This is a genomic window from Salinibacterium sp. CAN_S4 (assembly GCF_015752305.1).
GTDB lineage: Bacteria > Actinomycetota > Actinomycetes > Actinomycetales > Microbacteriaceae > Rhodoglobus.
The window spans coordinates 284,780-340,427 of record NZ_JADOVB010000002.1 but is presented as its reverse complement, the minus strand read 5'-3'; the positions used below and the strand labels follow the sequence as shown (position 1 = coordinate 340,427).

58 protein-coding genes and 3 tRNA genes (2 of these 61 cut by a window edge) are annotated in these 55,648 nt (G+C 64.7%); 23 read left to right on the top strand and 38 right to left on the bottom strand.

The features are described from left to right. A protein-coding gene (locus IWX81_RS08010; RefSeq protein WP_199280786.1) for a DUF1304 domain-containing protein crosses the window boundary here: on the top strand, window positions 1–304 show its 3' portion. The gene continues 101 nt to the left of window position 1, outside the view; only the last 304 of its 405 coding nucleotides appear in the window; the start codon falls outside the window, past its left edge; it ends in the stop codon at window positions 302–304. A gap of 47 nt (window positions 305–351) precedes the next feature. On the opposite strand, the gene IWX81_RS08005 is transcribed toward IWX81_RS08010, so the two are convergent. The 11 genes from IWX81_RS08005 to hemE all read right to left on the bottom strand — a co-directional run bounded on the left by IWX81_RS08005 (window position 352) and on the right by hemE (window position 9,827). Continuing rightward, entirely contained in the window at window positions 352–1,116 is a 765-nt protein-coding gene (locus IWX81_RS08005; protein WP_199280785.1) for a uroporphyrinogen-III synthase, read from the bottom strand. A gap of 79 nt (window positions 1,117–1,195) precedes the next feature. Next, window positions 1,196–1,420 (bottom strand): DUF3618 domain-containing protein, encoded by a 225-nt coding sequence (locus tag IWX81_RS08000; RefSeq protein WP_199280784.1) that lies wholly within the window; start codon window positions 1,418–1,420, stop codon window positions 1,196–1,198. Continuing rightward, entirely contained in the window at window positions 1,413–1,829 is a 417-nt protein-coding gene (locus IWX81_RS07995; RefSeq protein WP_199280783.1) for a phage holin family protein, read from the bottom strand. Before IWX81_RS07995 ends, IWX81_RS08000 begins: the two co-directional genes overlap by 8 nt. A 7-nt stretch (window positions 1,830–1,836) precedes the next feature. Beyond that, entirely contained in the window at window positions 1,837–2,115 is a 279-nt protein-coding gene (locus tag IWX81_RS07990; RefSeq protein ID WP_199280782.1) for a hypothetical protein, read from the bottom strand. Between the two features lie 166 nt (window positions 2,116–2,281). Beyond that, a complete protein-coding gene (gene hemL / locus IWX81_RS07985) occupies window positions 2,282–3,577 on the bottom strand; it encodes a glutamate-1-semialdehyde 2,1-aminomutase (protein ID WP_199280781.1) in 1,296 nt (431 codons plus the stop codon). A gap of 19 nt (window positions 3,578–3,596) precedes the next feature. Beyond that, window positions 3,597–4,571, bottom strand: coding sequence for a porphobilinogen synthase (hemB, locus tag IWX81_RS07980; RefSeq protein ID WP_199280780.1), 975 nt, complete (start codon window positions 4,569–4,571; stop codon window positions 3,597–3,599). Continuing rightward, window positions 4,571–5,485, bottom strand: coding sequence for a hydroxymethylbilane synthase (gene hemC / locus IWX81_RS07975; RefSeq protein WP_334593553.1), 915 nt, complete (start codon window positions 5,483–5,485; stop codon window positions 4,571–4,573). The genes hemB and hemC overlap by 1 nt, the downstream gene beginning before the upstream one ends. After that, window positions 5,485–6,687 (bottom strand): ferrochelatase, encoded by a 1,203-nt coding sequence (locus tag IWX81_RS07970; protein WP_199280779.1) that lies wholly within the window; start codon window positions 6,685–6,687, stop codon window positions 5,485–5,487. Before IWX81_RS07970 ends, hemC begins: the two co-directional genes overlap by 1 nt. Further along, on the bottom strand, window positions 6,684–7,367 hold the full coding sequence (gene hemQ / locus IWX81_RS07965) for a hydrogen peroxide-dependent heme synthase (RefSeq protein WP_199280778.1): 684 nt from the start codon (window positions 7,365–7,367) through the stop codon (window positions 6,684–6,686). The genes IWX81_RS07970 and hemQ overlap by 4 nt, the downstream gene beginning before the upstream one ends. Before the next feature lie 206 nt (window positions 7,368–7,573). Next, complete coding sequence (locus IWX81_RS07960) at window positions 7,574–8,779, bottom strand: protoporphyrinogen/coproporphyrinogen oxidase (RefSeq protein ID WP_199280777.1); 1,206 nt, start codon at window positions 8,777–8,779, stop codon at window positions 7,574–7,576. Beyond that, window positions 8,772–9,827: a uroporphyrinogen decarboxylase gene (gene hemE, locus IWX81_RS07955; RefSeq protein ID WP_199280776.1), complete on the bottom strand. Its 1,056-nt coding sequence runs from the start codon at window positions 9,825–9,827 to the stop codon at window positions 8,772–8,774. Before hemE ends, IWX81_RS07960 begins: the two co-directional genes overlap by 8 nt. A gap of 17 nt (window positions 9,828–9,844) precedes the next feature. Here hemE and IWX81_RS07950 point away from each other — a divergent pair, with 17 nt between their 5' ends. Further along, the gene (locus IWX81_RS07950; protein ID WP_199280775.1) at window positions 9,845–11,083 is read left to right on the top strand and encodes a glutamyl-tRNA reductase; all 1,239 of its coding nucleotides are present in this window, start codon (window positions 9,845–9,847) and stop codon (window positions 11,081–11,083) included. A gap of 34 nt (window positions 11,084–11,117) precedes the next feature. Here IWX81_RS07950 and IWX81_RS07945 read toward each other — a convergent pair whose 3' ends face one another. From IWX81_RS07945 to IWX81_RS07925, 5 genes are all read right to left on the bottom strand, one after another. Next, window positions 11,118–11,324 (bottom strand): hypothetical protein, encoded by a 207-nt coding sequence (locus IWX81_RS07945; protein ID WP_199280774.1) that lies wholly within the window; start codon window positions 11,322–11,324, stop codon window positions 11,118–11,120. 239 nt (window positions 11,325–11,563) lie between these two features. Next, on the bottom strand, window positions 11,564–13,603 hold the full coding sequence (locus IWX81_RS07940) for a hypothetical protein (RefSeq protein WP_199280773.1): 2,040 nt from the start codon (window positions 13,601–13,603) through the stop codon (window positions 11,564–11,566). Between the two features lie 180 nt (window positions 13,604–13,783). Further along, window positions 13,784–14,713: a serine hydrolase gene (locus IWX81_RS07935; protein ID WP_334593549.1), complete on the bottom strand. Its 930-nt coding sequence runs from the start codon at window positions 14,711–14,713 to the stop codon at window positions 13,784–13,786. A 5-nt stretch (window positions 14,714–14,718) separates the two neighbouring features. Then, the gene (locus IWX81_RS07930; RefSeq protein ID WP_199280771.1) at window positions 14,719–16,686 is read right to left on the bottom strand and encodes a M13 family metallopeptidase; all 1,968 of its coding nucleotides are present in this window, start codon (window positions 16,684–16,686) and stop codon (window positions 14,719–14,721) included. Between the two features lie 27 nt (window positions 16,687–16,713). Then, complete coding sequence (locus IWX81_RS07925; RefSeq protein WP_199280770.1) at window positions 16,714–17,793, bottom strand: LacI family DNA-binding transcriptional regulator; 1,080 nt, start codon at window positions 17,791–17,793, stop codon at window positions 16,714–16,716. Between the two features lie 73 nt (window positions 17,794–17,866). On the opposite strand from IWX81_RS07925, the gene IWX81_RS07920 reads away from it, so the two are divergent. Genes IWX81_RS07920 through IWX81_RS07900 form a run of 5 tightly spaced genes read left to right on the top strand, consistent with a single transcriptional unit; the run spans window position 17,867 to window position 22,266 of the window. Continuing rightward, entirely contained in the window at window positions 17,867–19,105 is a 1,239-nt protein-coding gene (locus IWX81_RS07920; protein ID WP_199280769.1) for an MFS transporter, read from the top strand. Window positions 19,106–19,114: 9 nt separating this feature from the next. After that, window positions 19,115–19,906, top strand: coding sequence for an SseB family protein (locus tag IWX81_RS07915; RefSeq protein ID WP_199280768.1), 792 nt, complete (start codon window positions 19,115–19,117; stop codon window positions 19,904–19,906). 54 nt (window positions 19,907–19,960) lie between these two features. After that, window positions 19,961–20,890, top strand: a complete 930-nt coding sequence (locus IWX81_RS07910) for an alpha/beta fold hydrolase (protein WP_199280767.1) — start codon at window positions 19,961–19,963, stop codon at window positions 20,888–20,890. 4 nt (window positions 20,891–20,894) lie between these two features. Then, window positions 20,895–21,590, top strand: coding sequence for an endonuclease NucS (gene nucS / locus IWX81_RS07905; protein WP_199280766.1), 696 nt, complete (start codon window positions 20,895–20,897; stop codon window positions 21,588–21,590). Between the two features lie 19 nt (window positions 21,591–21,609). Further along, window positions 21,610–22,266, top strand: coding sequence for an HAD hydrolase-like protein (locus IWX81_RS07900; protein ID WP_199280765.1), 657 nt, complete (start codon window positions 21,610–21,612; stop codon window positions 22,264–22,266). Here the strand turns inward: IWX81_RS07900 and IWX81_RS07895 are convergent. After that, on the bottom strand, window positions 22,252–22,488 hold the full coding sequence (locus IWX81_RS07895) for a hypothetical protein (protein ID WP_199280764.1): 237 nt from the start codon (window positions 22,486–22,488) through the stop codon (window positions 22,252–22,254). The two genes, IWX81_RS07900 and IWX81_RS07895, sit on opposite strands and share 15 nt — an antisense overlap. A gap of 22 nt (window positions 22,489–22,510) precedes the next feature. Between IWX81_RS07895 and IWX81_RS07890 the strand changes: the two genes are divergently transcribed. Beyond that, complete coding sequence (locus tag IWX81_RS07890; protein ID WP_199280763.1) at window positions 22,511–22,972, top strand: MarR family winged helix-turn-helix transcriptional regulator; 462 nt, start codon at window positions 22,511–22,513, stop codon at window positions 22,970–22,972. A 26-nt stretch (window positions 22,973–22,998) separates the two neighbouring features. Further along, window positions 22,999–24,216 carry a DUF418 domain-containing protein gene (locus tag IWX81_RS07885; protein ID WP_334593542.1) on the top strand — a complete coding sequence of 406 codons (1,218 nt, stop codon included), beginning with the start codon at window positions 22,999–23,001 and terminating at the stop codon, window positions 24,214–24,216. Here the strand turns inward: IWX81_RS07885 and IWX81_RS07880 are convergent. From IWX81_RS07880 to IWX81_RS07865, 4 genes are read right to left on the bottom strand one after another with little or no spacing between them, the layout of a single operon-like run. Then, window positions 24,183–25,199, bottom strand: a complete 1,017-nt coding sequence (locus tag IWX81_RS07880; protein WP_199280761.1) for an NAD(P)/FAD-dependent oxidoreductase — start codon at window positions 25,197–25,199, stop codon at window positions 24,183–24,185. The genes IWX81_RS07885 and IWX81_RS07880 overlap by 34 nt on opposite strands. Beyond that, window positions 25,196–25,720, bottom strand: coding sequence for an isoprenylcysteine carboxyl methyltransferase family protein (locus IWX81_RS07875; RefSeq protein WP_199280760.1), 525 nt, complete (start codon window positions 25,718–25,720; stop codon window positions 25,196–25,198). The genes IWX81_RS07880 and IWX81_RS07875 overlap by 4 nt, the downstream gene beginning before the upstream one ends. Further along, on the bottom strand, window positions 25,717–26,769 hold the full coding sequence (locus IWX81_RS07870) for a type III polyketide synthase (protein WP_199280759.1): 1,053 nt from the start codon (window positions 26,767–26,769) through the stop codon (window positions 25,717–25,719). Before IWX81_RS07870 ends, IWX81_RS07875 begins: the two co-directional genes overlap by 4 nt. A gap of 40 nt (window positions 26,770–26,809) precedes the next feature. Next, window positions 26,810–27,625: a DNA/RNA non-specific endonuclease gene (locus tag IWX81_RS07865; RefSeq protein WP_199280758.1), complete on the bottom strand. Its 816-nt coding sequence runs from the start codon at window positions 27,623–27,625 to the stop codon at window positions 26,810–26,812. Between the two features lie 154 nt (window positions 27,626–27,779). Between IWX81_RS07865 and IWX81_RS07860 the strand changes: the two genes are divergently transcribed. Next, a complete protein-coding gene (locus tag IWX81_RS07860; protein ID WP_199280757.1) occupies window positions 27,780–28,541 on the top strand; it encodes an MSCRAMM family protein in 762 nt (253 codons plus the stop codon). Between the two features lie 165 nt (window positions 28,542–28,706). Here the strand turns inward: IWX81_RS07860 and IWX81_RS07855 are convergent. Further along, window positions 28,707–28,790 (bottom strand) — tRNA-Leu (locus IWX81_RS07855). A 199-nt stretch (window positions 28,791–28,989) separates the two neighbouring features. Here IWX81_RS07855 and IWX81_RS07850 point away from each other — a divergent pair. The 7 genes from IWX81_RS07850 to pknB all read left to right on the top strand — a co-directional run bounded on the left by IWX81_RS07850 (window position 28,990) and on the right by pknB (window position 37,876). Beyond that, complete coding sequence (locus IWX81_RS07850; protein ID WP_199280756.1) at window positions 28,990–29,697, top strand: FhaA domain-containing protein; 708 nt, start codon at window positions 28,990–28,992, stop codon at window positions 29,695–29,697. Beyond that, window positions 29,697–30,227, top strand: a complete 531-nt coding sequence (locus tag IWX81_RS07845) for an FHA domain-containing protein FhaB/FipA (protein WP_199280755.1) — start codon at window positions 29,697–29,699, stop codon at window positions 30,225–30,227. The genes IWX81_RS07850 and IWX81_RS07845 overlap by 1 nt, the downstream gene beginning before the upstream one ends. A gap of 4 nt (window positions 30,228–30,231) precedes the next feature. Beyond that, a complete protein-coding gene (locus IWX81_RS07840) occupies window positions 30,232–31,476 on the top strand; it encodes a PP2C family protein-serine/threonine phosphatase (protein ID WP_199280754.1) in 1,245 nt (414 codons plus the stop codon). A 1-nt stretch (window position 31,477) separates the two neighbouring features. Beyond that, window positions 31,478–32,905 carry an FtsW/RodA/SpoVE family cell cycle protein gene (locus tag IWX81_RS07835; protein WP_199280753.1) on the top strand — a complete coding sequence of 476 codons (1,428 nt, stop codon included), beginning with the start codon at window positions 31,478–31,480 and terminating at the stop codon, window positions 32,903–32,905. Further along, window positions 32,902–34,356: a peptidoglycan D,D-transpeptidase FtsI family protein gene (locus IWX81_RS07830; RefSeq protein ID WP_199280752.1), complete on the top strand. Its 1,455-nt coding sequence runs from the start codon at window positions 32,902–32,904 to the stop codon at window positions 34,354–34,356. The genes IWX81_RS07835 and IWX81_RS07830 overlap by 4 nt, the downstream gene beginning before the upstream one ends. Next, the gene (locus IWX81_RS07825) at window positions 34,353–36,029 is read left to right on the top strand and encodes a protein kinase domain-containing protein (RefSeq protein ID WP_199280751.1); all 1,677 of its coding nucleotides are present in this window, start codon (window positions 34,353–34,355) and stop codon (window positions 36,027–36,029) included. The genes IWX81_RS07830 and IWX81_RS07825 overlap by 4 nt, the downstream gene beginning before the upstream one ends. A gap of 125 nt (window positions 36,030–36,154) precedes the next feature. Beyond that, window positions 36,155–37,876, top strand: coding sequence for a Stk1 family PASTA domain-containing Ser/Thr kinase (gene pknB / locus IWX81_RS07820; protein ID WP_199280750.1), 1,722 nt, complete (start codon window positions 36,155–36,157; stop codon window positions 37,874–37,876). A 32-nt stretch (window positions 37,877–37,908) separates the two neighbouring features. Here the strand turns inward: pknB and IWX81_RS07815 are convergent, their stop codons facing one another. The 3 genes from IWX81_RS07815 to IWX81_RS07805 are packed head-to-tail and all read right to left on the bottom strand — an operon-like array spanning window position 37,909 to window position 39,484. After that, complete coding sequence (locus IWX81_RS07815) at window positions 37,909–38,544, bottom strand: anthranilate synthase component II (protein ID WP_199280749.1); 636 nt, start codon at window positions 38,542–38,544, stop codon at window positions 37,909–37,911. Continuing rightward, window positions 38,541–38,702, bottom strand: a complete 162-nt coding sequence (locus IWX81_RS07810) for a hypothetical protein (protein ID WP_199280748.1) — start codon at window positions 38,700–38,702, stop codon at window positions 38,541–38,543. Before IWX81_RS07810 ends, IWX81_RS07815 begins: the two co-directional genes overlap by 4 nt. Then, on the bottom strand, window positions 38,702–39,484 hold the full coding sequence (locus IWX81_RS07805) for a class E sortase (protein WP_199280747.1): 783 nt from the start codon (window positions 39,482–39,484) through the stop codon (window positions 38,702–38,704). Before IWX81_RS07805 ends, IWX81_RS07810 begins: the two co-directional genes overlap by 1 nt. A 93-nt stretch (window positions 39,485–39,577) precedes the next feature. Between IWX81_RS07805 and IWX81_RS07800 the strand changes: the two genes are divergently transcribed. Continuing rightward, entirely contained in the window at window positions 39,578–39,823 is a 246-nt protein-coding gene (locus IWX81_RS07800) for a cell division protein CrgA (RefSeq protein WP_199280746.1), read from the top strand. A gap of 156 nt (window positions 39,824–39,979) precedes the next feature. Here IWX81_RS07800 and IWX81_RS07795 read toward each other — a convergent pair whose 3' ends face one another. Then, the gene (locus tag IWX81_RS07795) at window positions 39,980–40,693 is read right to left on the bottom strand and encodes a rhomboid family intramembrane serine protease (RefSeq protein WP_334593535.1); all 714 of its coding nucleotides are present in this window, start codon (window positions 40,691–40,693) and stop codon (window positions 39,980–39,982) included. Window positions 40,694–40,825: 132 nt separating this feature from the next. Continuing rightward, window positions 40,826–41,338, bottom strand: coding sequence for a peptidylprolyl isomerase (locus IWX81_RS07790; RefSeq protein ID WP_334593533.1), 513 nt, complete (start codon window positions 41,336–41,338; stop codon window positions 40,826–40,828). Between the two features lie 156 nt (window positions 41,339–41,494). Here IWX81_RS07790 and IWX81_RS07785 point away from each other — a divergent pair, with 156 nt between their 5' ends. Next, window positions 41,495–42,064, top strand: coding sequence for a hypothetical protein (locus IWX81_RS07785; RefSeq protein ID WP_199280743.1), 570 nt, complete (start codon window positions 41,495–41,497; stop codon window positions 42,062–42,064). Between the two features lie 52 nt (window positions 42,065–42,116). On the opposite strand, the gene IWX81_RS07780 is transcribed toward IWX81_RS07785, so the two are convergent. The 11 genes from IWX81_RS07780 to dnaA all read right to left on the bottom strand — a co-directional run bounded on the left by IWX81_RS07780 (window position 42,117) and on the right by dnaA (window position 53,670). Then, entirely contained in the window at window positions 42,117–42,530 is a 414-nt protein-coding gene (locus IWX81_RS07780; protein WP_199280742.1) for an NUDIX hydrolase, read from the bottom strand. Window positions 42,531–42,617: 87 nt separating this feature from the next. After that, a tRNA-Ala gene (locus IWX81_RS07775) sits at window positions 42,618–42,690 on the bottom strand. A gap of 89 nt (window positions 42,691–42,779) precedes the next feature. Continuing rightward, window positions 42,780–42,853 (bottom strand) — tRNA-Ile (locus IWX81_RS07770). 62 nt (window positions 42,854–42,915) lie between these two features. Further along, window positions 42,916–43,323 carry a DUF3566 domain-containing protein gene (locus IWX81_RS07765; RefSeq protein WP_199280741.1) on the bottom strand — a complete coding sequence of 136 codons (408 nt, stop codon included), beginning with the start codon at window positions 43,321–43,323 and terminating at the stop codon, window positions 42,916–42,918. Next, window positions 43,316–45,895, bottom strand: a complete 2,580-nt coding sequence (gene gyrA, locus IWX81_RS07760) for a DNA gyrase subunit A (protein WP_334593529.1) — start codon at window positions 45,893–45,895, stop codon at window positions 43,316–43,318. Before gyrA ends, IWX81_RS07765 begins: the two co-directional genes overlap by 8 nt. Before the next feature lie 42 nt (window positions 45,896–45,937). Continuing rightward, window positions 45,938–47,968 carry a DNA topoisomerase (ATP-hydrolyzing) subunit B gene (gene gyrB, locus IWX81_RS07755; protein WP_334593527.1) on the bottom strand — a complete coding sequence of 677 codons (2,031 nt, stop codon included), beginning with the start codon at window positions 47,966–47,968 and terminating at the stop codon, window positions 45,938–45,940. A 165-nt stretch (window positions 47,969–48,133) separates the two neighbouring features. After that, window positions 48,134–48,697 carry a DUF721 domain-containing protein gene (locus IWX81_RS07750; RefSeq protein WP_334593525.1) on the bottom strand — a complete coding sequence of 188 codons (564 nt, stop codon included), beginning with the start codon at window positions 48,695–48,697 and terminating at the stop codon, window positions 48,134–48,136. Next, window positions 48,684–49,844 (bottom strand): DNA replication/repair protein RecF, encoded by a 1,161-nt coding sequence (gene recF / locus IWX81_RS07745; RefSeq protein ID WP_199280740.1) that lies wholly within the window; start codon window positions 49,842–49,844, stop codon window positions 48,684–48,686. Before recF ends, IWX81_RS07750 begins: the two co-directional genes overlap by 14 nt. Before the next feature lie 13 nt (window positions 49,845–49,857). Further along, complete coding sequence (gene gnd / locus IWX81_RS07740; protein WP_199280739.1) at window positions 49,858–50,742, bottom strand: phosphogluconate dehydrogenase (NAD(+)-dependent, decarboxylating); 885 nt, start codon at window positions 50,740–50,742, stop codon at window positions 49,858–49,860. 27 nt (window positions 50,743–50,769) lie between these two features. Continuing rightward, window positions 50,770–51,915, bottom strand: a complete 1,146-nt coding sequence (gene dnaN, locus IWX81_RS07735; RefSeq protein WP_199280738.1) for a DNA polymerase III subunit beta — start codon at window positions 51,913–51,915, stop codon at window positions 50,770–50,772. A 348-nt stretch (window positions 51,916–52,263) separates the two neighbouring features. Beyond that, a complete protein-coding gene (gene dnaA / locus IWX81_RS07730) occupies window positions 52,264–53,670 on the bottom strand; it encodes a chromosomal replication initiator protein DnaA (protein WP_199280737.1) in 1,407 nt (468 codons plus the stop codon). 300 nt (window positions 53,671–53,970) lie between these two features. Between dnaA and rpmH the strand changes: the two genes are divergently transcribed. The 4 genes in view from rpmH to yidC are tightly spaced (at most 8 nt apart) and all read left to right on the top strand, a layout consistent with a single transcriptional unit that may run on beyond the window. Further along, on the top strand, window positions 53,971–54,108 hold the full coding sequence (gene rpmH / locus IWX81_RS07725) for a 50S ribosomal protein L34 (protein WP_010204566.1): 138 nt from the start codon (window positions 53,971–53,973) through the stop codon (window positions 54,106–54,108). Further along, on the top strand, window positions 54,068–54,472 hold the full coding sequence (gene rnpA / locus IWX81_RS07720) for a ribonuclease P protein component (RefSeq protein WP_334593648.1): 405 nt from the start codon (window positions 54,068–54,070) through the stop codon (window positions 54,470–54,472). The genes rpmH and rnpA overlap by 41 nt, the downstream gene beginning before the upstream one ends. After that, on the top strand, window positions 54,469–54,813 hold the full coding sequence (gene yidD / locus IWX81_RS07715) for a membrane protein insertion efficiency factor YidD (protein ID WP_199280735.1): 345 nt from the start codon (window positions 54,469–54,471) through the stop codon (window positions 54,811–54,813). Before rnpA ends, yidD begins: the two co-directional genes overlap by 4 nt. Window positions 54,814–54,821: 8 nt before the next feature. Beyond that, on the top strand, window positions 54,822–55,648 hold the 5' portion of the coding sequence (gene yidC / locus IWX81_RS07710; RefSeq protein WP_199280734.1) for a membrane protein insertase YidC. 160 nt of this gene lie beyond the right edge of the window; only the first 827 of its 987 coding nucleotides appear in the window; the start codon lies at window positions 54,822–54,824; its stop codon lies beyond the right edge, outside the window.

Genomic DNA, 55,648 nt, shown 5'->3' with positions numbered 1-55,648 from the left:
GGTGTGGAAGCGGTTCGGGCTCGCGACCCAGGAACACGCCGAGATCGTGAAGCCCATGGCGTTTAACCAGGGCTTCTACAACGTGTTCCTGGCCATCGGCGCCGGGCTCGGGCTCGTGCTGCTCGGATCGACCACCCTGTTCCAGGCCGGCCTCGCGCTGTCGATCTTCGCGGCGGGGAGCATGGTGCTCGCGGCGACTGTGCTCATCGCATCGTCACCGAAGCTCGCCAGGGCGGCGATCATCCAGGGGCTCGCGCCGGTCGTTGGCATCGTCTTCCTGGTGCTGTCGATCGTGGCCGGCTGACGCCTCGCAGGGAGCGCGGGAGGTCGCGCCGCGTCAGTCGGGCCGCGTCAGTCGATGCTGTCGGGGTCCGCGTATTCGGCGAGTGCCGCGATGAGCGACTCTGCCGACCGGTAGTCGGCGATCACGTCGACGACGAGCCCCGCCGCGCGCGCATCGAAGGCCGTGCGCGGGCCGATGCAGGCGACCACGGTGCCGTCGGGCAGCGGTGTCAGCTGGCTGGCGATCTGGCGGGCGACCGATCCTGAACTGACCAGCAGCGCCCTTATGCGACCGGATGCCACGTCGGCACGCACCGCGTCAGACACCGGGACCCCGACCGTGCGGTACGCCGCGACGAACTTCACATCGAGGCCGAGAGCGCCGAGGCCGCTCACGAGGTTGGGCTCGGCGATGTCAGACTGGGGCACGAGTACACGACCGCTGACCGCAGCCTTCGGCCACTCCTTGACGAGACCGCGGGCCGAATTATCGACGGCCGGAACGAAGTCTGCGTGGTAGCCCGCGAGCGCGAGCGCCGCCGCCGTGGTCTCCCCTACCGCCGCAATTCTCGTGCTTGCCGGGATTTTCGCTCCCTGGCCGACAAGCACGTCGACCGTCGTTGCACTCGTGATGACGATCCAGTCGAACTGGCCGTCAGACAGTTCGTGCATGGCGTTGGCGAGGGCCGGTCCATCGTCGGCGCTCGCAAAATTGATCATGGGGGCAACGACCGGGATCGCACCGAGGGTCCTCAGTGTCGCCGCGACTCCATCGCCCCATTTTCCGCCTCGGGGAACGAGCACACGCCAACCGCCGAGCGGCTTGGCTGTCATGGCACTATCTTCCACGACCTCGGAGGCAACTGCTAATCGGGGTCACTCACGCCGGCGGTTCGTCACCGCGGCAGACGGATCAGTCGTCGTTGCTCAGGATCGCCCAGGCCACGACACCGATCGCGACGGCAGCAGCCGACAGTCCACCGATGATCCATGGCATCGGGTTGGACTCATACGACGACTTGGCTTTCTCCGTCAGTTCGCCCACGCGCTTGGGCACGTTCAGCTTGTCTTCGATGGCATCGAGGGTTGCCTCGAGTTCTGCCCGTGATGCTGCAATGCGTCCGTCAACGTCACTCATGGATCGTCCTTTCGGTGCCCTTGATGGTGCGGACATCCTTCTTGATGCTCTCGATGGTGTGGGTCGGTGCGGGTGGGACGCCATTCTTGAGGGAACGGATGCCCACGACCGCCAGGATCGCGGCGATAAGCAGGATGGCCACGCCGACGATGAGTGCTGACAGCCATGCGGGCAGGACGGTCGCCAGCCCCAGAATCGCGGTGGCGATCAGCACCATGATGGCGAAGAGCGCAAAGAACACGGCACCCGCGAGCAGGCCGATCCCGATGCCAGCGCTCTTGAGCTTGCCGGCGATCTCGTCCTTCAGGGATTCGATTTCGTTCCGCACGAGATCGGTGATCAGCGTGGGAATCGACCCGATGAGGGTGAAGAGCGAGCGCCTGGAAGTCTCGCCGCGTTCGCCAGTCATAGCGCTCCTACTTCGATGAGGTCGACGAGCGGGTCGACTTCGTGGTCGTCTTATTGCCGGAGACCTGGCGCACGACGCGCTTTGCGCCGTCGGCGAGGAAGTCCGCGACATCCGGAGCCTTGTCCTTGACGAAGTCCTCAGCGGAGTCGACCTGCTTCTGCACGCGTGGGCTGCTCCAGAACTTGTCTGCGGCCTTCACGATCCTGTTGTAGCTCTCGCGACCGGCGCGGGCTCCCAGCACATATCCGATGCCTACTCCTGCGAGGAGCAAAATCTTGCCTTTCATGCGTACTCTCCATTCCTGTTGGCGGTACGAAACCTGCAGCACTCGATAAAAGCGCCTATTCCAAACATAGCCCCGCAACCCCGAGCGCGCCTGTGCGAGGTGGTGGGGTTCCTTCTCCGCTGTTCCGGCGCTAAGGTTCGCATGCCCGTCACGGCATGCGCCCCTTCTAGGAGGTGGCGGCTGCTGCTGCTCGTGCCGCAGCCGGCAGTGCGTCGAGGATGCGCGATACCGCCGCGTCGTCGTGCGCGGCCGAGACGAACCATGCCTCGAACACGCTCGGCGGCAGCGAAACGCCGGCGGCCAGCATGGCGTGGAAGAACGGCGGGAAGCGGAACGAGTCCTGCGCCTTCACATCGGCGTAGTTCACGGGAGCGCCGTCGCGGAACGCCACCGAGAACAGGTTTCCGGCGTGCTGGATGCTGTGGGCCACCCCCTCCGCGGAGAGGGCAGCCGACAGGGCCGTCGAGATGGTGGATGCCGTGGCGTCGACATGGCTGTAGACCGCGGCATCCGCAGCCCTGAGCGTGGCGAGACCCGCGGCGACGGCGACCGGATTGCCGCTGAGCGTGCCGGCCTGATAAACCGGGCCGAGCGGAGCGAGCAGGTTCATGACATCGGCGCGACCGCCGAGGGCGGCCAGCGGCAGACCGCCGCCGATCACCTTTCCGTAGGTGACGAGGTCGGGCTGGTAGCTCGTGTCGAGCCCCCACCAGCCGCCGGGGCCGACCCGGAATCCGGTCAGCACCTCGTCGATGATGACGAGCGCGCCATGCTCGTGGGCGATGCGCGTGAGCTCCTGGTTGAAGCCGGGCCCGGGCGCGACGACACCCATGTTCGCCGCCGCGGCTTCGGTGATGACGGCCGCGATCTCGCTGCCACGCTCCGCGAACAGTGCCTCGACGGCGGCGATGTCGTTGTACGGGATCACGATCGTCTGTGCGGCGATAGCGGCAGGGACTCCCGCAGAGCCGGGGATCGACAGCGTCGCGAGCCCCGAACCCGCCTCGGCGAGCAGTCCGTCCGAGTGGCCGTGGTAATGGCCGGCGAACTTCACGAGCAGGTCACGACCCGTCGCGCCGCGCGCGAGTCGGATCGCCGTCATCGTCGCTTCGGTGCCCGTCGACACGAGTCGCAGTCGCTCCACGAGCGACCCGACCCTGTCGATGACGAGCTCGGCGAGCTCGGCTTCGCCGGAGGTAGATGCCCCGAAGCTCAACCCGCGGGCCGCCGCAGCCTGCACGGCCTCGATCACCGCAGGATGCGCGTGGCCAAGGATCGCGGGGCCCCACGAGGTGATGAGATCCACGTATTCGCGACCCTCGATGTCAGTCACGTACGCTCCGCGTGCCGAGACCATCGAACGCGGCGCTCCACCGACTGAACCGTATGCGCGAACCGGGGAGTTCACGCCGCCCGGCAACACGGCCTGGGCTCGGGCGAAAGCTTCTTCGTTGGTAGTCATTGGTGTCCCTCCGGACTGTTTACAAGTTTCGCGCGAGTTCGCTCGCGTAGTAGGTGAGCACGGCGTCGGCTCCGGCGCGCACGATGCTCGTCACCGATTCGGAGACGGCTCGTTCACGGTCTATCCATCCGTTGGCCGCAGCGGCCTCGATCATCGCGTACTCGCCGGAGACCTGGTAGGCCCAGACCGGCACGGGGCTGATCGCCGCGGCATCCGCCAGAACGTCGAGGTAGCTCATGGCCGGCTTGACCATGACGACGTCTGCACCCTCGTCGACGTCGAGCCGGATCTCGCGAGCTCCCTCGCGACGGTTGCCGGCGTCGAGCTGGTACGAGCGGCGGTCGCCCTGCAGGGTGGATTGCACGGCCTCCCGGAACGGTCCGTAGAAGGCAGATGCGTACTTCGCCGCGTAACCGAGTATGGGGGTTTCGGTGAAATCAGCGGAATCAAGGGCATCCCGCACCGCTGCGACCTGGCCGTCCATCATCCCGCTCAGGCCCAGAAGCTGCGATCCGGCCTCGGCCTGGGCGAGCCCCATCTCCCTGTAGCGTTCGAGGGAGGCGTCGTTGTCGACCCGGCCACGGGCATCCAGCACGCCGCAGTGGCCGTGATCGGTGAACTCGTCGAGACAGAGATCGGTCTGCACGACGATCGCGTCCCCGGCCTCCGCAACAGCCGCACGGGTCGCGACGTTCAGGATGCCGTCGGGGTCTGTCGCTCCGCTACCCGTCGCGTCCTTATGCTCTGGAACTCCGAAGAGCATCACTCCCCCGACGCCCAGCCCGGCCGCCTCGGCGAGCGCGCGACGCATCGAGTCGAGCGAATGCTGCATGACACCCGGCATCGACGAGATCGGAATCGGCTCGGTCAGCCCCTCGCGCACGAACATCGGCAGGATCAGTTGTGACGGATGCACCCTGGTCTCGGCGACCAGCCGACGCATCGCCGGAGTCGCCCTCAGGCGTCGGGGACGGATGCTCAGGGAGTCAGCCATTACCGGGCGCCCATCAGGGCCGCGGCGCCCTGGTCGAACAGTTCCTTCGCCACCCTGGCCGCGAGATCCCCGGCAGGGTCCTTCGAGTCCGAGACGTACAGCGCGTGCGAACTCGTGAGCCGCTCCGAGCCATCGGCCGAGTAGACCCGGGCCGAGAGGAACAGCATGCCGTCGTCGACGACACCGTGCGCACCGAGCGGAGCCGAGCAGCCCGCCTCGAGAATCGACAACACCTGTCGCTCGGCGTCGACGATGATCCTGGATGTCGCGTGCTCGAGCGACCTCACGAGCTTCTCGTCACCGGCCCGCACCTCGAGGGCGAGCGCACCCTGGCCCGGCGCCGTCGGCCAACCGTCGATGCCGAGGTACTCGGTGATCGCGTCGAGCCGGCCCAGTCGCTGGAGCCCTGCCGCGGCGAGCACCACGGCATCGAGCTCACCGTCGGCGACCTTGCGCAGGCGGGTGTCGACGTTGCCGCGGATATCGATGACCTCGAGGTCCGGCCTGCGGGCGCGCAACTGGGCCACCCGGCGGGGTGAACCCGTTCCCACCCGCGCACCCTCGGGGAGGGTGTCGAGGGTCAGCTCGTCGCGCGCGCAGAGGGCGTCACGGGCATCCACCCGCTTGGGAACGGCGGCGATCACGAGCCCGGGCTCCGGTGCGGTCGGGAGATCTTTGAGCGAGTGCACGACGACATCGCAGCGGCCGTCGCGCAGCGCGTCACGCAGCGCGCTGGCGAAGACGCCGGTGCCGCCGAGACTCGCGAGCGACTCGCTCGAGGTGTCGCCCTCGGTGCGGATCGGCACGAGCTCGCACTCGACACCGGTCTTCGCCGTGATCGCGCTGGCCATCGAACCGGACTGGGCCATCGCGAGCGCGCTGCCCCTGGTGCCGACCCGAAGGATAGCCGTCACTAGGGAGCCAGACCGGCGAGCGCCGGCTTGAAGCCCAGGCGCACGTTCTCACAGCATCCTGTGCGGCACACGTCGTACCAGGGCCCGAGTTCGGTGAGCGCGGGGCGGTCGGCGGTCGGGATGCCATCGCGGCGCTCCAGCACGAGATCGACGAGCCCGGTCACGAATGCGGCATGCACGCCTGGCGTGGGAACGCGCACCGCGAAGATGCCGTTCTCCTCCGCGCTCTCCATGGCCTCGGTGTCGAGGTCCCACTTGACCTCCATGTGGTCGGAGATGAAGCCGAGCGGCACGATCACGACGCCCGTGATGCCCTGGGCGCCGAGCTCCGCGATCCTGTCGTTCACGTCGGGCTCGAGCCACGGCTGGGTAGGCGGGCCTGAGCGGGACTGGTACACGAGGTCCCAGGTGACGGCGTGATCCTGTGCCGCGATGACGACCTCGGCTACGGCCAGGTGCTGCGCGGCGTATGCGCCATCCGGTCCGAATCCGCGCTCGGGCGGGCCGGAGCGGTCCGCGTCACTGGAGGGGATGGAGTGGGTGGAGAAGAGGATGTGCGTCTTCTCGGGTGCGATGCCCTGCGCCGCGACATCCGCCAGCCCCTGCCGAACGCCGTCGATGAAAGGCTGAACGAAGCCGGGGTGATCGAAAAACTGGCGGATCTTGTCGATCTGCAGCACATCGCCGAGGCCGGTCTGCTCGAGCGCCATCGCGTAGTCCTCGCGATACTGGCGGCAGCTGGAGTAGGAGCTGTATGCGCTCGTGCCGATAGCGATGAGTTTCGTGAATCCGCGCTCGTTCGCCTCGGTCAGCGCGTCGCGCAGGTACGGATCCCAGTTGCGGTTGCCCCACAGCACGGGAAGGTCGATGCCGCGGCTGGCGAGCTCGGCCTCGAGCGCGGCCTTCAGTTCGCGGTTCTGGTCGTTGATCGGGCTCACCCCACCGAACGCGCGGTAGTGGTGTGCGACCTCCTCGAGCCTCTCCTCGGGGATGCCACGACCGCGGGTCACGTTCCTGAGGAACGGGATGACGTCATCCTGCCCCTCGGGTCCGCCGAAGCTGGCGAGCAGGATGGCGTCGTACGCAACAGCCTCCTCGACGTGCTCTGGACCGCTCTGGGCCGCCGGGGTCGCGTTGCGCACGAGTGGCGCGGTGGCGTCCGGCTGTTTGTCTGAAACGGGCTGGCCGTTGGTAATCGTCATGACAGGATCTCCGCAACTTCTGACAGGGTGATGCGCCGGCCCGTGTAGAACGGGACCTCTTCGCGAACGTGCATGCGCGCATCGGTCTGGCGCAGGCGACGCATGAGGTCGACGAGGTCGACGAGTTCAGGAGCTTCGAGTGCGAGAATCCACTCGTAGTCTCCGAGGGCGAAACTGGCAACGGTGTTCGCGAGCACCTGGCGATACTCGCTGCCCTTGCGGCCGTGGTCGCCGAGCATGGCTTTGCGTTCGTCCTCGGGCAGCAGGTACCACTCGTAACTGCGTACGAAGGGGTAGACCGTCAGCCAGGTCTCCGGCTCCTTGCCGCGCATGAAGGCGGGGAGGTGATTCGAGGAGAACTCTGCATCCCGGTGCACGCCCATCGCGTTCCAGGTAGGCAGCAGGGTCGGCAGGGCCCTGCGCAGTTCGCGCAGTGCCCACTGCAGCTTCTCGGGCTCTGCGCCGTGCAGCCAGATCATCAGGTCGGCGTCGGCACGCATCGATGACACGTCGTAGAAACCACGCACCGTCACTCCGGCCCGCTCGACGGCCGCTACGGCAGGGGCGAGATCGACGGCTCCGGTCTCTCTCGCCGGATCACGGCGGAGCACAGCCCAGAGCGTGTAGCCGAGGGGTTCCGGATCGGATTCTGCGACAGGCGGGATAACGCTCTCAGTCATACCTCTATCCTCCCTTTTGCCCAGCCGGTTAGCGAATCCTGACGCTCACAGGGCGCTGTGAATCTGCGGCGCACGCCCCCCATGTTCATAACTCCTGCAGATCGGGTCGACGAAGGTTGACGATGCCCGGAATTCCGCGCTTCTATCCGACCGGCACAGGCGATCTGCAGGAGTTACGAACAGCGGCCGAGGCCGAGTGGGAGCGATTACCCGGCGAGCAGCTCCTGCGCCACGGCCTCGGCCTGGCGGATGACCCCGGCGAGTCCGGACCCCGCAACACTCTCGCCGACCTGGATGACTCCTGCTGCTGCCCCGGATGCCGCCGGCCGAAGCCATTCGACACGAGCGAAGTCGACCACGCTCGAGTCGTCGAGGCGCACGCCCAGCAGCGCGGAGGCATCCTGCAGCGCTGTGGCCTGCAACTTCCCGGGTTCTTCGTCATAGGACAACCGCAGCACGTGCCGACCGGCGGCTCGCTCCCGCAGCCACTCCCACTTCGCGGTGGAATGCGTCAGTGCGCGCGCGGTGATCCCGGCAGCGCCCTGGGCGACGAGCAGCCCGGTGCCCCTCGGGGCTGCATCGAGCTGCGGCGCGTCCACGACGAGGGTGGCGAGCACGATCCGACGGCCGGCGGTGGGGTCGGCGGGGGCTGCCCTGACGACGGTCCCACCGATCGAGCCGGGCTCGGCGGTGCGCCCGAGCTGCACGTCGACGCCGTAGGTCTCGAGGTCGGCGGCGAGCTCGGTCGTGAGGCGGTGCATCCCGCCGCGGATTCCGGCGACGCTGGAACCTGCGGGAGCCGAGTCACGCATGAACCTCACGGCAGCGGCGAGGGAGCCTTCGCGCGCCAGGGCGGCGCGGAGCCCGGGCGCGGCGCGATCGAGCTGGATGTCGTCGGGGTGAAGTGAGTGCACCCCGTGCACGATCGGCGCGACGAGCTTCTCGAGCACGCCTGCACCCATCCTGCGCCGGACCAGAGCCCCGAGAGTGAGCGATTTTCGGGCCCAGAGCGACGGGATGATCGCGTCGAGCTCCGCGCGGATGGCCGCCCGCTGACCGATCACCGCAATAACATCCGCGGCGAGGGGCGTTCCGGGGATGCCGAGCAGGTTGGTGGCCGGCATCGCGACGGCGGGCCCCGACACAGGCTGGAGCCAGGCCCCTGCGGTCGATGGGCTGACCACTTCGTCACCGAGCCCGATCTCTGCCGCGAGCGCGGCGACCGTGCCGCCTCGCGTCGCGAAACTCTCGGCACCGGCGTCGAGGTCGATACCGCCGACCATGTGCCTGCTGACGGTTCCCCCCAGGTGATCGGATGCCTCGACCAGCGTCACCGAGCGGCCGCCCATCGCCAGCCGACGTGCCACCACCATGCCGGCGACCCCGCCGCCGACGACGGTGACGTCAGTCACCGTGCACGAGACCGACGATGCGACTGAGCACGTCGGGATCGGTGTCCGGGGGCACGCCGTGCCCGAGGTTGACGACGTGCGACGGGGCCGACAGGCCGCGATCCATAACGTCCCGCACATGGGCTTCGAGGATGTGCCACGGTGCGCCCAGCAGTGCAGGGTCGATGTTTCCCTGCAGCGGCACGTCGCCGCCGAGTCGACGCGAGGCTTCATCGAGCGGGATGCGCCAATCCACCCCCATGACATCGGCGCCGATATCGTGCATCGCTTTGAGCACCTCGCCGCTGCCGACGCCGAAGTGCACCTTCGGCACGTCGAAGCCGCGCAGGTGGGACAGCGCGCGCTTCGAGTGGGGAGCCACCCGGCGCACGTACTGCTGCTCACTGAGCGAACCGACCCAGGAGTCGAAGAGCTGCGCTGCTGATGCGCCGGCCTCGATCTGGGCCTTGAGGAATTCGCCCGACACGTCGGCACACCAGTTGAGCAGGGTCGCCCAGCTCTGGGGGTCGGCGTACATCATGGTGCGGGCGCGCTGCTGGTCTTTCGACGGCCCGCCCTCGACGAGGTAGGAGGCGAGCGTGAACGGGGCGCCCGCGAAACCGATCAGCGGAGTGCTGCCGAGCTGCGCAACGGTCATCGCGACGGCTTCGCGGATCGGGTCGAGGGCGGCAGGATCGATGGGCCTGAGCGCGGCCACATCGGAAGCGCTGCGGATCGGAGACGCGATCACGGGCCCGCGACCGGGCACGATTTCGACGTCAATACCTGCGAGTTTCACGGGAATCACGATGTCGCTGAAGAAGATCGCGGCGTCGACTCTGTGTCGGCGCACGGGCTGGAGCGTGATCTCGCTCGCGAGTTCCGGCGTGAGACACGCGTCGAGCATGGCGTTTCCGACGCGGATTTCCCGGTATTCCGGCAGAGATCGACCCGCCTGCCTCATGAACCAGACCGGGGTCACATCCGGTCGTTCGCCGCGGTACGCCCGAATGAGCGCTGACTGGCCGGTTCGGCCGTCGAGGAGTGGATGATCGCTTGACAGGGGCACGGGGTTAACATTAGGTCGTGCTCCTGTGCCTTAGCTCGAACCATCGCAACGCGAGCTTTGAGCTACTCGAAAGCCTGTCCCTGGCCGCTCCCGGCGCCACGGATGCACTGTTGAGCTCGAACGACGTCGTCACCGGAGCAGTGGTGCTGGCCACCTGCAACCGCTTCGAGGCCTACCTCGACATCGATGCACCGCAGGGTTCGCCCGCCGGTGCTGCCGTCGCATCCACCCTCGCGGCGCTGAGCGAAGCAAGCGGCCTCACGGCAGACGCCCTTCGCGCCTCGATCACGGTGCACGAAGACGCGGATGTCGCCTCACACCTCTTTTCCGTCACCTCAGGGCTCGAGTCCGTCGTGGTCGGGGAAGACGAGATCGCCGGGCAGGTCGGGCGGGCGCTCGACCGTGCCCGCTCCGGCAACACCACGACACGCGAGCTCGAGCAGCTCTTCCAGCGCGCCACCCGCACGAGCCGGGGGGTGAAGAATCTCACCTCGATCGGGGGCAGGGATCGATCACTGGTCAGGCTCGCTCTCGAGTTGGCGTCCAGTCGCATCGCTGACTGGTCTTCGATATCAGTGCTGATCGTCGGCACGGGCCAGTACGCCGCGACGACGGTGGCGGCGCTGCGGGATAAAGGCGCGGACGACATCCGGGTGTTCAGTCGCACGGGTCGCGGTCCGGCTTTCGCCGCCAAACACCGCATTTCCAACAGCGCGGACTTCGAGGTGGATGTCGTGATCGCCTGTACGGCGAACACTGTTCTCGGCCCCGACTTCTTCCCCGGCACCTCGCGTCGACTCGTCATCGACCTCGGACTTCCCCGCAATATCGAGCCTGAGGTCGCGACCATCCCGGGTGTCGAGCTGCTCGACCTCGAGACGGTGCGACTGCATGCTCCCCTCGATGCGCTCTCGGCCCATGACGACGCGACGGCGATCGTGCGCTCTGCCGCTGCTGAGTTCACCGCTGAGCGCGACATCGAAGCATCAGTCGTCGCGCTGCGAACCCATGTCTTCGAACTGCTCGAGGCAGAGATCGCCAGGTCGAGAGCCCGCGGTGCCGGGGACGAGACCGAATCGGCCCTTCGCCACCTGGCCGGTGTGCTGTTGCATGGCCCATCGGCGCGCGCCCGGAAGTTCGCGCTCGACGGTCGCGCCGAGGAGTTCAGGGCGGGTCTCGACGCCGTGTACGGCATCAGCCCCGCTGCAGTCACTGAGACCGGGTTGCACCGGGCTGAAGGCGCAGAGTCGGCTTAGACCCCCGTGTGGCCCGTTGGAGCGTGCCGCCAGCTCAGGATGACGCGGTTCCGCGCCGGGCCGCGTGCAACAGCCCGGTAATCCCGAGGAACGTGAAGGCTCCGGCGAGGCTGAACGCGCTCGTGGCCGCGACGCTGGCGAACGCGAGATCGCCGACGGACGCTGAGCCGGCCACTGCTACCGCCGACAGGCTTCCGGCGAGCGCGAGGGTGCTGACGGTGGCGAGAAATTTCTGGTACATGGAGACTCCTGGGGTGGGAGGTGACGACCACGACGACTCGCACACACATCGGGAAGTGTGCGCGAGTAGCCGGGTGGTCGAGCGCCGTGCGGGAACCGGATCGCATTTCGGGGATGTGATCCGGACCGGCGTGGCTTCAGGATATTGTGTCCCCCCTTAGGAGGACAAGGGGGCAGGTCGACCCCAGAACGGGGGGTGCCGGAGCACCCCCCGTTACCGGGCTGTCGACTGCGGACGCTCTAGCTGTGGAGCCTGCGGTGGCGCGCTACGAAGAGTCCGGCAAAGCCGACGAAGAGCAGTCCGCCCGCGAGGCTGATGCCGGCACCGATCGTGAGCCCCGTGAAGGCCAGGGTCGGCGGCGTCAGCGGCGACGTCGGCGGGTCGAACGGCAGGGTGGGCGGATTGAACGAGCAGACCCCGGCCGGAGCCGCGAACCTCAGCACGACGGGGTTCACCCAGTCGGGATCGAGTCCATCGCCTGCGACGGCCGGCTCTGCCACGACTGTCACAGAGGAGCTGCCCGCTGGCGCCGGGTAGGTTCCGTTGGTGATTCCCGGCTTCCCGTCCACGGTCCAGACGATGTCACCCACGATAGATCCGAGAGTGTACGACCCTGCCGTGGTGCAGGTGGGCTGGGTGACCGAGGTGGTCGGCGTCACGAGCGCGAGCGGCGGAAGCTCACAGGTCGGGATCGGGATGTCGAAGGACTTGCCGGACGCCATCACCGTGAAACTCGTGCCGGTCGCGGTGGCATTGGCGATCTCGACCTCGACCGTGTCGCCGGCAGCGACAGTCGTGTCGAATTCGGGCAATCCGATCACCTGGAAGAGCACCGGTTTGGTGCTCTTCGAGTTGTCGAATGTCAGGGTTGCTGATCGGAAGGAAGCGGTCCCCGAACCGGCCGGGTCTGATGACAGGCCGTCATCGAATACGCCCGGGGTGCATTCGCCGAACACCGCGACGACGTTTCCGTTCTCCACACAGTCGACGAGTACACCGATGTTGCCCTCGAACTCCACGATCTGGTCGTCGTCTCCGGCGAAGTAGTAATTCAACTGGGGGGTCGCCGTGACGACGTAGTCACCGGTGGCGCTATCGAGCACCACCTCATAGTCGACTCCGGTGGTCGTCTTCGCCACGACAGTCGGCGCGATCCCACACTCTGTTGCTGTGGTGATGGCCGGGGCTACCGGGACGACCGTGTTGCAACCGGGGGTCTGGTTGTAATAGGTCGGCACGGGGCCGGTGAATCCCATCTGATGAAGGAAGAATTCGTCGTAAGGGTCGCTCGGGCCGGCCAGCGTCGCTGTCGGTTCGGGCTGCTCGTCGAATGAGGCGTAGATGTCGCCCTGGCCACAGCTCATGACGGCCTGGAACGGGTAATCACCCGGGAGGGTGATCTTCTGCTTTCCGTTGACGTAGTCGAGCTGATCGAGCGTCTGCGGCCACACCTTATCCGTCTTGTACTTCCAGCTCGTCGCCGTCACCCAGAATCCCTCGCACAGTTCGCCTGTGGCGCTGGGAACGTTCTCGACACGGATCGAACCGCTGTTGCTCTCGCGGTCGTAGGTGTATGACACGGCCGAGCCGGGGATGCAGTTGGGCGGAGGCGTGCACTCCGGGCCGGTTGTCTGTGGCTCCAGGATGCCCGTGAAGACCGTCGTCGAACCGTCTTCAGACACGCCGTCACCCGCGGGGAAGCGGTGCCCGGGATCGGCCGTGGCGGTCACGGTGAAGTTGACTCCATCGCGGGTGACCTCACCCCAGGTGAAGTTGTTGACGTCACCGAGCACGAGCTCGGCTCCGGCGAGACACGTCGCTGTCGTCGTGGTGAGTGACGCGGCAGCATCCTCGACGTCCGGCACCTCGCACGATGCGGCGGTGACGACGGCCGAGGTCTGGGTGACGAGGTCGCCCGCGCGGTGGTTGGTCCACTGCACGGCAACTGCCAGCGAGTAACCGGCTCCGCCGACGACGTCGCCCTGGACGGCTTCGACGTACCCGGCACCCTTGACCGACTGCTCGAGCAGCGACGTCGGCTGTGCGGGAGCGTCATCTCCGCTGGAGGTGACGACGGCGCTCTTGATGGTGGCGGTCTCGTTGGCGTAGCCCGTGTCACCCGTCACCTTCCACGTGATCGTGGACAGTCCGTTCGAGTCGCACGCTGCTGTGCCACTCACGACGGGATGGGTTGCTTCCGCGGCGCCGGCAACGGCGATGACGGAAAGGCTGGCGGCGATGGCTAAGGTTCCACCGATGGCAATGATCTTCTTGAACACGTTCGATCTCCTGGGGGGGGAGTTCGAGCCCAGTGCTGTAGGGCACGCATGGGGGATGCGCGCTGGGAGCGGGTAAGACTCGAATGCACTGTGTCGGGGTACCGGATCGAGTTTCGGGTTCGATCCGGCGCAGCGCTGTCTAAGAGTATATGGCCCCCCTGTGGGGGGCAAGGGCAAAGTTCAGGAGTGTCGAGGAACATTTTCGCGGCGCGGCTGGTGCACGTATTCGAGCAGGTCGACCCCGACGACACGCAGTGCCTCGAGCACGCGCATCCTCGATCCCAGGCTGTCGTCGGTGAACTGCACGGAGACCGCGTAGGCCACAGCCCGGCCGCTGCCGCGCAGGGCACCGGCCTCCGAACGCACGCCGGAATCCGATCCCGTCTTGTTCACAAGAAGGGTGTCGTGATCCAGCCCGCGGTGGGAGAGAGGGTCGAGGCCGAACGCGCTCGCCACCAGGGAGAGGTCGCTGTTCTGCGACAGCCAGCCCAGTACCCGCTGACTCGTGACGGGATCGACGATCTCGTTCCGGGCCAGCGCGCCGAACAGCCAGCTGAGCTCGGCCGTCGAACCTACGGAGAGTTGTGGTGCCTCATCCGGCCCCCTGTCGTCACGCACCAGGTCGAGCAGCGCCGTGCGCACCAGGCCGAGGGACTCGGTTCTCGCCCGCACGGCGTGAAGACCGACATGCCTGAGCAGGATGTTCGTGGCGAGGTTGTCACTCGTGGCACCCACGAGCGCGGCAAGGTCGGCGACGGGAAGTGTCGGCACCTGGAGCTGCTGCCAGAGGCCAGCGCCGGCGATCGAATCCCCCGCTGTCTTGTCGAGGATGCCGAAACCCGAGGCGTCGCGCGCGGTGATCCGGGCCGACACCTCGATGAGCAGCAGGATCTTGCCGATGCTGGCCGTCGGCAACACGATCCTGTCGTCGATCGCGACGAGCGTCTTGCCCGAGTTCAGGTCGACCACACTGGCCGAGACCCTGGAACCCGCGTACGCGATTTTTCCGAGCGCCCTGAAGGTACCGCTGAAGTTCTCGGCTCCCTCGGTCGACGAATGCCGGGGAACGCGAGGAGCATGGATTCGCTCCCAGCGCTCTCGGGCGCGCACAATTTCTACCAAATAGTCACACGGTCTTTCGGGTCGAGCCAGAGTGAGTCGGTTTCGGTTACGCCAAATGTCTCATAGAACTCGTCGATATTGCGGACAATCTGGTTGCACCTGAACTCATTGGGCGAATGCGGATCGATCGACAGCAACCGGATGACCTCCTCGTCGCGAGCCTTGAGCTGCCAGGCCTGCGCCCACGACAGGAAGAAGCGCTCAGCACCCGTAAGCCCGTCGATCACCGGCGACTCTTCGCCGCCGAGGGAGATCAGGTAGGCGCGCCACGCGATGGCGAGACCGCCCAGGTCGCCGATGTTCTCACCGATCGTCAGCGCCCCGCTGACTTGGTGGTCGGGAACCTGCGCCGGAGCGAGGGCGTCGTACTGCGCGATCAGGGCCCCGGTGCGCTCTTCGAATGCGGCTCGGTCGGCTGGCGTCCACCAGTCGGTGAGTCGCCCGTCGCCGTCGTACTTCGAGCCCTGGTCGTCGAAACCGTGACCGATCTCGTGGCCGATGACGGCTCCGATCGCGCCGTAGTTGGCCGCGGCATCCCACGACTCGTCGAAGAATGGTGCCTGCAGGATGGCCGCCGGGAACACGATCTCGTTGAAGCCCGGGTTGTAGTACGCGTTGATCGTCTGGGGCGTCATGAACCACTCGTCACGGTCGAGAGGCTGGCCGATCTTGCCCAGCTCACGCTGGAACTCGAACTCGCTGGTGGCGCGGATGTTGCCGATGAGGTCGGCGGCATCCATCTGCAGGCTCGAATAGTCGCGCCACTTCACGGGGTAGCCGATCTTGGGGGTGAACTTCTCGAGCTTGTCGATGGCGCGGGCCCTGGTGTCTTCGCCCATCCATGCGAGCGAGGTGATGCTCTGCCGGTACGCCTCGACGAGGTTCGCGACGAGCACGTCCATGGCGGTTTTTGCCGATTCCGGGAAGTGCCGCTCGACATAGATGCGGCCGACGGCCTCGCCCAGCGCGCCTTCCACGAGGGAAACGCCACGCTTCCAGCGGGCGCGCATCTCCGGAGTGCCCGTCAGCGTCCTGCCGTAGAAGTCGAAGTTGGCGGCGACGAAATCATCCGAGAGGTACGCAGCATTCGACCGGATGACCTGCCACGACAGCCAGTCACGCCACTTGTCGAGGTTGTCAGACACGAGCACGGTCGACAGCCCCTCCAGGAAGCTCGGCTGGCGAACCACGACCTCGTCGAAGGAGTGCTCGGGCACACCCATGGCGTCGAGCCACAGGTTCAGGTCGACCGGCGCCAGCAGGCCGCTGGCCGCCTGCCACGACATGAGGTTGTACGACTTCTCGCTGTCGCGGGTGGCGACGTTGTCCCAGTGATGGCTGGCGAGTTCCGTCTCGAGGTCGAAAACGCGGGCGGCCCTGGTTGCTGCATCGTCGAGTCCGGCGAGCGCGAGCATGTGCTCGAGGTATTCGACGTACTTGGTACGGATGGCCGCCGACTTCTCCTCGCGATAGTAGGACTCGTCGGGAAGTCCGAGCCCACCCTGCTCGATGAAGACAAGGTAGCGCTCAGGCTGCCCGGGGTCGTTATCGACAAAAACCTGTGCGAATCCGCTCGATCCGCCCCGCTCGAGTTTCCCGAGGGTCGAGAGCAGGCTGGCGATGGATGTCACGGCAGCAGCCTCGGCGAGCAGCTCCGCTATCGGCGCCGCGCCCAGCTCCTGCACCCTGGCTTCGTCAAGGAAGCTGGCGTACAGGTCACCGACCTTTCGGGCCTCAGTGCCGGGTTCGGCACCCTGAGACTCGATGATGATGTCGCGGACGGCGCGTTCGGCTTCTTCCGCGAGCACGTAGAACGATCCGTAGCGGGCCTTGTCGCTGGGGATCTCGGTGCGCGAGATCCACCTGCCGTTGACGTGGCGGAAGAGGTCGTCCTGGGGGCGGACCGAGGAGTCGAGCTCCCCGATGTCGATGCCAGAGGTGGGGGGAGTTTCTGAGCTCATACGGCAAGACTAACGACGGTGCCTGCGCTACTGCTGACTCCTCGCGGCGGTCGTCGATCCGATGTGCAGCTCGCTCGTGAAGGCCATCGATTGCGGCGTGCCACCGGCGACGAGTTCGACGGCGGCCCTCCCGGCGGCCCTGCCCTTGTCCTGTGCGGGCTGGATGACCGTGGTGAGGTCGTGCTCCCCCAGTTCGTCGATCTGCACCCCGTCGAAGCCCACGACGCTCAGCTGTTCCGGAACCCGGATGCCGAGGCTCTCCGCGGCCCGGATCACCCCGATCGCGAGTAAGTCACTCTGGGCGACCACCGCCGTTGGACGCTTTCCCGAGGTCGCCGCTGCGCCCTCGAGCAGCGCAAGGCCGGCCGCCCGTCCGGCTTCGATCGAGCTGCGCGTCGCGACGACGCCGCCGAAGCCCGGATAGACGTCCCGAAGCCCCCGCAGGCGATCCCGCGTGGTGTGGGAGGTCGCACGGCCGTCCCAGTCCTGCGGCAACTCGGCCTGGACCTTCGAGCCGTCGATCGGCAGGGAAACCACAGACACACTCTCGTGCCCGAGTTCCCGCAGGTGCCGGGCGAGCCTGGCCGTGGCGTCCCGGTTATCGAGGCTGATCGACAGCACGCCGGGCATGTCGTCAGCTTCGATGGCGACGACCGGCATCCCCCGCTGGCGGAGCACAGCGACCGATTCGTCGAGCCTGGTCGAGCAGCCGACGAGGATCACGGCGTCCATCGGGGCTGAGCGGATGTCGATCTGCGGCCCTCCGGCATCGGAGAGCAGCAGCAGTCCCGCCCCCGCGTTCCCCGTCTCCGCGGCGACGCCGTCGAGCATAGCGAGCGACATGGGGTCTCGGAATGCGTCCTGGAGCGCGTCTTCGACGACGATGCCGATGATGCCGGATCGGCCGCGACGCAGGGACTGGGCCCGCGGATCGGGACCGGCGTATCCGAGCGCTTCGGCGGCGGCGAGCACCTTCGTGCGGGTGGCGTGCGAGACGGGGCCCGCCCCGCTGAAGGCGAGTGACGCCGTCGAGCCCGAGACTCCGGCGAGCGCCGCTACGGCTGCGAGGGTCGGTCTCTGCGTTGCTCCGCTTGCCTCGCCGTCCATGGGTTGGTAGCTTAGTCGAATCGCTCTATCGAATCGATTCGATATTCCGAGCTCGAGTCATTACAGGGATCCCATGACAGACATTCCAGCCATCGCCACCGGCCTCGACCGCCGCCAGGTCGTGGCCTGGCGAAACGCGATCTTCGTGGTGTTCGCACTCCCCGGTCTCGCGATGGCCAGCTGGGTATCCCGGCTACCGGCGGCGCGCGACCTGCTCGACGTGAGCCCGGCCCAGGTGGGACTCCTGATCACCGGGATCTCGATCGGATCGATCGTCGGGCTGCTCGCCTCCAGCCACATCGTCGCGAGGTTCGGCGGGGTCACCACCATCACCTGGGGACTCACCGGAATTGCGGTCGGAATCCTCATCGCCGGGCTCGCCGTCACCCTCGGTCCGAGTTTCGGAGGGGCTTTCGTGGGGCTGATGATCTTCGGTGCGGCGATGGGCATCACGGATGTCGCGATGAACGTCTCGGGGGCCGCCAACGAGCGGGCGCTCGGGCGCTCCATCATGCCGATCTTCCACGCGTTCTTCAGTTTCGGCACCATGGTCGGCGCAGGGCTCGGAGCTCTCGCGGAGCTCGCCGGGGTGCCGATCGCCCTGCATCTCGGGCTCGCGGGTGCCGTGATGGTCGTCGCCATCGTGCTGGTTCGGCGGTTCATCCAGTCGGAGCATGTCATCGAAGAGGATGGCCAGCCCATCGCCGACGACGACCATTCGAAGAGCTGGCGCGGCAGGCTCAGCATCTGGCGCGATCCGCGCACCCTGCTGATCGGTGTGGTCGTGCTGGCGGCCGCCTTCGCCGAAGGGTCGGCCAACGACTGGCTCGCCATCGCCTCCGTCGACGGCCATTCGGTGAACAATGAGACCGGTGCCCTGATCTTCGGCATCTTCGTCACAGCAATGACGGTGGGCCGCCTGACCGGGGTGTTCCTTCTCGACAGGTTCGGTCGGGTCGCCGTGCTGCGAGGGTCGTTCCTGCTTGCCGTCATCGGCCTGCTGATCTTCATCTTTGTGCCAGTCACACCGATCGCCGTCATCGGCGTCGTGCTCTGGGGTCTCGGATCTGCTCTCGGCTTCCCCATCGGTATGTCGGCAGCGGCCGACGACCCGAAGACCGCGGCGGCCAGGGTCAGCGCCGTCGCCACGATCGGCTACTTCGCGTTCCTCGTGGGCCCGCCCGTCATCGGACTGCTCGGTGAGTACACCGGCGTGCTGCACGCGCTGCTGATTGTGCTCGTGCTTGCCGCGATCGGTACGTTCGTCTCGGGTGCCGCTCGCGAACCGAAGAGGAGCGCCGCTCTCTCGTAGGCTGTTGGTATGGCTGAACTCGTAGACAACGTCCCCCTCCGACGCGCAATCGCCGACTTCGCGGAGCAGAACGAGCAATCCCGGTTCCTCGAGGTCGTGCGCAACCTCATGCACGGCGACCTGCTGTTCGACACGACAGGTTCAGAGATCCTGATGACGGAAGACGGATCATCCATCGCTCCGGGTTCGACTTTCGCGTTCCGCGCAGGCACGGGGCCCGACGGCGAGCGTGCCCTCTTCGCATTCACCCGCCAGGAGGAAGTGCTGCAGATGCATGAGGATGCCCCGGCGACCGTGCAGACACTCGCCCAGCCCGCGGCATCCAGCCTCGAATTCGCGAAAGAGCACGGTTACGGCTGGCTCTACCTCGACCCCGCCGGACCGACCTGCGGTGTGCGACTGGCTGACGTCGAGTTCCTGCTCAGGTCTGTCAGGAACGACTCGGTCAAGACCGCCATCGACACCGCGGGGCCGACCTGGATGAAGAATGCCGTCATCGACGCGCTCTCCCTCGGCGGTCAACTGCTGTATGCCGTGAACGAGTCACCGGAGGGCGTGCAGGTGCGCACCTCGACAAATGCGGAGGGTAAGGGTGTGGCGCTCGCTTTCACCTCCGCCGCCGAGGTCGTGGTGCGGAGCACGACAGACTCATGGGCCGCCATCGACGTGAGCCGCATCGTGTCGGATGCTCTGGGCGAGAACTTCTCGGGGCTCGTCATCAACCCCTCGGGTCCCTGGGTCGAGCTCGGCCGCGACGACCTGCTGCAGGTCCAGTCACGACTCGAGCAGCCGAGCACCTGACCCGTGCGGCCTGGTCGCGGTCGCAGTGTCAGTGCCGTTCCTTAACCTGGAGTCATGACAGCGAGGATCGAGCGCGTCACAACGGATGTCCTGGACGTCGCGTTCGAGCGAAGCGGTGTTTTGTCGGGATGCCCGGTCGTTCTGCTTCACGGATTCCCTTACGACCCGCGCAGCTTCGATCAGGTTGCGCACGACCTCGCGGAGGCCGGTGCGGATGTCATAGTGCCGTATTTACGCGGCTACGGCCCGACCCGTTTCCTGTCAGCAAGCACAATGAGATCCGGCCAGCAGGGAGCGCTAGCGTCGGATCTCCACTCACTCATCATCGCGCTTGGCCTGAAACGCCCGATCGTCTCAGGCTTCGACTGGGGCGGTCGGGCCGCCTGTGTTGCGGCGATGCGCTGGCCAGGAGACGTGGGCGGCCTGGTCACGATCAGCGGGTACAACGTGCACGACGTGCACGCGATGGCCACGGTGCCGGCTGAGCCAGCGTCCGAAGCGAAAGACTGGTATCAGTGGTACTTCCAGAACGAGCGCGGTCGCGCGGGCCTGGAGAGATACCGTCGCGAGTTGGCCCGCCAATTGTGGCAGGAGTGGTCGCCACAGTGGAACTTCGACGATTCCACCTTCGCGGCGACCGCCGCGTCCTTCGACAACCCGGACTTCGTCGAGGTGGTCATCCACTCGTACCGGGTTCGTTACGGGTTGGTGGCCGGAGACCCGGCCTACGATGCCCTCGAGGCGTTTATCGCGCCTCAACCCCAGATCCCTGTGCCGACTATCGTCATCGACCCGACCGAAGATCCACTCACACCGCCGCTGTCACGCGTCCAGCATGAATCACATTTCGCGCAACTTGTCGACTACCAGCGAACGGCTGTCGGCCACAACACCCCTCGCGAAGACCCGGAGGCTGTGACGAACGCAATTCTCGCGCTGCGGCGCCTCAGGGACGACCAGGGTTCGGCGACCCGGGTACCTTAGAGCGGTGAGACTCGTGATTGCCCGTTGTTCAGTCGACTACGCCGGGCGACTTTCCGCGCACCTGCCTCTTGCCACCCGACTTCTTCTGGTCAAGGCCGACGGCAGCGTGCTCGTACACTCCGACTCACTGAGCTACAAGCCGCTGAACTGGATGAGCCCGCCGTGCACCCTCGCGGTCATGGAGCCCGACGCCGACCAGGCCGAGGCTGGCGTGATCCAGACCTGGCGGGTCGCCCAGGCCAAGACAGCAGACCTGCTGGTCATCTCCATCCACGAGATCCTGCACGAGAGTTCGCACGAGCTCGGCCACGACCCAGGGCTGCAGAAGGATGGCGCAGAGCACCACCTGCAGAAGCTGCTCGCCGAACAGATCGAGCTGCTCGGTGACGGATACCGGCTGGTTCGCCGGGAATACATGACCGCGATCGGCCCTGTCGATATTCTGGCGACGGATGCCTCGGGCGGCAGTGTCGCGGTCGAGATCAAGCGGCGCGGCGACATCGACGGCGTCGAACAGCTCACCCGCTACCTCGAACTGATGAATCGCGATCCGCACCTCACACCGGTCACCGGAGTGTTCGCCGCCCAAGAGATCAAGCCGCAGGCCCGCACGCTGGCCCACGGTCGCGGCATCCGGTGCCTGTTGCTCGACTATGACGCAATGCGCGGCATGGACGACAGCGATCACCGCCTCTTCTAGCCACCTAGGCTTTGGAAGTATGAGAGCCGAGTTCAGCAGCATCCTGTTCGACCTCGACGGCACGATCGTCGACTCAGCCCCTGGGATCACGGCGACGCTCGCCTATACCTTCGAGCAACTGGGGCTCCCGATCCCATCGCCGGCCGAGTTGGTGGCGTATGTCGGCCCGCCGATCCTCGACTCCTTCCGGGATCTCGCCGGTTTCACCCCTGAGCAATCGCAGCGCGCTCTCGAGATCTACCGCCCCGAATACCTGCGACACGGCGCCTTCAACGCGACAGTGTATCCGGGGGTGGAGGATGTGCTCAGAGCGATCCACGCAAGCGAGGTGCCGTTGTCCCTTGCTACGTCGAAACCCGAGACTCCCGCGAAGCTGGTCCTGGAGCACTACGACCTGCTGAAGTACTTCGATGTGATCACCGGGGCGTCAGACGACGAGGTGCGCAGCGCCAAGGCGGATGTCGTGGAGGAAGCCCTGCGTCGACTCGTGGCGATCGGTGCTGACGTGACACACACCGTCATGGTGGGCGACCGCTCACACGACGTGCACGGGGCCGCGGCGCATGACGTGCCCACGATTTTTGTGCGCTGGGGTTACGGGTCACCGGCCGAGGAGGTCGGCACGATCGCGGCCGTCGACTCGACGACCCAGCTGCTTCCGCTACTGCTCGGCTGACTCCCGTACGGCCGGGCGCGGGCAGCTCATGCGCGTCGACGAGTGATCCTGCGTTCGAACGAAAGTATGGATGCTCATCTCCTGGCCGCACAGCGGGCAGGCTTTCTGCGCCGTCGGAGGCAGCGGCGCCTCGTTATACGGGCCGAGCGGCGGCGGGCCGATGTACGGGAACAGTCGTCGGTTCAGCCGATCCCACCACGGTTCCTTCATTTCTTTGCCCACAAATGATTAGTATACTAACTAAATGACGGTGAATCCACAGCACCCTGATCCACGGGCCCTCGACCCACTGGCCCTCGACCGCCAGGTCTGCTTCGCGCTGGCCGCGGCATCCAGGAGTGTCATCGGCCTGTATCGCCCCGTGCTCGAGCCGCTCGGGCTCACTCACCCGCAGTATCTCGTGATGCTCGCCCTCTGGGAGAGGAGCCCGCGAACTGTGCGCGACATCGGCCAGGCACTTCGGCTGGAGCCCGCAACACTGTCTCCGCTGCTCAAGCGCCTCGAAAGCGCTGGCCTGGTGACCCGCGAACGCAATCCTGACGACGAGCGTGCTCTCGACGTCGAGCTGACAGGAGCCGGTCGTGCTCTCCGGCAGCAGGCCGAGCGCGTTCCCGGTCAGATCGTGGAGCGACTGGGGATGGATGTCACGGAACTCGAGCGCACGCGCGACGCCCTGACGCGGCTGCTGGCGGCCTCTGGCGCCTGAGCACCCGATCCAGAATGATGGGCACAATGAGTTCGATCCACACCCCACTGCCGACTCCGCTGGCCGAGCGTTCGCTTGCTCCCGACCTTGCGCGCGGAGCTCTCCTGCTGTTCATCGCCATCGCGAACGCGCCCTGGTACCTGTGGACCAGCGATTCCCGCGGGCTTTCGGCCTGGCCGGTCGAGGCAAGTATCGCCGACCGCATCATCCAGTCGATCTCGCTCACCGCCATCGACGGTCGCAGCTATCCCATGTTCGCGGCGCTGTTCGGCTACGGGATCTGGCAGCTCTACTCCCGGCAGCGCAGTTCGGGCACCGACCAGAAGTCCGCCAGGCGGCTGCTTCGCCGTCGTCACGCCTGGATGCTGGCGTTCGGCCTCGTGCACGCCGCACTGCTGTGGGCCGGCGACATCGTGGGGGCGTACGGACTGGTCGGCCTGATCATCGGCTGGCTGTTCCTCGACAGAGGCGATCGCACGCTCCGGGTGTGGATCGGCGTACTCAGTGCCGGGCTACTGGTGTTCGTCGTGGGCCTGTCTCTCCTGCCGGTGCCCCTTGACGACGAGGCTGACGCCGTCGACCTCGGCCTGGGTATCGCCACGGCGGACTACGGCGAATCCCTCGTGGAACGACTGCTCACCTGGCTCGTCCTGACCCCAGCGCAAGCGCTGGCCTTCGTCGTCCCCATCGCGATGCTCGTCGCGATCCTGGCGGCCAGGCACCGCGTGCTTGAGGATCCCACTGCGCACCTTCCACTGCTGAGACGCGCGGCTATCGTGGGCATCGGCCTGGGGTGGATCGGTGGCGGCGTCACCGCGGCACAGAACGCGAACCTGCTCGGGCTCGACGCGTCGGCCGATCCGCTCATCAGCGCCCTCCACAGCGTCACGGGACTCGCCTGCGGGCTGGGTTACGTCGCCGCATTCGGGGTCATCGCCGCAGGGATCACGACGACCGGCTCCTTCACCACAGCGCTGCGCTCGCTCGGGTCACGGTCGCTCACTTTCTACCTCGCGCAGTCACTCGTGTTCGCGCCTCTGATGAGCGCCTGGGGCTTCGGACTGGGTGCACACCTCGACTCCTGGTCCATCGCCCTGATCGCGGTGGTCGTGTGGCTGGTGAGCCTGGCCGTCGCCGCCCAGCTGGAGCGCCGTGGCATCCGGGGTCCTGCAGAGCGATTGCTCCGAGCACTGGCCTATACCGCGCTGGCCTATCGGGCCAACCGCTCGACCACAGCTCCGTAGAGCCCCGGGAGCATAGATGCCGCTGGCACGATGCCTGCGCGCAGGGGAGAGTTCGCCGCCCCCACCAGTCCCGACGTGAGCACTCGAAAGTCACGCGTCACTCGCCGCCACTGTCCGTCGTAGGCCGGACCGCCCGTCGCTGCCGCAACCGCGACCCTGGCCTGCGCGAAACCGAGCCGCAGCCCCTCGCCCGTGATCGCGTCGACATAGCCTGACGCATCACCGACGAGCAGCACTCTGCCCTTCGACGGTCGCGCGGCACGCTGGCGGAACGGGCCGGCGCCACGCAGGCTGCTGGCGGGCTCTGCGCCCGTGAGCCGCTCAGCGAGCTCAGGAATGCCCGCTACAGTCTCGGCGAAGTCGGTGCGGGAACCGCCGAGCATGGCCACGCCGACGATATCCGGAGCGACCGGGGTGATGTACACCTCGGAGCGTCGGGTCCAGTAGACCTCGATGAGTTCGCTCCAGGGCGCGACGGCGAAATGCTGGCGCAGGCCGAACCGGCGTGCACGGCGGGGACCTGGGCGCTCCAACCCGATAAGTCGACGCACAGGGGAGTGCAGTCCGTCGGCAGCGAACAGCCAGCCCGCCCGCAGCCCGGCCACAGTGACCCCCGTCGCGTCAGCATCGACCCGCTCCACTTTCGCGGTGACGCGTTCGACACCGAGTTCCTCTGCCCTGCGCGTCAGTGCCGAGTGCAGGGTCGTGCGGCGCACTCCGCGCCCGATCCCGCCGCGAAACAGGTAGTCGGCGTGCCGGTGGGCATCACGGTAGCTGACCCCCCGCAGCGGCATCCCCTCTGGCTCTACACCGAGTCGCGCGAGCAAAGGCAGGGCTCCCGGCATGAGCCCTTCGCCGCAGGCCTTGTCGATGGTGTCGTCGCGCTGCTCGATCAGCGTGACCGTCAATCCAGCCAGCCGCGCCTCGATCGCGGACGCCAACCCGACGGGCCCGCCACCGACCACCACGACGTCCACACTCATGCGAGTTGCCTCAGCGCCCTGTCTTCGGTCGGGATGCGGAACCCCAGCAGCAGCACAGCGTTCAGCACCGTGAAGGCTATCGCCGTGACCCACGCCGTGTGCACGAGCGGCAACGCTATGCCCTCCACGACCACGAGCAGGTAGTTCGGATGCGGCAACCACGCCCAGCGGTAGGGACCGCGAGCGATCCGACCCGCCCCGGGCACCACGATCACGCGGGTGTTCCACTGCGCTCCGAGCGAGCTGATGATCCAGTAGCGGCCGGCCTGGCACAGCAGCGCGATCACGAGCATCGGCCAGCCCAGACCGGGGATGAACGGCCGATGCGCGAGAACCACCTCGGCGATGCACGCCAGCAGCAGCCCGGTGTGCAGGGCGACCATCCACGGGAAGTGGCGCTGGCCGTATTCTGTGCCACCTCGAGCGAACGCGGCGGCGGCGTTGCGCCTGGAGACCGCGAGCTCGAACAGTCGCTCACCCCCGGTCGCGAGAATCAGGGCGACGTACAGGATGACGCTCACGGCCACTCCAGCAGCACGAACTCGGCGCTCACACCGGGGCCGAGGGCGAAGAGCAGGCCTTTCGACCCCGGCGCCACGCCGGCATCGATCGTGTCGGAAAGCACGTGGAGCACGGCGGACGACGACAGGTTCCCCACCCGGTCCAGCGATGCCCACGACAGCTCGAACGCCGACGCGGGAACCTCGAGCGCCTCGGCGAACGCCTCGAGCACGCGCGGGCCGCCAGGATGCGCGACCCAGGTGGTGACATCCGCTGTGCTGAGCCCATTGTCGGCGAGGAAGGCTGAGGCTTCAGCCGGGAAGTGCCGGGTGATCACGTCGGCGACACCCGCGGTGAGCACGATCTCGAACCCGCTGCCGCCCACGTTCCAGCCGATCACATCGGTCGTGTCCGGGTAGAACGAACTGCGGGTGTCGACGATGCGGGGGCCGGGTTCCGGCCGGTCGTCGCCGACGAGCACCACCGCGGTCGCGCCATCACCGAACAGCCCGGTGGCAACGAAGTTTCCCATCGACTCGTCGTCACGCTGCAGGGTGAGCGAGCAGAGCTCCACGCTCAACAACACACCCACCTCACCCGGATGCCCGACCAGATAGTCGTTGACGCGGGCGAGTCCAGCAGCTCCCGCGACGCACCCGAGGCCGAAGGACGGCATCCGCTTCACATCGGGACGCAGCCCGAGCCTCTGGACGAGCAGCGCGTCGATCGAGGGCGCAGAAATTCCGGTCACCGAGGTGAACATGACGAAGTCGACGTCGGGCGCCTCGAGTCCACAGGCCGCGAGAGCCGTGCGCAGCGCCCGCTCGGCCAGATCCGTCGCGACCTCGATGAAGATGTCGTTGGTTTCCCTGAAGGAACCGAGGCTGCGGTAGCGCTCGATCGGCAGTGCGGTGAAGCGTGTTCCGATGCCGGATGCCGCGTGCATCCGCTCCAGCACGGCGCGCCGGCCGGGCGCGGAGGTGATGAGGGGTGCGAGCTCGGACGTGATCTCGGACTGGGTGTATTCGTGGAGGGGAAGCACGGGGGCGACCGCCGCTATGCGGGTCATTTTCCGAACCTAACACGCGGCGGTGAGACAGTTGCCAGCGTTAGAGCTCGATCTCGTCGCCCGAGGCCAGTTCGCGCCAGTCTCCGCGGGGTCCGACCGGTTGTGCCGCCGGTGTCGGCTTGTAGCGATCGGCATCCACAAGCTGTTCGATGGTGAGACCGGTGAGTTCGGCGATCCGCTCGACGGGAAGCTGGAATGTGCGGAACGGGCCCAGCGGGGGCGGGTTTCCGCTGGTCAGTTCGCGCAGGTCGATGTCGGCCAGCAGCGGAGACTGGTCGAGCACGAATCCGGCCGTCCTCAGGGAGGCGGTGTCGTCGATCGTCACCGTCCAGGCCGCGATCTTCCAGAACATCCGCGGAATCCGCACCCCCCGATACAGGCCGTCGTCGGGTCTGAACACCGGACCGGTGAACACGCTGGCGTGCAGCTGGTTGGCCCCCGCGTATTCGAGCACGTGATCCTCGAGCCCGACCCACAGCTCCTTGCCCTGGTTGAAGGCGGCGGCCTGAGGTGCCGCATTCGTGTAGTTGAAGGTGTCGGCGTTGGCCTGTTTTGCCTCGTCTCCCCAGACCGGATCCCTGCGGCGCACCAGGTGCCCGCGATCGAGATCGTTCTTCGCGTACAACTCGGGTCCGGCCTGCTGGTCCTCCGCGACCCGCTTGTCGAGACGCCAGGTATTACCGCGCTTCACGTCGACGAGCTCGGCGCCGGCGATATTGACGGCGGTGGCCGCCGCTAGCCTGCGCGCAGGGTCGAGCAGAACCGTGAAGTGCGTGTAATCGAGCTGGATGACCGGCTGCTGCGTCACCGGCAGCTCGAGCTGCACGTCCAGGAAGCCAGCCTCGTATCCGCTCATGACTCGAGCGTAGCGACCGCCGGTGAGCGCCCATCGCAGATTCTCTGGCGGGCGAGCCGTTCGCTCCCGTAGCATCGCGAGCAAGAGCTTGACGGGTGACCCGTACCCCGCGCGGCCCGACAGGACAATGGCGCACACAACACGGGGGTTCAGCATGACGTTTCGGCAGCCGGTTCAGTTCACGCACGACCATCGGCGGCGGTGGGCGGCGGCCTTCACCGCCCTTCTCCTTGTCGGCGGCGGTGTCGCCCAACCTGCGAGCGCTCAACCCGCGAGCGCCGCGCCCACCGACGTCACACAGTCACGTGCCGCGCAGTCACGTGCCGCGCAGTCACTGACTGCGACGAGCACCGGCACTCTCACCGTCATGCTCATCACCGTCAGCGGCCAGAAGCTGCCGCTAGCGAACGTGGTGGTCGGCATCTACGGACCCCTGCAATTCAACGCGACCCAGTACACGGACGCCTCAGGGCAGACCACGTTCACGGGCCTCAGGCCGGACTGGCAGTACACGGTGGCGGTCTCCCAACGCGGCGACCACGGAATCTGGACCAGGCTCTCCAACTACCAGGAGAATGTCTCGGTTGCCGCGGGCGGCCGTCGCTGGCTGGCCCTGCGGATGCGGCTGGCCGGCTCGATCGGCGGACGCATCGTCAATCAGTCCGGCGTTCCGGTCGCGAACATGATGGTCAGGGCGTTCGGTGTCACCACGCGGACGAGCGAAATTGATTACACCGACGCGGACGGCTACTACGTGGTCCGAGGGCTGGCGACCGACAACTATCGGGTGGAAATCGTCGAGAATCCGGGTTCGCCGCTCATCATCCGCCGTGTAGTCCCCGTCAGTGACCAGCACGGCACTGTCTCCCAGACAGCCGTAGACAACGTCAACGGCATCCTGCAGCAGCCGTATTAGCGCCGGTGCGCGAGGGGGGACTTGACGCCCACACCAAGCCGCCATCCCAGCACGCTGGTCTGGACTGCATGGTTCGGGGCCCAGCGCGCCCAAGGTACACACCCCTTGCGCCTCAACGAATGAAGGCGCCCCCCAAAAAACGGGGGACGCCTTCATTCGTTACGGTGCGCGAGGGGGGACTTGAACCCCCATGCCCTTTCGGGCACACGGACCTGAACCGTGCGCGTCTGCCAATTTCGCCACTCGCGCTCACCTGTCGGAAGCGAGCCACCGACTGAGCGAGATTATCACAGTACGAGGGGGCATCGGATGCGCGCGATCCCAGTGATTCACTGGCAGCGGCGCAATCACCCACGTGTGAATCGACTGGTTTTGTGGTGGCGGGGCGGTCGCGCCAGCGGCCAGCGGCTAACATCGGTATCCAGTAAGGGCAATAACAAGGAGTGTTTTGGGTCTTCTGGACAGCTTTGAGAAAGGTCTCGAGCGCGCCGTCAACGGTGCGTTCGCCAAGACCTTCAAAAGTGGGCTCCAGCCGGTGGAGATTACCAGCGCCCTTCGACGCGAGCTCGATACAAGAGCAGCCGTCGTCTCGCGGGAGCGCATCCTTGTCCCCAACAAGTTCACCGTGCACCTCAATCGCGTCGATTACGAGAGGATGACCGGCCTCGGCCAGACCCTCATCGACGAGTTGACCGGTCTCATGCAACAGCACGCCGCGGCCCAGCACTATTCCTTCGCCGGCGGTATTTCGATCACGCTGGCCGAGGATTCCACGCTCAGCCAGGGCATGATCGAGATTCAGTCCGTGAACGTCAAGGGCACTGTCGCCTGGACCCCGGTGCTCGAGATCAACGGAACGCGACATCCCATCACCCATTCCCGCACCATCATCGGTCGCGGCAGTGACGCGACCATCACGGTCGACGACACCGGCATCTCGCGCAAGCACGTCGAGATCCTCTGGGACGGTTCGAAGGCCGAAGTCAACGATCTCGGCTCGACGAACGGCTCGCTGCTGAACGGCACAAAGGTCAACCGCGCGCCGCTCCCGCCAGATTCCGTCATCGACATCGGCAGGACCAGGATCGTGTTCAGAGTGCTGGCACAGTCCGCCGGCTCTTCCGAGCTCTCGGGTCGGCGGGATGGCATTCGCTGATGAGTGAACTCACCCTCCTCATCCTGAGGATCGCCTTCCTCGTGGTGCTCTGGGGCTTCGTTTTTGCGATCGTCTACGCCCTCAGGTCCGACCTGTTCGGCCAGAAGGTACGCCGGCTGCCGGCCTCGGCCGCCGCTCAGCCCGCTGCACCGATCCAGCAGCAGTACTCGGCTCCAGAGCCGATGACGGAGCAGCTCTCGGCGCCACGCCAGCCCTCGAACTCACCGTCGACGTCCCTCGACGCACGTCGCCTCGTCATCACCGGCGGAGCGAAGTCAGGGCTGGAGATGGATCTGCCCGCCGAGTCCATGACCATCGGCCGCTCCAACGAGTCTGCGCTGGTGATCCGGGACGACTACACGTCGACCCACCATGCCCGACTGCTCCTGTGGGCGGACGGCTGGGTCATCCAGGATCTCGATTCGACCAACGGAACGTTCCTGAACGGAACCAGGGTGCTGGTTCCGACGCAGGTTCCGTTGAACACCCCCGTCAAGATCGGTACGACGAGTTTTGAACTGCGGCGGTAGGTGAATGGCTACCACGGGGAAGAGTGCGGCGGTCTCGCACGTCGGCAAAGTCCGAAGTAACAACCAGGACAGCGGATACGCCGGCCAGTACCTGTTCGTCGTCGCCGATGGCATGGGTGGCCACGCCGGCGGCGACGTCGCGTCGGCTATCGCGGTCAAACGGATCACCGAGACCGATCGAGCGTATTCCTCTCCGCACGATGCCGAGTTCGCGCTGCGCACCGCACTGCTCGCCGCAAACTCGCTGCTCGCCGAGACCGTGTTCGAGCACGCCGAACTCACCGGGATGGGCACCACCGTCAGCGGCATCCTGCGTGTCGGCAACCAGATCGCGCTCGCGCACATCGGTGATTCGCGCATCTACCTTCTCCGCGACAACGTGCTGACGCAGGTCACCGCCGACCACACCTTCGTGCAGCGCCTCGTCGACAGCGGCCGGATCACCGCAGAAGAGGCCGCAGTCCATCCACGCCGCTCCGTTCTTATGCGCGTGCTCGGTGACGTCGACGCGTCTCCCGAGATCGACACGGCCGTGCTCGACACCAGACCGGGCGACCGGTGGCTGCTGTGTTCCGATGGGCTCAGCAGCTACGTCAGCGACGACAAGATGCACCTCGCGCTGTCGACGATTCCTGCGGCCCAGTCCGCGGCCGAGAAGCTCGTGAGGGACAGCCTCGACCAGGGCGCTCCAGACAACGTCACAGTGGTCATCGTCGATGTCGACGATTCGGCGGATTCCGCGCACACGCCGCCGCTCACCGTCGGATCCGCGGCCGTTCCGCTGGTGTTCGAGAATGACGTCGTGCGCCGGCCCCTCCGGCTGCCGAGCCTGCTCCTTCATCCCCTCAAGGCGTCGCCTCCCGAAGACAGCCACTTCGAACCGGAGTCAGACGACTACCTGACCGCCCTGATCCAGGAAGACCGTCGTCGCGAGATCCGTCGTCGCGTCAGCTGGCTCGCGTTCATCGTGATCGTCACCGGCCTCATCGTGGCCGCCTGCGTCATCGGCTACGAGTTCACGCAACGCCACTATTTCGTCGGCGCCGAGAATGGCAGGGTCACGATCTTCCAGGGCGTGCAGCAGGATCTCGGGCCGATCTCGCTCTCGCACGTCTACCGCAGCACCACCCTGCAACTCGACGATCTTCCGCTGTACCAGCGCGATACCGTCGAGGCGACCATCAACGCAGACAGCATCGAGGACGCCGAACGCATCATCGAACAGCTGATGAGTGTGGGGACGCCCTGACGTGACCACATCGACCGACACCGGAACCCTGTCGACTCTCACGTCGACCATCCGATTGCGCCTGAAAGTTCCGGCAAAGCTGCGCAACCTCGAACTCGCGCTGCTCATCGTCGCGATCGGTATCGACCTGGGTGCCATCGCGCTCGTACAGCTCGGTGCGCTCGGCCAGCTCGAATCCAGCATGCTGGTCCAGGTCGGGATGCTCGGGGTGCTGGTTCTCGTGCTGCATGTCGTGCTGCGTGTCGTGGCCCGAGACGCCGATCCGCTCATCCTGCCGATCGCCACTGTGCTGAACGGCCTCGGCATCGCCATGATCTACCGCGTCGACCTCGCCTACGAGTTACAGGGCTGGGACAACGGGGGAGTGCGCCAGGTTGCCTGGACCGTGCTCTCCATCGTGATCGCGATCGCCGTGCTGCTGGTGGTGCGCAACCACCGTGTGCTGCAGCGCTACACCTACATCGCGATGGCCAGCGGCATCCTGCTGCTCATCCTGCCGATGCTGCCGCTCATCGGCAGTGACCTGGGAACCAGTGCACAGCTGTGGATCAAGGTCGGACCGTTCTCGTTCCAGCCCGGTGAGCTCGGCAAGGTGGCGCTGGCGATCTTCTTCGCCGGCTACCTCGTGACGGCCAGGGATTCGTTGTCGATGGTCGGGCGCAGGATCCTCGGAATGCAGTTCCCGAGAGCCCGCGACCTCGGGCCGGTGCTCGTCGTGTTCGCCGCATCCATGCTCGTGCTGGTGGTGCAGCGTGACCTCGGAACTGCCCTGTTGTACTTCGGCCTGTTCCTGGTGATGCTCTACGTCGCCACCGGACGCTCGAGCTGGATCGTGTTGGGCCTCGGGCTCTTCTTCGTCGGCGCTTTCGTGGCGAGCCAGACCCTCAGCTACGTCGGCGGGCGCGTGGATGCGTGGCTCGACGCGTTCAATCCCGAGATCTACGAGGCCACGGGCGGCAGCTACCAGCTGGTGCAGGGGATGTTCGGCCTGGCGGATGGCGGCCTCATCGGTACCGGTCTCGGGCAGGGAAGCCCCGAGATCACACCGCTGGCCGAGAGCGACTACATCATCTCGGCGCTCGGTGAAGAGCTCGGGTTGATCGGCATCTTCGCCATCCTCGGTCTCTACCTGCTGTTCGTCTCCCGCGGATTCCGCATCGGCTTCGCCGGGCAGGACGACTTCGGCCGACTTCTCGGTGTCGGTCTCTCCTTCGTCATCGCGCTGCAGGTCTTCGTGGTCATCGGCGGCGTGACCAGGGTCATCCCGCTGACCGGGCTCACGACCCCGTTCCTCGCCGCCGGGGGTTCGTCCCTGGTCGCAAACTGGATCATTGCTGCGCTGCTGCTGAGACTGTCGGACAGCGTCAGGAGCCAGCCGCTTCTCGTGGTGGACCCCATTCCCGAGAACCGACAGGTGGTGAGCAAGTGAATAAGGAACTGAAGCGCGTCAGCACGGTCGTGTTGCTGATGTTCGTGGCCCTGTTCATCTCCACGTCGATCATCCAGGTGGTTTCCGTCGACAATCTGAAGGCCGACGGTCGCAATTCGCGCACGCTGTACGCGAGTTACTCCGCTGAGCGCGGCCCGATCCTCGTCGATGGCCAGCCCATCGCCCTGTCGCAGCCGAGTGACGACGAGTTCAAGTTCCAGCGGGTGTACACGAACGGGCCCCTGTACGCGCCGGTCACCGGATACCTCACCCTGAACCAGGGCAACACCGGTCTCGAGGATTCGCTCAACGACTACCTCAGCGGCACGTCGAACAACCAGTTCTTCGACCAGGTCAACGCGATCGTCACCGGGCAGAAGCCCAAGGGCGCCTCGGTGGAGCTGACGATCGACCCCGTCATCCAGCAGGCGGCCTGGGATGCGCTCGGCGACTATGAGGGTGCCGTCATCGCGATCCGCCCGAAGACCGGCGAGATCATCGCCATGGTGTCCAAGCCCACCTTCGACCCCAACCTGTTCGCCGTGCACGACTCAACGCAGGTCATCGACACCTACAACCAATTGCTCAATGACCCCGCTGGGCCGTTGTTCAACCGCACGCTGGCCGGTGCGCTCGACCCGCCCGGTTCGACGTTCAAGCTCGTCGTTGCAGCCGCCGCTATCGACAGTGGCAGCTTCACCGCCGACAGCGCGTTCCCCAACCCCGCAACGCTGACACTGCCGCAGTCGAGCTTCCAGATCAGCAACTCGGATGAAGCACCCTGCGGTCCCGGGGAAACGGCGACTATCGCGACCGCGGTCCGGCTCTCCTGCAATATTCCGATGGCCGAGCTCGGTCAGCAGCTCGGCTACCGCGCCATCCTCGACCAGGCGGAGAAGTTCGGATTCAACGAGAGCATCGACGTCCCGCTCAACTCCACTGCCAGCGTGTACCCGCGAGTGCTGGACGAGCCGAGCACCATGCTCTCGGCGTTCGGCCAGAGCGAGGTACGCGCATCCCCGCTCCAGATGGCGATGGTGTCGATGGCGATAGCCAATGGAGGAACGATCATGAAACCGAACCTGGTGGAGAGCATCCTGTCGTCGAACCTGAACTCGATCGAACAGTTCACCCCCGCGGAATTCAGGCGGGCGATGAGCGAGCAGACCGCGGCCACGATGACGGATCTCATGGTCGCGTCTGTCGCCAACGGCGCCGCGAATACTGCCACAATAGACGGGGTCGATGTGGCGGGTAAGACCGGTACAGCAGAGAATGGCGCGGGCGATCCGTACAGCCTGTGGTTCACCGGTTTCGCGCCGGCACAAGACCCTGAGGTTGTGGTCGCCGTCGTCGTGCAGAACGGTGGCGGGCTGGGTCAGGATGGCCTGTCCAGCAGAATCTCGGCTCCCATTGGCAAGCAGGTATTAGAGGCGGTGTTGAACAGATGAGACCATCGAGTGGGCTCACCTTCGGTGGCCGTTACCAGCTCTCCAGTCGTGTCGCCATCGGCGGCATGGGCGAGGTGTGGCAGGCCACAGACCTGGTCATCGGTCGCACCGTCGCCATCAAGATCCTGAAAGACGAGTACCTCGGCGATCCCGGGTTCCTCGAACGTTTCCGTGCAGAGGCTCGCCACGCGGCGCTCGTCAACCACGAGGGAATCGCCAACGTCTTCGACTACGGAGAAGAAGACGGCAGCGCCTACCTCGTGATGGAACTCGTGCCGGGTGAGGCCTTGAGCGCGATCCTCGAACGCGAACGCGTGCTCTCCACCGACCGAGTGCTCGATATCGTCGCCCAGACCGCGGCCGCTCTGCAGGCAGCGCATGCCGCCGGGCTTGTGCACCGCGACATCAAGCCCGGAAACCTCCTGATCACCCCCGACGGCCGCGTCAAGATCACCGACTTCGGTATCGCCCGCATCGCCGACCAGGTTCCCCTCACCGCCACCGGACAGGTCATGGGCACCGTACAGTACCTGTCGCCGGAACAGGCGAGCGGGCATCCTGCGTCCCCGAGCACCGACATCTACTCGCTCGGGATCGTGGCATACGAATCCCTGGCCGGCCGACGGCCCTTTACCGGCGAATCGCAGGTCGCCATCGCCATGGCGCAGATCAACGAGACGCCACCCGAATTGCCGGCGACGGTCGCCGATCCCGTTCGTAACCTCGTGTACGCCTGCCTGGCCAAAAACCCGTCAGATCGTCCAGCCTCTGCGACGCATCTCGCGCGTGCCGCCCAGGCATTGAGGCGAGGGGATGTCGCGGCCGCCGCCGCCGCCGTACCCGGCGTTCTCGGCGACGGTACCCTCGCGGCCACCGTCGGCCCCAACTACGGCCAGAACACCCAGGCCACCAGGGTGATGACCACGCAGGGCGCCGTGCCCACGCCGACCGCGCCCATCGAGACACCGACCCGCAACCCGTGGACGTGGCCGCTGGTCATCCTGATATCGCTCCTCGCCCTGGTGCTGATCGGAACCATCATCGCGCTCGTCGTGAACCCGCTCGGAGACCAGACGGCGCCGACCTCGACACCCCCGACGAGCGCCGCGCCGACCAGCGCTGCGCCGACCTCCCCTACGCCCACCACGAGCGACAGGGTCGCCCTCGACCCCACCGAACTCGAGGGTCGCACGAGGGATGTCGTCGAGGCCAGGCTGACCGAACTCGGCCTTATCCTCGATGGCCGGGACGGCACGGTCGCTCCCACCGTGGAGCAGGAGGGTCTCGCGTACAACGTGACACCGTCCGGTAACGTGCGCCTGGGCGAAACCATCACTGTGTCCTTCTATTCGGCGATTCCTGCCCCGCCGAGCGCCACCAAGCCTCCGGCACCGACAGCTTCTGCCGGTCCCTACCTTCCCGGCTCTGTCGTCACGTTCAGCTGGCCGGCATACTCGGGCTGCCCGGCAGATCACCCGCTGAGCGGCTTCAACGTCCAGGCCATGAACGGCACACCGGAGAATTCGAGCCAGCCCGCTAACGCCACCTCCGCCGACATCACCATCTCCAGCACGGTGGGCGACTCGACCTCGGTGACCTACACGGCAGTGTGCACCGATTTCGAATCGCCCCTGTCAGACGCTGCCTCCGTCACGGTCGTAACGGGACCCTAACGGTCCCGGTGCGCGCCGGGGTTCACATCGGCCCAGCGGTTACACTGTCGAGAGCAACGATTCCGCAGAACGGGTGCTCGCAGCCAGTGCTCGGATCCAGTTCCGCGACAACCAGGAGATAGACCGTGATCGAAGGCGTGGCGCAGGGTGTGCGTGAACTCGCCGGGCGGTACCAGATCGGTGAACTCCTGGGGCACGGCGGCATGGCTGATGTGCATCTCGGCACAGACAACCGTCTCGGTCGGCGCGTCGCGATCAAGCTGCTCAAGCCGTCGCTGGCCCAGAACCCTGCATTCCGCACCCGCTTCCGCCGTGAAGCTCAGGATGCGGCCAAGATGGCGCATCCGACCATTGTCAGGATCTTCGACGCCGGTGAGGAGTCGATCAAGGATGACCGCGGCGCTGAGATTCTCGTTCCCTACATCGTCATGGAGTACGTGGATGGCCGACTCCTCAAAGACATCGTTGCCGACGGGCCGCTCGAGCCCGCTGAGGCCTGCCGCATCATCGGCCAGGTGCTGACCGCTCTCGAGTACTCGCACCGTGCCGGCGTCGTGCACCGCGACATCAAGCCGGGCAACATCATGATCACCACCAGCGGCCAGGTCAAGGTGATGGACTTCGGTATCGCTCGAGCGATCTCCGATTCTTCCGCGACCATCGCCGAAACCAGCGCGATCGTCGGGACCGCCGCGTATTTCTCTCCGGAGCAGGCTCGCGGCGAGAGCGTCGATGCCCGCACCGACCTCTACTCGACCGGCATCATGCTGTTCGAACTCCTGACGGGGCGCACACCGTTCCGTGGCGAAAATCCGGTCGCTATTGCATACCAGCACGTCAATTCGGAAGCCCCGGCCCCGAGCTCGCTGAATCCGAAGGTGTCGCCGGCCCTCGATGCCGTCGTCCTCCGTTCGCTCGCCAAAGACCGCTTCGGGCGCTACCAGAGTGCGAGCGACTTCAGGGCCGATGTCGAGACTGCCGCGGCAGGATCGGTCCCCGTGCGCAAGCAGGTCGCGACCAACGACTTCAACAGCACCCTCTTCGGAGTGAATCCGACGTCGACCGCCGGATCCGAGGCCGCAATCCGCCAGTTGACTATCGATCGTGACGACCGCGTCACTCGAACCCAGAACCGCCCACCCGTCGCCTGGATCTGGGCGGGAATCGTCACCATGGTGGCGGTCATCGCAGCAGTGATCTTCTGGACCTTCAACCTCACCCCCGCCAATCTTGCTCCGAACCTCTCGACCGACGTGCCGAGCGTCGTTGGCCAGAGCTACGACGTCGGTGCGGCCAGTCTCGAGGGCAGCAACCTCGTGCCGCAGAAGCTCACCGAAGCCAGCAATGACATCCCCGAGAATGTGATCATCCGCACCGACCCTGTCTCGGGAATTCCCGTGTCACCGGGCACCACCATCAAGGTATACGTGTCATCCGGAGAGCTCACGGTCGCGGTTCCCGATGTGTCGCGCATGGCCGAGGCGGATGCGATCGCTGCGCTGGAAGCAAAGAAACTGGTCTACGGCAGCACGAGCAGAGACTATTCGCCCGACCTGCCGGACGGAACTGTCATCCGGTCCGACCCTGCTGCCGGCGCGACCGAGCAGAACGGCGAAAACATCCGCGAGGGTGACACCGTCAATCTCATCGTCTCCAACGGGCTGGTGAACGTGCCGGATCTCGCGGGTAGTTCCCTCAAGGACGCGAACGATGCTCTCAGCGCCTTGCAACTCAATGTCAACGTGACCACGGATGCCGGTTGCTCGGGGGGAACCGTTTCCGGACAGTCGGTCACAGGGGAGCAGGCTCAAAAGACCGCTGTGACATTGCGGGTCTGCAGCGCCTGAGTCCTGGGCGATCGCCCTCCGGCTTCGGAGACCTAGAGCTTCACGAGCGGGTTGAGGCCGCGCGCCGTTTCTGCCGCCGTGGCCAGCCCGGCGACCGTGAGCCAGTTGCCGAGCATCCGGTATCCGCCCTCGGTGAGCACCGACTCCGGATGGAACTGCACGCCGAACACGGGCTGGCTCTCATGCCTGACGCCCATGATCACACCACCCTCGGTTCTCGAGGTGACCACGAGGTCATCGGGCACTGTCGAGTCGACGACCGCGAGGGAGTGGTATCTCGTCGCGCGGAAAGGGTGGGGAACCCCGTCGTAGAAGCCACTGCCGTCGTGATCGATCATCGATGTTTTGCCGTGCATGAGCTCGTCTGCGTGGGTCACTGTGGCTCCCATCGCTTCGGCGATCGCCTGGTGGCCGAGGCAAACTCCGAGAAGCGGCTGTCCAGCGGCGATAGCGGCATGCACGATCGGGATGCTCACCCCGGCGCCAGCGGGGGTTCCGGGGCCCGGCGACAGCAGCACAGCGTCGTAGTCGCGGATGACGCCGGCCGCGGCATCCGTCGAGAACGCATCGTTTCGCATCACCTCGGTCTCCGCACCGAGCTGGATGAGGTATCCGTTCAGTGTGTAGACGAAGCTGTCGTAATTGTCGATGACGAGTACGCGCGTCATGGTTGGTTCACCGTGACCTCCTGTGGGGTGACGAAGTGGTCGGCCCAGGGGAACACCCAGAACACGAGTGCGGCGAGTATTGCCGCTGCGAGGATAAGGAGAAGGAACACCCTCGACCACCACGGTCCGGGCAGCACGCGCCAGAGTGCACCGTACATCAGCCCGCTCCGTTCGCCTGCGTCAGCGCCGCTATCTCAGCGGGTGCGCCGCCCGCACGCGGGTACCACGTGTCGAAGAGTGAATACACGATGATGCGTTCATCAGCCGTGAAGACCGGGTTGCAGCTCGTGAGGGTCAGGATGCGATCGGTGGGGGAGATGCCTGGTGCCTGGGGAACCGGATCGAGAACCCCGACACCGGTTGCCGGCACATACTCGAGACTGCGAACGACGTAGCGGTACCACCCCGCCTCCATCTCGAGGTAGATGGAGTCGCCCACCTGGAGCTTCTCGATATCGAAGAAGGGAGAACCGTTGCCCGTGCGATGGGCCGCAAAGGCGGCGTTACCCACGTCTCCAGGGGTCTGTGTGCCCGGATAGTGGCCGATTCCGGTCCGGAGAACATCGGCACCGATTCCCTCGGCGACAGGTTTGGTGTAGTCCGCACCCAGTCGTGGCACAATCAGGTTCGCGAACTGCTCGGCATTCTCCGGAGCTGCCTGGATGACAGGCGGCCCCGGGTCTGGCCTGTCGGCGGGTTCGGCCGGCGCGGCCGGCTCACCCCTGCTCCAGGACTGGCTCAGGGCCTGTGCTTCGCCTGATTGTGCATTGCTGCTCAGGAGATTTCCGAGCCAGACCTGCCAGCCCAGGAACAACAGCACCACCACTCCCGCGGTGATCAGTAGTTCGCCGAGCACACCCACCACGCTGAGCCGACGCCGCGACGACGCTGCGCGCTTCTCGTGGCCACGGTTTAGGCGGCGCCCCTCAACTGTGGCCATAGTGACGATTCTAAACTGCGGATACCCTCTCGAACCCCTGCGATTGCTGGGTACCCGGCCAGCTCCGGCAGGTATCAGGCTAGAATCTTCCCCATGGCCCGTACGACATCTCGCTCGAAGACCGAACGTCCCGCCGAAAACCGCACAGGTGAGCAGGCACCGAACGCTGTGTGGTTCAAGCCTGTCATGTTCGGGTTCATGCTCCTCGGGCTCATCTGGATCATCGTGTTCTACGTGAGCAACAACACTCTGCCGATCCCCGGCATCGGCGCCGGCAACATCCTGATCGGTTTCGGGATCATGTTCGTCGGCTTCCTGATGACGACGCGCTGGCGCTGAGCCCGCCGACCGATCGGACGGCTGACCAGCACTTCAATCGAGCATGGCCGATAACTAATGGCGATAACTACACGGCTGTAGTTATACCCATTGTGGAAAGCCTGTGGATAACTTTCCCTCCCATCCCGGAGCCTCAAGAATGGCCGCCAGGACTGGTCAGAAGCCGTAGAGCTGGAGGCCCACCACTGTCAGCGCGAGCACCGCGGCGACGATGCCGCCCACGAGCGCGATCTGGATGCCGCGCTGGTCACGCCGACGAGTCCTCAGGTAGACCAGCGCCACTGCGCTTCCCACCACGAGTCCACCGAGGTGCGCCTGCCACGCGATATTGGTCCCCGGCAGGAATCCGATGACGAGATTCAATCCGATCACGATGAGCAGCTGAACATTGTTTCCCCCCAGCTTCCGCTGGATGACGAAGTAAGCGCCCAGCAGCCCGAAGATCGCACCGGATGCCCCCACCACCGGCGTGAAGGGGGCGAGCAGTAACACCGCCACCGATCCTCCGAGCCCACTGATGAGGTAGAGGGCGAGGAATCGCACCCGCCCGACCATCCCCTCGAGCAACGGCCCGAAGATGAACAGGGAGAACATATTGAACAGGATGTGCAGCAACGACCCCTGTGAGTGCACGAACAACGAGGTCAACAGTCTCCACGGCTGGCTGGTTGTGAAGGGGCCGAAATACGCAAGCGCATTGGTGACCGGGCTGCCCGGGAGTAATTGCAGCACATAGACCAGAGCCGTGACTCCGATGATGCTGAACGTGACGACGGGAGCATCCCTCGTACGCCGCAACGAACTGAGGATGGCGGGCTTGCGTCTGGGCGCACTGGCCTGGGCCTCCCGGATGCACTCAGGACAATGCACTCCGACGGCAGCCTGGGTCTGGCATTGCGTGCAGATCGTGCGCCCGCAACGCTGACACAGGATGTAGCTCTGGCGGTCCGGATGCCTGTAGCAGTAGCTGGCCGAAGTGCTCGGCTCGCTTGTCACCGAGGTTCAGACCTCGTCGATGGTGACGCTCTCGATGACGACATCCGTGAGCGGCTTGTCGCGCGCATCGGTGTCGACACCTTCGATGGCGTCCACGACCCGCTTCGATTCCTCATCCGCGACGACACCGAAGATGGTGTGCTTGCCCTGGAGCCACGGGGTCGGCACCGTGGTGATGAAGAACTGCGAGCCGTTCGTGCCCTTGCCTCCGCGGGTTCCCGCGTTGGCCATGGCCAGCACGTACGGCTGCGAGAAATTGAGGTCGGGGTGGATCTCGTCGTCGAACTCGAACCCGGGGCCGCCGGTGCCCTGGCCCAGTGGGTCGCCTCCCTGAAGCATGAACTGCTTGATGATGCGGTGGAAGACGATTCCGTCGTAGAGCTTGTCTGTGGAGACCTTGCCGGTCGAAGGATGCTTCCACTCGATCGTGCCCGAGGCGAGCCCGGAGAAGTTCGCAACGGTCTTCGCAGCGTGGTTGCCGAAGAGGTTGAGCTTGATGGTGCCGAGTGAAGTTTTCATGGTCGCGACCGCAGTATGCATGCCTCAATTCTTGCATAACGACCCTGAGCGCATGCCCCTATCATCCAGTCGCCTCACAGGCAACGCAGTACCTCTCATCCATGCGACATGACAGTATGGTGGGACGTTTCGATTCCCCACTGGAGGTTTTCCCTCATGGCACTATCACGCAAGCGCCGCAAAGAGCTCAAAAAGTTGAAGGGTCAGGCCGGAGACCTGTGGGATGACCAGAAGGAACTGCTCGAGCACGCGAACCGCGTCGTGCGCGAGGCTCGCCGACAGGCATCCCACTACGCGCGCGAAGAAGTATCGCCGCGCATCCGAGACAAGTACGACGACACCCTGAGGCCAGTCGTCACCACGGCCCGTTCTGCTGCAGAAAGCGGCCTGTCGAGCGCTCGCTCGGCTGCGAGTCACACTCGTCACCGCATCTCCGATGACGTCATCCCCGGCGTCACGTCTGCCTTGGGTGCCGCTCTGGCGGCGATCGAGGTTGCGAAAAACCACCAGGTGCAGGATGCGGTCAATCGCGCCACGAAGTTCGGCACCCGGGTCGGTATCGTCAAGCCCAAGCCGACCTCAGGGCCCGGCAAGTACATCCTGATCGGCTTCGGCGTGGTCGCCTTCGCTGTTATCGCCTACGCGGCGTTCCAGACCCTGCGTGCCGACGACGACCTGTGGGTCGAGGACGACGCCATCGACACTCCTCTCGCCAACGAGAGCTGATCCACAGCTTCTCTCGAAACGGTCCGCGCCTCGGGTGCCGGCCGTTTCGCGGTTAACCTGCGCGCCACGCGTTCAGGCCGACGTCGACCAGGCTCACGCGGGCAAGTTGCGGCACCTCGACCAGAGGGAACCACCGTGCTTCATTGCTCGAGCCGTCGACCTCGTGGGTGAGTTCACCGGCGGTGATGCTGGCCTCGTACACGATCCGGAACGAGTGCAGGGGAACGGGATCCGACCCGAGGCGCGCGTGCCCGGGAATCACGATGGAGTCGGCGCTGAGCAGCCTGCCGAGAGCGGCGGTGAATCCTGTCTCTTCGCGGATCTCGCGGATAGCGGCATCCGTCGGCTGTTCGCGCTGCTCGATACCACCGCCGGGAAGCGACCACTTTCCGCCATGGTGCCAGTAGGTCAGGAGGATCGCTCCGTCCACGACGATCACACCGTAGGCGGCCACGCGGATGTCCATGTCGAAAGCTTAGGTGCGAAACTTCTGGGTAAGAAAAAAGCGTCGCCCTGACCGGGCGACGCTTCGACTTCTGTGGAGCCTCTTCTGTGGAGCCTAGGGGAATCGAACCCCTGACCTCCTGCTTGCAAAGCAGGCGCTCTACCAATTGAGCTAAGGCCCCGCGCACCACGACTCCGTGAAGATTCGTGACACCCGGCAAAATAATCAGGTGATGCATCTGTTCAGGTTGACCCTTGTCAGGCCAACCAGTGGGGATACGTGGACTTGAACCACGGACCTCTTCGTTATCAGCGAAGCGCTCTAACCGCCTGAGCTATATCCCCCAGACCAGATAAGAACATACCTTATCCCGGCCGGTTCTCTGTAATCGGTGCGGTGTTGTCGATCAGTTGTTGGTGAAGCCCACCAGCAGTCCGCCGGTGATGCGCACGCTGAAGTTGTAGAGCATGCTGGCAATCGCACCGAGTGCGGTGCCCACAACCACGTTCAGCACAGCGATGACTATCGCGAACAGGGCCACCTGGGTCAGTGACACGCTCGTCGTCACGCTGAAGGTCGGGTCACCGAGAATGTCCTTCAGGATCGAGTCGAGGTCTCCGAAGATCCCGGTGGAGTTCAAGACCACCCAGATCAGCACGACCGCCACCACGAGCACGATTCCGAGAGAAACAGCGATGAGGAAGGAGAACTTCACGGCGGACCAGAAGTCGATGTAGACCAGCTTGAGGCGGACCTGCTTGGTGGCTACCTGGCGCTGCGATTTGCGCTGCAGTTTCTCGGCGACACTACTCATCTGGCGACTCGTCCTTCCCAGAGGATTCCACCGCGTCCTGGCCGGTGTCGACCGGAACGGCTGGCTCCTGGTTTTCTAGATTTCGTTCGCTGTTGCGAGCGATGGCGATGATCCGGTCATCCTCCGCGAACCTGGCGAAGACCACTCCCATGGTGTCACGACCCTTCGCCGGAACCTCAGCGACAGACGAGCGTACCACCTTGCCGCTGGCAAGGACCACCAGCACTTCGTCGTCATCGTCGACGATCAGGGCCCCCGCCAGGTCGCCCCTGGCCTCAGCGAGTTTCGCGACCTTGATGCCGAGACCGCCCCTGTTCTGCACGCGGTACTGGTCGACCGAAGTGCGCTTGGCGTATCCACCCTCGGTCACGACGAAGACAGATCCACTGTCGGTGACGACGCTCGCCGACAGCAACTGGTCTTCGTCCCTGAAGTGCATGCCGATGACCCCGGAGGTCGATCTGCCCATGGGTCGCATGGCGGCATCGGATGCGGTGAAGCGGATCGACATGCCCTTGCGGGAGACCAGCAGCACGTCTGAATCCTCCTCCACGAGCATCGCGGAGACGACCTCATCGCCCTCGCGGAGGTTGATCGCGATGATTCCGCCGGTGCGGTTGGTGTCGTACTCGGTGAGGGCCGTCTTCTTCACGAGGCCACCGAGGGTGGTCAGCACCAGGTACTTCGCGGCGGCGTAGTCGGGAATGTCGAGAATCTGTGCGATCTCCTCGCCCGGCTGCATGGCCAGCAGGTTCGCGACGTGCTGTCCCTTGGCATCGCGGCCGGCTTCCTGCAGTTCGTAGGTCTTGGCCCGGTAGACGCGTCCTGTGTTCGTGAAGAACAACAGCCAGTGATGGGTCGTCGTCACGAAGAAGTGGTTGACGACGTCATCCGCCCTCAACTGTGCGCCCTTGACCCCGCGACCGCCGCGATGCTGGCTGCGGTAGTTGTCGCTTCGCGTGCGCTTGATGTAGCCGCCGCGCGTCACTGTCACCACCATCTCCTCTTCGGGGATCAGGTCTTCGACGCTCATGTCGCCATCGAAGCCGAACATGATCTCGGTGCGTCGATCGTCGCCATACTTTGCGATGAGGTCCGTGAGCTCTTCGCTGACGATGTCACGCTGGAGCTGTGGGCTCGCCAGGATTACCTTGAACTCGGCGATCTCGAGTTCGATCGTCGCGAGGTCTTCCATGATCTTTTGGCGTTCGAGGGCGGCCAGGCGGCGCAGCTGCAGGTCGAGAATGGCGCGAGCCTGTAGTTCATCGACGGACAACAGGGCGATCAGCCCCTCGCGAGCCTCTTCGACGGTGGGGGAGCGGCGGATCAGGGCGATGACCTCATCGAGCGCGTCGAGCGCTTTCACGTACCCGCGCAGGATGTGTGCGCGCTCCTCGGCCTTGCGCAGCCGGTAGGCGGTGCGCCTGACGATGACGTCGATCTGGTGGGTGGCCCAGGCCGTGATAAAGCCGTCGATGGACAGCGTGCGCGGGATCCCGTCGACGATCGCGAGCATGTTCGCGCCGAAGTTCTCCTGCAGTTGCGTGTGCTTGTACAGGTTGTTCAGCACGACCTTGGCGACAGCATCGCGCTTGAGCACGATGACCAGTCGCTGGCCCGTGCGACCGGATGTCTCGTCCCTGATGTCGGCGATCCCGGCGAGCTTGCCGTCCTTCACCAGGTCGGCGATCTTCAGGGCCAGGTTGTCGGGGTTCACCTGGTAGGGAAGCTCGGTCACGACGAGGCAGGTGCGACCCTGCAGCTCTTCGACGTTGACGACCGCGCGCATCGTGATGGATCCACGACCGGTGCGATACGCATCCTGGATGCCCTTGATTCCCAGGATCTGCGCGCCGGTGGGGAAGTCCGGCCCCTTGACGCGCTGGATCAGCGCCTCGATGAGCTCTTCTTTGGTGGCGTCCGGGTTGGCGAGATGCCATAGGGCGCCCTCGCCTACCTCGCGCAGGTTGTGCGGGGGGATATTCGTCGCCATGCCGACCGCGATACCGACGGATCCGTTGACGAGCAAGTTGGGGAAACGGCTGGGCAGGACCGTGGGTTCCCGCGTTCGGCCGTCGTAGTTGTCCTGGAAGTCGACAGTGTCTTCTTCGATGTCGCGGACCATCTCCATGGCGAGCGGAGCCATCTTGGTCTCGGTATAACGATGAGCCGCAGCGCCGTCGTTTCCCGGGGATCCGAAGTTCCCCTGGCCTAGAGCGAGGGGATACCTCAGGCTCCACGGCTGTACCAGGCGCACCAGCGCGTCGTACACCGACGAGTCGCCGTGCGGGTGGAACTGCCCCATGACGTCACCGATGACGCGAGTGCACTTCGAGAATCCCTTGTCCGGGCGATATCCGCCGTCGTACATCGCGTAGATCACGCGGCGATGCACGGGCTTCAGCCCGTCACGCACTTCAGGCAGTGCGCGACCGACGATGACGCTCATCGCGTAATCGAGGTACGAGCGCTGCATCTCCAGCTGGAGATCGACCTGCGTGATCTTGTCGTGGGACTCGTCGACGATCTTGTCGGCGAAGGTCGGTTCTTCTGGTTCTGTTACGTCAGCCATTGGGGTGCCTTCAGTCTTGTTACGCCGTGAAAGTGGTGAGTTCTAGATGTCCAGGAAACGGACATCCTTGGCGTTGCGCTGGATGAAGTTGCGGCGTGATTCGACATCCTCGCCCATGAGCGTGGAGAAGATCTCGTCGGCGGCGGCCGCGTCATCCAGGGTGACCTGCAGCAGGGTGCGGGTGGCGGGATCCATGGTGGTCTCCCACAGTTCCTTGTAGTCCATCTCGCCGAGTCCCTTGTAGCGCTGGATGCCGTTGTCTTTCGGCATGCGCTTACCCGAGGCCAGCCCGAGCTCGGTCAGCGCGTCACGCTCACGGTCGCTGTAGACGTACTCGTGCTGGGCATTGCTCCACTTCAGCCTGTAGAGAGGCGGCTGTGCGAGATACACGTATCCGAGATCGATGAGCGGGCGCATGTAGCGGAACAGCAGCGTTAGCAGCAGTGTCGTGATGTGCTGGCCGTCCACGTCGGCATCCGCCATCAGCACGATCTTGTGGTACCTGGCCTTGGTGGGATCAAAGTCCTCTCCGACACCGGCGCCGAAGGCTGTGATCATCGCCTGCACTTCGGCGTTGCCGAGGGCCCGATCCAGTCGTGCCTTCTCGACGTTCAGGATCTTGCCGCGCAACGGCAGGATCGCCTGGAACTCGGGATTCCTCCCCTGCACGGCCGAACCCCCGGCCGAGTCACCCTCGACCATGAAGATCTCGGACAGCGCCGGGTCTTTGCTCGAGCAGTCACGGAGCTTTCCCGGCATTCCGCTCGATTCGAGCAGTCCCTTCCGGCGGGTCTGCTCGCGCGCCTTGCGCGCGGCGATTCGTGCCTGCGATGCCTGGATCGCCTTGCGGATCACGTCGCGCGCCTGGGTGGGATTGCGGTCGAACCAGTCGCCGAGCTGCTGTCCGGCGAGTTTCTGCACGAACGCCTTTGCTTCGGTGTTGCCCAGCTTCGTCTTGGTCTGGCCCTCGAATTGCGGTTCCGCGAGCTTGACCGAGATCACCGCGGTGAGTCCCTCGCGCACATCGTCCCCCGAGAGGTTTTCGTCCTTCTCTTTGATGATGTTCTTTTCACGCGCGTAGCGGTTGACGAGAGTGGTCAGTGCTGCCCTGAAGCCCTCTTCGTGGGTTCCACCCTCGTGGGTATTGATGGTGTTGGCGTACGTGTGCACGCTTTCCGTGTATCCATTCGTCCACTGCATCGCGACCTCGAGCGAGATCTTCTTGTCGAAGTCCTCCCATTCGAACGCGATGACATCGGGATGGATGAGGTCGTTCTTCTTTGCCTTGTTCAGGTACTCGACATAGTCGACGAGTCCCCGCTCGTACATGTAGCTTTCCGCGACGACGTCTTCACCACGCTCATCCGTGATGGTGATGCGAAGACCCTTGTTGAGGAAGGCCATCTGCTGGAACCTGGCCCGCAGGGTCTCGTAGTCGAATTCGACGGTTTCGAAGGTCTCCTTGCTCGGCCAGAAGGTCTGCTGCGTCCCGGTCTCGTCGGACGATTCGCCCTTCTGGAGGGGGCCGGTCGGCACGCCGTCCTTGAAGCTCATGCGCCAGACAGCTCCCTGCCGGCGGACCTCGGTGTCGACCTCGCTCGAGAGCGCGTTCACGACGGAAATTCCGACACCGTGAAGTCCGCCCGAGACCGCGTAACCGCCGCCGCCGAACTTCCCGCCGGCGTGCAGGATCGTCATGACGACCTCGACCGTCGACTTCTGCTCCTGCTGGTTCATATCGACGGGGATGCCGCGACCGTTGTCGCGCACGCGTACCGAGCCGTCGGCGCGGATCCATACATCGATCGTGTCGCAATAGCCGGCAAGTGCCTCATCCACCGAGTTGTCGACGACTTCGTAGACGAGGTGGTGGAGCCCCCTCGGGCCGGTCGAGCCGATGTACATCCCGGGCCGCTTGCGCACCGCTTCCAGTCCTTCGAGGATCTGGATCTGGTCTGCGCCGTAACTGTCAGCAGCAACGTGTCCGTTGGAGAGAGTTCCGTGAGCACTCGAGTCGTCGGGGATGGGGGGGAGTGCTGGTGGTTCGCTGTCGCCGCGCACACTGTCTGTCATCTGGAATTAAGCTCCTGCCGAATCGGTACTCGCCATCCGGGGCAGAAATCTCCACGGGGGAGGGGCGCCCGACGGCCTCGACAAGTCTACCAAAAAGCACTTCAGCAAGGGGCTCATTCGGCTATCTGGGGACTTTTCCCGCGGGGGGTGACCAGATTTGCCCTCCTAGCCGTACGTATCGCGTGGACCGCGGCCTGGTATTGATCTGGGCCCTCGTTTCCAGGAGGGGGCGTTGGGCCCTTCGAAGCGCACTGACTCGATGCCGGCGTCGGGGAAACGTGTCGCGATCGTCGTCGTGATCTGGGATCGCATCAGCCGGAGCTGGGTTGCCCATGCCGTGGAGTCGCACGAAATGATGAGCACACCCTCCTCGATTCCCTGTGGGCTCGAGTGTTCCGCTGTCTCGACACCCACGATCTCGGACCAGGAGCTCAGGAGTCCCGACCGCGCCAGTGGCGACGTCCACCCCATCTTCGAGGTGAGGCCGTCGATGACGTCTCCCAGCCCGTGAGGATCACGCCCATCCGCGAAGGGTACGCTCGCGCCCTCCTTCTTGTTCTTCTTGCGTTTTCGCGCCGTCGCCGATCTCGTGCTGGCGTCTCCAAAGACCTTCCGGAATCTCAGGTAGACCGCCACGTGTTCATCCCGACCACTGTCGGCGGCGAAATCATCGTCCTCATCGGTGTTGTTGTCATCGGAGCTGCCGCTGCCGCCCTTATCGTTCATCATCCGAGACCACCTTCCCGCCGCTGATCCGCACCACGGTTCCCGCGAGCTCGTCGGGAACATCATCGAAGACCGCCGCGGTGATGAGAACCTGCTCGAAGTCGGCGACCGCCTCGGCAAGTCGACCGCGGCGGGACTCATCGAGTTCGGCAAACACATCGTCCAGGATCACCACGGGGTCACCGGACGATGATTCACGGCGCAGCACTTCGGCTGACGCGAGCTTCAGGGCGAGGGCGAATGACCAGGATTCACCGTGGCTGGCATAGCCGCGGGCGGGCATCCCGTTCAACTCCAGCGAGACGTCATCGCGGTGCGGCCCGGCGAGTGTGATTCCGCGCTCCACCTCCGAACGACGGAGTCGCGCGAGGGACGCGCGGAAGCCAGCAGCGACCACGGAATTCTCGAGCGGGCCGGATCTCGTGGCCGCGGCATCCACGGTGTCGTCGTCGGTGCCGCTCGCAAAGATGCTGAGGTAGTTCGACAGGCGTGCTGCATGATCCGCTCCGGCAATCGTGGAATAGGCGCGCGAAACCTCGGGGCTGAGGTCGTCGAGCAGCACACTTCTCGCGACGATGATCTCTGAGCCGAACGAGACGAGCCGCTCATCCCAGATATCCAGCGTCGACAGGTCGGCGCGTGCATTCCTGGCCGTCTTGAGAAGCGTGTTTCGCTGCCGCAACACCCGCTCGTAGTCGGCGATGACCCCGCTCATACGCGGAGTCCTCAACACGAGGAGCTCATCCAGGAACCGTCGTCTGCCGGATGGTTCGCCACGCACGAGTGCGAGATCTTCGGGGGCGAACAACACGCTCGAGAAATATCGGGGGAGCTCTCGCGTCTTGATGGCTGAGCGATTGATCTGGGCTCGGTTGGCGCCAGTGCGGTTGAGTTGGACTTCGGCCAAAATTTCCCGGTCGCCGTGCTGGAGTCTCGCCCGGACGATCGCCGAATCCTGGCCCTGCCTGATCATCGCCTGGTCGGTCGAGACCCGGTGGGAGCCGAGAGTACTCAGGTAGCCGAGCGACTCCACGAGGTTGGTCTTTCCCTGTCCATTGCTGCCGACAAAGAGATTCGCCCCTGGATTCAGTTCGACATCGAGGGTCTCGTAGTTACGGAAGTCGGTGAGGGTGAGGTGGGTGACGATCACTGGATCACGTCAGTCAGCTCTTGCGGACGGCGTGGCCACCAAACTGGTTGCGGAGCGCTGCGACGGCCTTCATGGATGGCGAGTCCTTCTGGCGCGAAACGAATCTCGCGAAAATCGCCGCACTGATAGTGGGCACGGGAACCGCACGATCGAGAGCTTCGTGAACGGTCCAGCGGCCCTCTCCCGAATCCTCGACATAGCCACTGATGTCGTGGAATTCCGGGTCTTCCTCGAGCGCTTTCACCAGCAGCTCGAGAAGCCAGGACCTGACCACGGTTCCTCGCTGCCACGCCTTGAACGACCCTGTGACATCGGTGACGAGGTCTTTTCGGCTGTCGAGAAGTTCGTACCCCTCGGCCCAGGCCTGCATGAGAGCGTATTCAATGCCGTTGTGCACCATCTTCACGTAGTGACCGGCGCCGATCGGTCCGGCGTGAACGAAGCCTTCATCCCGTGGCCCCTCGGGCCGGAGTGCGTCGAAGATCGGCATCGCCCGCTCCACGTCGGCGGCATCGCCGCCGGCCATGAGCCCGTAGCCGTTCTCGAGCCCCCATATTCCGCCAGATACTCCGACGTCGAGGAATCGGATCTGCCGGGTGGCGAGGAACTCGCCGTGCACAGCGTCGTCGGTGTACCGCGAGTTGCCACCATCGATGACGAGGTCACCGGGGCTCAGCACATCAGCCACATTGTGAATGACATCATCGGTGATCTTCCCGGACGGAACCATCACCCAGACGATTCGTGGCACAGGAAGAACTGCGGCGAGCTCCTGCAGGCTGGCGACGTCGGTGACAGCAGGGTTGGGGTCGTATCCGCTGACGGTAAGGCCGTGCTTCCGCAGGCGCTCGCGCATGTTGTTGCCCATTTTTCCCAGGCCGATGATGCCGATGTGCATCGAAAAACTCCTCAGGAGTAGTGATGGTTAGCGCAACAGCAGGTTGGGCTGCAGCAGGTACTTGTAGTTGTCAGCGCCTGGCTGGTCCTTCGAAGACTGGCTCGTGATGAGCACCGGCCCCGGCTTATTGGGATTGTCGGTTTTCGTGAACGAGATCCGGACGAATTCAGAGTGCACTGAACTCAGTCCATCCAGCAGGAACTGGGGCTTGAGGGAAACGACAGTGTCGACACCGGTGAGAAACGCGTCGATGGACTCCGATGCCTGGGCCTGCTCCGAACCGATGGCTTCCAGCGTGACGCCCTCGATCGTGAAGGTGAAACGCAACGCCGCCTCCCGCTCGAGCACGAGCGACACCCTTCGCACGGCCTCGATCAGCTCGGCGGTATTGATGACGGCGTAGTTATCCACGGTGTCGGGGAAGAGCCGACGGACGGGAGGGAAATTCCCCTTGATCAGCAACGACGTCACAGTTTTCTTATCGGCCTGGAACGCAATCAGCTCACGGTCATCGGTGCTTGTGATCGCCACCGATATATTGCCGCTGTGACCGAAGGTCTTTCCGATCTCGACGAGTGTCCTGGCGGGAACGAGCGCTGTCGCTGTCTCCACTCCCGAGTTGCCGGCATCCCAGTCGATCTGCCGGATGGCCACCCGATACCGGTCTGTAGCGACGAGCGAGACACTGTTCTCCGACACCTCGAGTTGAACTCCGGTGATGACAGGTGTCACGTCATCCCTGGAAGCCGCCACGGCGACCTGGGAGATTGCGGCGGCAAAATCCTCAGCGCGGAGAACGCCTGCCCTATCAGAGACCTGAGGGAGAGTGGGATACTCCTCGACGGGCATGCTCAACAGCGTGAAATGACCCGCCCCACAAGCGACGGTGATGCGACCCTCATCGGTCGAAAACGTGACAGGTGCATTGGGAAGTCTGCTCGCGATGTCAGCCAGCAGGCGTCCGGAGACGAGCACGCGCCCGGGTTCTTCGACTACGGCGCTGATTTCGGTGCGGGCAGATACCTCGTAGTCGAATGACGAGAGAATGAGTCCATCGTCTGTCGTTTCGATCAGGATGCCGCTCAGGATCGGCAGTGTGGTGCGTTGGGGGAGCAGCTTGACGGCGAATGAGACGGCTTCGCTGAACACATCGCGGTTGACCTGGAACTTCACTTAGTTCACCCCTAAGGCGTTGTGTGGACTGGCCGGTTAATACTGGCACAGGCGGCCCCCACCGGGACCATGGGTTATCTCTCGACCACAATCTTCTTTTTAAAGAACAACATTCTTAACCGTTGTGGAGACTGTGGATAACCCTCTCACTTCGAGACATCCAGCGGAAACTACACGCGTGTGAGTTGTGTAGTTCGATGCGGATTAACTGGTGAAGTCCGATCGCCGTTCCGGCTCACTGCGAGGTGGAGTCCACAGGATGGATTTTTGTATCAACAGGGTCGACGGCGAGTCGGGGTAGTTATCCACAGGGGTTTCACACTGTGTGGAAACTATGGCGCAGGAGACCTACGACTTGAAGCGGTGGTTCTGTTTGATGCGGCTGGTGAGCTCAGTGACCTGGTTGTAGATGGAGCGGCGCTCCTTCATCAGCTCGGTGATCTTCTTATTCGCATACATAACCGTCGTGTGGTCACGGTTGCCGAAGAGCTGGCCGATCTTGGGCAGTGACAGGTTCGTCATCTCGCGGCAGAGGTACATCGCAATCTGCCTCGCGGTGGCGACCGCCTGTGAGCGGGAGGATCCATAGAGGTCATCGACTGTCAGTTTGAAGTACTCGGCAGTGTGATTGATGATGTCGACCGGCGCGATGACGTTGTCTTCGTCGAGGGTGATCAGGTCTTTGAGGACGGTCTGAACCAGGGCGAGGTCGACGGACTGCTTATTGAGGCTCGCGAAGGCGGTCACCCTGATGAGGGTGCCTTCGAGCTCGCGGATATTCGACGAGACCTTGGTGGCCATGTACTCCAGAATGTCGTTGCCGATCTGGAGCTTTTCGCTCTGGGCCTTCTTGCGGAGGATGGCGATCCGCGTCTCAAGGTCCGGAGCTTGCACGTCGGTGATGAGGCCCCACTCGAAGCGCGAGCGCATCCTGTCTTCGAAGCCCGTGAGATGTTTCGGGGGCAGATCGCTCGTGATCACCAGCTGTTTATTGTGATCATGAAGGGTGTTGAAGGTGTGGAAGAAAGCTTCCTGGGTCGAATCCTTGCCCTGGAGAAACTGGATGTCGTCGATCAACAGGATGTCGATCTCGCGGTAGCGGGACTGGAAGACAGAAGCCCTGTTGTTGGCGATCGAGTTGATGAAGTCGTTGGTGAACTCTTCCGAACTGACATAGCGGACGCGGATGCCGGGATAGAGGCTCTCGGCATAGTGACCGATGGCGTGCAGGAGGTGGGTCTTTCCCAGCCCGGACTCGCCATAGATGAAGAGAGGGTTGTATGCCTTCGCCGGTGCTTCAGCCACAGCGACGGCAGCAGCGTGTGCGAAACGGTTCGAGCCTCCGATAACGAAATTGTCGAAGCTGTACTTGGAGTTGAGTCGGGAATCGGAGCGGCGGGGCTGGTCGACGGGGGTGACGACGATGGGCTCGATGTAGAGCTGTTCGGTCGGGTCTGCCGATTGTTCGAGGATGTCCTGTTGAATGTCGGGGTTGACGACGATGGCGAAGTTCGACACCTCTTCGTCGTCACTCAGTCCGGCGATCGCGTTGAGCAGGGGAAGTCTGATGCGCTGCTCCAGCATGCTGCGCGTGAGCTCGTTGGGGACTTCGAGATAGAGGGTGCCTGCCATCACGCCTTTGGGTTCGATCAGGTTGATGAACCCGACGAGCTGGGGGGTGATGCGTTCATCGGAGGTCAGGCGAGAGAGTACTGACAGCCAGATCGCTCGGGTCGGGTCCGCTGATTCCGACATTTATGCCACATCCTCTTTAGTGTTCTACTAACAGGGTTATCCACTGCCCCGGTGAGCCCAGCTGTGGCCGGATCGCCCTAAATCGCCCATATTTCGACAGGCTTTCACCTTAGTTGTCCACAGCATGTCGTTACCAACTCACGTTACTCACATGTGGATAATGCCGGATGGGCCTGTAAAGTTTGACCCGCGCTGATTAACAACGTACTTTTAATTAGTTGACTTCCGGCCGTTCGCTACCAAGAGTGATGGCTGCCTACATCTTTCCGGCCTTCAGAGCTGGGCTTTGGAGATATCACTATGAGCAAGAGAACATTCCAGCCGAACAACCGCCGTCGCGCGAAGGTGCACGGCTTCCGTCTCCGCATGCGCACCCGCGCCGGACGCGCCATCCTTGGTGCTCGTCGTCGCAAGGGCCGCACCGAACTCTCCGCGTAAAGCGGCAGTTCACCCTCAGACGGTGCTTGCCCGAGCCAACCGCGTAGTACAGCCGGCCGATTTTCGTTCGGCAGTTCGTCGTGGTCGACGGGTGGGGTCGCGCAGCGCCACGGTTCACGTCCTGTCTCGCGGCGGGGATAGCCCAACTCGGTTCGGTTTCATCGTGAGCAAGGCGGTGGGCAATGCTGTTGCGCGCAACAGGGTTCGTCGTCGGTTGAGGGCGATGGGTCGTGAATTGTTGTCGGAGATCAATCCTGGGCACGACATCGTAATCAGGGCCTTGCCAGGCTCTCCTGAGGTTGACTGGGTTACTCTTCACGCAGAGATCACCGATGCGATCAAGAGGGGTGTGGTGACGCGATGAGATCGTCGGCTGTGGCTGTGCTCCTACTCCCGCGCAACATCCTGGTGGCCATCCTTGCGATATATCGCAAGATCATCTCCCCCCTGTATGGAGATGTGTGTCGCTACTACCCGTCATGCTCGCACTACGCGATGCAGGCGATCCAGCACCACGGTGCGATAAAGGGTGTCTGGCTCGGTTCCCGCCGGCTCGCCCGTTGCCACCCGTGGGCGGAAGGCGGCGTGGACGACATCCCGGATCCCACACATGACCGCGTCGCGATCAACAGGTTCGGATTCGCTGTTCCTCGCATTCCGGCGTTATCCGCCCACAGCTTTGTTTCTAGCCATGGAAAGGGCTGAACTACAGCATGCCTGACATCATCAATACCGTGCTTTGGCCCATCAAATGGGTCGTCGAAGCAATTCTCGTTCTGTTCCACACGATGCTGGAAGGCGTCGGACTCGATGGTGATGCCGGGCTGACCTGGGTACTTTCCATCGTCGGCCTGGTTCTTGTTATCCGTGCTGCTCTGATTCCCATCTTCGTCAAGCAAATCAAGAGCCAGCGCCGGATGCTGGAAGTCGCCCCCCAGATCAAAAAGATCCAGGACAAATACAAAGGCAAGAAGGATCAGTTCTCCCGGGAGGCCATGTCTCGCGAGACCATGGCGATGTACAAGAAGACAGGCACGAACCCTCTCAGCTCGTGCCTGCCGTTGCTCTTGCAGATGCCGATCTTCTTCGCGCTCTTCTCTGTGCTCAATAACGCCCAGCACGTCAATGCCGACGGCTCGCGCACACCCGGTGTCGGCCTCCTGAACCCCGAGCTCTCGGAATCTTTCGGAACCTCGTCGTTGTTCGGGATTGCACCGTTGCACCTGGCGATCAGCACCGCGAATGGCAATGTCGCTGTCATCATCATCGCCGTCGTCATGGTCATCCTGATGACCGGGTCGCAGTTCATCACGCAGCTCCAGATCATGTCGAAGAATCAGTCGGCTGAAATGAAAGCCAGCCCGATGTACAAGCAGCAGCGCATTCTGCTGTACCTGCTGCCTCTCGTGTTCGCCTTCTCCGGCTTCACCTTCCCGCTCGGCGTCATGTTCTACTGGCTTGTCTCCAACTTCTGGACCATGGGCCAGCAGTTCCTCGTGATCCGCAACATGCCCACCCCGGGTAGTGAGGCAGCGCTGGC

Coding starts and splice junctions, on each gene's coding strand:
- IWX81_RS07800 (WP_199280746.1), top strand. CDS start 39,578: ATGGCCCGTACGACATCTCGCTCGAAGACCGAACGTCCCGCCGAAAAC.
- IWX81_RS07990 (WP_199280782.1), bottom strand. CDS start 2,115: ATGAAAGGCAAGATTTTGCTCCTCGCAGGAGTAGGCATCGGATATGTG.
- dnaA (WP_199280737.1), bottom strand. CDS start 53,670: ATGTCGGAATCAGCGGACCCGACCCGAGCGATCTGGCTGTCAGTACTC.
- IWX81_RS07920 (WP_199280769.1), top strand. CDS start 17,867: ATGACAGACATTCCAGCCATCGCCACCGGCCTCGACCGCCGCCAGGTC.
- gyrA (WP_334593529.1), bottom strand. CDS start 45,895: ATGGCTGACGTAACAGAACCAGAAGAACCGACCTTCGCCGACAAGATC.
- hemQ (WP_199280778.1), bottom strand. CDS start 7,367: ATGACTGAGAGCGTTATCCCGCCTGTCGCAGAATCCGATCCGGAACCC.
- IWX81_RS07930 (WP_199280771.1), bottom strand. CDS start 16,686: ATGAGCTCAGAAACTCCCCCCACCTCTGGCATCGACATCGGGGAGCTC.
- IWX81_RS07890 (WP_199280763.1), top strand. CDS start 22,511: ATGACGGTGAATCCACAGCACCCTGATCCACGGGCCCTCGACCCACTG.
- hemL (WP_199280781.1), bottom strand. CDS start 3,577: ATGACTACCAACGAAGAAGCTTTCGCCCGAGCCCAGGCCGTGTTGCCG.
- IWX81_RS07915 (WP_199280768.1), top strand. CDS start 19,115: ATGGCTGAACTCGTAGACAACGTCCCCCTCCGACGCGCAATCGCCGAC.
- IWX81_RS07815 (WP_199280749.1), bottom strand. CDS start 38,544: ATGACGCGCGTACTCGTCATCGACAATTACGACAGCTTCGTCTACACA.
- IWX81_RS07780 (WP_199280742.1), bottom strand. CDS start 42,530: ATGGACATCCGCGTGGCCGCCTACGGTGTGATCGTCGTGGACGGAGCG.
- IWX81_RS08005 (WP_199280785.1), bottom strand. CDS start 1,116: ATGACAGCCAAGCCGCTCGGCGGTTGGCGTGTGCTCGTTCCCCGAGGC.
- hemB (WP_199280780.1), bottom strand. CDS start 4,571: ATGGCTGACTCCCTGAGCATCCGTCCCCGACGCCTGAGGGCGACTCCG.
- IWX81_RS07970 (WP_199280779.1), bottom strand. CDS start 6,687: ATGACGATTACCAACGGCCAGCCCGTTTCAGACAAACAGCCGGACGCC.
- IWX81_RS07840 (WP_199280754.1), top strand. CDS start 30,232: ATGGCTACCACGGGGAAGAGTGCGGCGGTCTCGCACGTCGGCAAAGTC.
- IWX81_RS07885 (WP_334593542.1), top strand. CDS start 22,999: ATGAGTTCGATCCACACCCCACTGCCGACTCCGCTGGCCGAGCGTTCG.
- IWX81_RS08000 (WP_199280784.1), bottom strand. CDS start 1,420: ATGAGTGACGTTGACGGACGCATTGCAGCATCACGGGCAGAACTCGAG.
- IWX81_RS07785 (WP_199280743.1), top strand. CDS start 41,495: ATGGCACTATCACGCAAGCGCCGCAAAGAGCTCAAAAAGTTGAAGGGT.
- IWX81_RS07790 (WP_334593533.1), bottom strand. CDS start 41,338: ATGAAAACTTCACTCGGCACCATCAAGCTCAACCTCTTCGGCAACCAC.
- gyrB (WP_334593527.1), bottom strand. CDS start 47,968: ATGACAGACAGTGTGCGCGGCGACAGCGAACCACCAGCACTCCCCCCC.
- gnd (WP_199280739.1), bottom strand. CDS start 50,742: ATGCACATCGGCATCATCGGCCTGGGAAAAATGGGCAACAACATGCGC.
- IWX81_RS07810 (WP_199280748.1), bottom strand. CDS start 38,702: ATGTACGGTGCACTCTGGCGCGTGCTGCCCGGACCGTGGTGGTCGAGG.
- IWX81_RS07750 (WP_334593525.1), bottom strand. CDS start 48,697: ATGATGAACGATAAGGGCGGCAGCGGCAGCTCCGATGACAACAACACC.
- IWX81_RS07945 (WP_199280774.1), bottom strand. CDS start 11,324: ATGTACCAGAAATTTCTCGCCACCGTCAGCACCCTCGCGCTCGCCGGA.
- IWX81_RS07860 (WP_199280757.1), top strand. CDS start 27,780: ATGACGTTTCGGCAGCCGGTTCAGTTCACGCACGACCATCGGCGGCGG.
- IWX81_RS07870 (WP_199280759.1), bottom strand. CDS start 26,769: ATGACCCGCATAGCGGCGGTCGCCCCCGTGCTTCCCCTCCACGAATAC.
- IWX81_RS07845 (WP_199280755.1), top strand. CDS start 29,697: ATGAGTGAACTCACCCTCCTCATCCTGAGGATCGCCTTCCTCGTGGTG.
- IWX81_RS07880 (WP_199280761.1), bottom strand. CDS start 25,199: ATGAGTGTGGACGTCGTGGTGGTCGGTGGCGGGCCCGTCGGGTTGGCG.
- IWX81_RS07925 (WP_199280770.1), bottom strand. CDS start 17,793: ATGGACGGCGAGGCAAGCGGAGCAACGCAGAGACCGACCCTCGCAGCC.
- IWX81_RS07805 (WP_199280747.1), bottom strand. CDS start 39,484: ATGGCCACAGTTGAGGGGCGCCGCCTAAACCGTGGCCACGAGAAGCGC.
- IWX81_RS07900 (WP_199280765.1), top strand. CDS start 21,610: ATGAGAGCCGAGTTCAGCAGCATCCTGTTCGACCTCGACGGCACGATC.
- IWX81_RS07995 (WP_199280783.1), bottom strand. CDS start 1,829: ATGACTGGCGAACGCGGCGAGACTTCCAGGCGCTCGCTCTTCACCCTC.
- IWX81_RS07865 (WP_199280758.1), bottom strand. CDS start 27,625: ATGAGCGGATACGAGGCTGGCTTCCTGGACGTGCAGCTCGAGCTGCCG.
- yidD (WP_199280735.1), top strand. CDS start 54,469: ATGAGATCGTCGGCTGTGGCTGTGCTCCTACTCCCGCGCAACATCCTG.
- rpmH (WP_010204566.1), top strand. CDS start 53,971: ATGAGCAAGAGAACATTCCAGCCGAACAACCGCCGTCGCGCGAAGGTG.
- IWX81_RS07765 (WP_199280741.1), bottom strand. CDS start 43,323: ATGAGTAGTGTCGCCGAGAAACTGCAGCGCAAATCGCAGCGCCAGGTA.
- IWX81_RS07910 (WP_199280767.1), top strand. CDS start 19,961: ATGACAGCGAGGATCGAGCGCGTCACAACGGATGTCCTGGACGTCGCG.
- IWX81_RS07825 (WP_199280751.1), top strand. CDS start 34,353: ATGAGACCATCGAGTGGGCTCACCTTCGGTGGCCGTTACCAGCTCTCC.